Origin of the sequence: Rhodococcus sp. UFZ-B548, from assembly GCF_903819475.1 — a bacterium.
Lineage (GTDB): Bacteria > Actinomycetota > Actinomycetes > Mycobacteriales > Mycobacteriaceae > Rhodococcus_F > Rhodococcus_F erythropolis.
Map to the genome: position 1 here is coordinate 1 of NZ_CAIJDS010000028.1, position 56982 is coordinate 56982.

53 protein-coding genes, 1 pseudogene and 1 riboswitch (1 of these 55 only partly in view) are annotated in these 56982 nt (G+C 63.1%); of the genes and pseudogenes, 36 read left to right on the forward strand and 18 right to left on the reverse strand.

The window, feature by feature from the left end:
- Positions 1-55: 55 nt before the first annotated feature.
- Both H7C86_RS22015 and holA read left to right on the forward strand, forming a co-directional pair.
- Positions 56-1723: pseudogene (locus H7C86_RS22015) on the forward strand (ComEC/Rec2 family competence protein); the annotation flags it as partial.
- Entirely contained in the window at positions 1720-2697 is a 978-nt protein-coding gene (gene holA, locus H7C86_RS22020) for a DNA polymerase III subunit delta (RefSeq protein WP_003944476.1), read from the forward strand. The pseudogene H7C86_RS22015 and the gene holA, both read left to right, overlap by 4 nt.
- Before the next feature lie 666 nt (positions 2698-3363).
- On the opposite strand, the gene rpsT is transcribed toward holA, so the two are convergent.
- Positions 3364-3624: a 30S ribosomal protein S20 gene (gene rpsT, locus H7C86_RS22025; protein ID WP_003944567.1), complete on the reverse strand. Its 261-nt coding sequence runs from the start codon at positions 3622-3624 to the stop codon at positions 3364-3366.
- Positions 3625-3821: 197 nt separating this feature from the next.
- Between rpsT and H7C86_RS22030 the strand changes: the two genes are divergently transcribed.
- From H7C86_RS22030 to H7C86_RS22045, 4 genes are read left to right on the forward strand one after another with little or no spacing between them, the layout of a single operon-like run.
- Positions 3822-5444 (forward strand): circularly permuted type 2 ATP-grasp protein, encoded by a 1623-nt coding sequence (locus H7C86_RS22030; RefSeq protein WP_019749047.1) that lies wholly within the window; start codon positions 3822-3824, stop codon positions 5442-5444.
- Positions 5445-5500: 56 nt separating this feature from the next.
- Complete coding sequence (locus tag H7C86_RS22035; RefSeq protein WP_019749046.1) at positions 5501-6472, forward strand: alpha-E domain-containing protein; 972 nt, start codon at positions 5501-5503, stop codon at positions 6470-6472.
- An 8-nt stretch (positions 6473-6480) separates the two neighbouring features.
- Positions 6481-7311 carry a transglutaminase family protein gene (locus H7C86_RS22040; protein WP_007731033.1) on the forward strand — a complete coding sequence of 277 codons (831 nt, stop codon included), beginning with the start codon at positions 6481-6483 and terminating at the stop codon, positions 7309-7311.
- A 59-nt stretch (positions 7312-7370) separates the two neighbouring features.
- Positions 7371-8144 carry an aquaporin gene (locus H7C86_RS22045; RefSeq protein ID WP_019749045.1) on the forward strand — a complete coding sequence of 258 codons (774 nt, stop codon included), beginning with the start codon at positions 7371-7373 and terminating at the stop codon, positions 8142-8144.
- A 30-nt stretch (positions 8145-8174) separates the two neighbouring features.
- Here H7C86_RS22045 and H7C86_RS22050 read toward each other — a convergent pair whose 3' ends face one another.
- Entirely contained in the window at positions 8175-8708 is a 534-nt protein-coding gene (locus tag H7C86_RS22050; RefSeq protein ID WP_182262231.1) for a type II toxin-antitoxin system PemK/MazF family toxin, read from the reverse strand.
- Between the two features lie 72 nt (positions 8709-8780).
- Here H7C86_RS22050 and lepA point away from each other — a divergent pair, with 72 nt between their 5' ends.
- From lepA to H7C86_RS22065, 3 genes are all read left to right on the forward strand, one after another.
- Complete coding sequence (gene lepA / locus H7C86_RS22055) at positions 8781-10673, forward strand: translation elongation factor 4 (RefSeq protein ID WP_003944564.1); 1893 nt, start codon at positions 8781-8783, stop codon at positions 10671-10673.
- 6 nt (positions 10674-10679) lie between these two features.
- Complete coding sequence (locus H7C86_RS22060; protein ID WP_029255656.1) at positions 10680-11609, forward strand: nitronate monooxygenase family protein; 930 nt, start codon at positions 10680-10682, stop codon at positions 11607-11609.
- Positions 11610-11689: 80 nt separating this feature from the next.
- Positions 11690-12670 (forward strand): ABC transporter substrate-binding protein, encoded by a 981-nt coding sequence (locus H7C86_RS22065; RefSeq protein WP_223257846.1) that lies wholly within the window; start codon positions 11690-11692, stop codon positions 12668-12670.
- Positions 12671-12727: 57 nt separating this feature from the next.
- On the opposite strand, the gene H7C86_RS22070 is transcribed toward H7C86_RS22065, so the two are convergent.
- Positions 12728-14686: a glycoside hydrolase family 15 protein gene (locus H7C86_RS22070; protein WP_003944557.1), complete on the reverse strand. Its 1959-nt coding sequence runs from the start codon at positions 14684-14686 to the stop codon at positions 12728-12730.
- An 82-nt stretch (positions 14687-14768) separates the two neighbouring features.
- Between H7C86_RS22070 and H7C86_RS22075 the strand changes: the two genes are divergently transcribed.
- From H7C86_RS22075 to H7C86_RS22095, 6 genes are all read left to right on the forward strand, one after another.
- Complete coding sequence (locus H7C86_RS22075; protein ID WP_003944489.1) at positions 14769-14975, forward strand: hypothetical protein; 207 nt, start codon at positions 14769-14771, stop codon at positions 14973-14975.
- Between the two features lie 123 nt (positions 14976-15098).
- A complete protein-coding gene (locus H7C86_RS37865) occupies positions 15099-15188 on the forward strand; it encodes an Ms4533A family Cys-rich leader peptide (RefSeq protein WP_309599318.1) in 90 nt (29 codons plus the stop codon).
- Positions 15189-15384: 196 nt separating this feature from the next.
- Positions 15385-16416 carry a sulfate ABC transporter substrate-binding protein gene (locus H7C86_RS22080; RefSeq protein ID WP_003944569.1) on the forward strand — a complete coding sequence of 344 codons (1032 nt, stop codon included), beginning with the start codon at positions 15385-15387 and terminating at the stop codon, positions 16414-16416.
- Positions 16417-16423: 7 nt separating this feature from the next.
- A complete protein-coding gene (gene cysT / locus H7C86_RS22085) occupies positions 16424-17272 on the forward strand; it encodes a sulfate ABC transporter permease subunit CysT (RefSeq protein WP_003944556.1) in 849 nt (282 codons plus the stop codon).
- Positions 17269-18075, forward strand: a complete 807-nt coding sequence (gene cysW, locus H7C86_RS22090; RefSeq protein ID WP_003944503.1) for a sulfate ABC transporter permease subunit CysW — start codon at positions 17269-17271, stop codon at positions 18073-18075. Before cysT ends, cysW begins: the two co-directional genes overlap by 4 nt.
- Entirely contained in the window at positions 18072-19121 is a 1050-nt protein-coding gene (locus H7C86_RS22095; protein WP_020908203.1) for a sulfate/molybdate ABC transporter ATP-binding protein, read from the forward strand. The genes cysW and H7C86_RS22095 overlap by 4 nt, the downstream gene beginning before the upstream one ends.
- A gap of 125 nt (positions 19122-19246) precedes the next feature.
- Here the strand turns inward: H7C86_RS22095 and H7C86_RS22100 are convergent, their stop codons facing one another.
- From H7C86_RS22100 to H7C86_RS22130, 7 genes are all read right to left on the reverse strand, one after another.
- On the reverse strand, positions 19247-20143 hold the full coding sequence (locus tag H7C86_RS22100) for a universal stress protein (RefSeq protein WP_021333400.1): 897 nt from the start codon (positions 20141-20143) through the stop codon (positions 19247-19249).
- Between the two features lie 55 nt (positions 20144-20198).
- Positions 20199-20975: a DUF998 domain-containing protein gene (locus H7C86_RS22105; RefSeq protein WP_020908202.1), complete on the reverse strand. Its 777-nt coding sequence runs from the start codon at positions 20973-20975 to the stop codon at positions 20199-20201.
- Positions 20976-21069: 94 nt separating this feature from the next.
- Positions 21070-21825, reverse strand: a complete 756-nt coding sequence (locus H7C86_RS22110) for a sirohydrochlorin chelatase (RefSeq protein WP_021333399.1) — start codon at positions 21823-21825, stop codon at positions 21070-21072.
- 4 nt (positions 21826-21829) lie between these two features.
- A complete protein-coding gene (locus H7C86_RS22115; RefSeq protein ID WP_020969973.1) occupies positions 21830-23116 on the reverse strand; it encodes a sulfate adenylyltransferase subunit 1 in 1287 nt (428 codons plus the stop codon).
- Positions 23116-24051, reverse strand: a complete 936-nt coding sequence (gene cysD, locus H7C86_RS22120) for a sulfate adenylyltransferase subunit CysD (protein WP_020908199.1) — start codon at positions 24049-24051, stop codon at positions 23116-23118. Before cysD ends, H7C86_RS22115 begins: the two co-directional genes overlap by 1 nt.
- On the reverse strand, positions 24048-24791 hold the full coding sequence (locus H7C86_RS22125) for a phosphoadenylyl-sulfate reductase (protein ID WP_020908198.1): 744 nt from the start codon (positions 24789-24791) through the stop codon (positions 24048-24050). Before H7C86_RS22125 ends, cysD begins: the two co-directional genes overlap by 4 nt.
- A complete protein-coding gene (locus H7C86_RS22130) occupies positions 24788-26518 on the reverse strand; it encodes a nitrite/sulfite reductase (RefSeq protein WP_020908197.1) in 1731 nt (576 codons plus the stop codon). The genes H7C86_RS22125 and H7C86_RS22130 overlap by 4 nt, the downstream gene beginning before the upstream one ends.
- Positions 26519-27021: 503 nt before the next feature.
- Here H7C86_RS22130 and hemW point away from each other — a divergent pair.
- Positions 27022-28248 carry a radical SAM family heme chaperone HemW gene (gene hemW, locus H7C86_RS22135; protein ID WP_182262232.1) on the forward strand — a complete coding sequence of 409 codons (1227 nt, stop codon included), beginning with the start codon at positions 27022-27024 and terminating at the stop codon, positions 28246-28248.
- Positions 28249-28283: 35 nt separating this feature from the next.
- Positions 28284-28904 (forward strand): CG0192-related protein, encoded by a 621-nt coding sequence (locus H7C86_RS22140; RefSeq protein ID WP_099698869.1) that lies wholly within the window; start codon positions 28284-28286, stop codon positions 28902-28904.
- Positions 28905-28930: 26 nt separating this feature from the next.
- Here the strand turns inward: H7C86_RS22140 and H7C86_RS22145 are convergent, their stop codons facing one another.
- Positions 28931-29254, reverse strand: coding sequence for a type II toxin-antitoxin system VapB family antitoxin (locus tag H7C86_RS22145; RefSeq protein ID WP_003944521.1), 324 nt, complete (start codon positions 29252-29254; stop codon positions 28931-28933).
- A gap of 157 nt (positions 29255-29411) precedes the next feature.
- On the opposite strand from H7C86_RS22145, the gene hrcA reads away from it, so the two are divergent.
- The 5 genes from hrcA (at position 29412) to H7C86_RS22170 (ending at position 34645) form a co-directional block, all read left to right on the forward strand.
- Positions 29412-30455, forward strand: a complete 1044-nt coding sequence (gene hrcA / locus H7C86_RS22150) for a heat-inducible transcriptional repressor HrcA (RefSeq protein WP_019749027.1) — start codon at positions 29412-29414, stop codon at positions 30453-30455.
- Between the two features lie 81 nt (positions 30456-30536).
- Positions 30537-31688, forward strand: coding sequence for a molecular chaperone DnaJ (gene dnaJ / locus H7C86_RS22155; protein ID WP_182262233.1), 1152 nt, complete (start codon positions 30537-30539; stop codon positions 31686-31688).
- Positions 31689-31690: 2 nt separating this feature from the next.
- Entirely contained in the window at positions 31691-32452 is a 762-nt protein-coding gene (locus tag H7C86_RS22160) for a 16S rRNA (uracil(1498)-N(3))-methyltransferase (protein WP_021333396.1), read from the forward strand.
- A gap of 163 nt (positions 32453-32615) precedes the next feature.
- Entirely contained in the window at positions 32616-33854 is a 1239-nt protein-coding gene (locus H7C86_RS22165; protein WP_182262234.1) for an Ig-like domain-containing protein, read from the forward strand.
- Between the two features lie 14 nt (positions 33855-33868).
- On the forward strand, positions 33869-34645 hold the full coding sequence (locus H7C86_RS22170) for a S9 family peptidase (protein WP_042952231.1): 777 nt from the start codon (positions 33869-33871) through the stop codon (positions 34643-34645).
- Here the strand turns inward: H7C86_RS22170 and H7C86_RS22175 are convergent.
- Positions 34637-36241, reverse strand: coding sequence for an MFS transporter (locus tag H7C86_RS22175; RefSeq protein WP_172932148.1), 1605 nt, complete (start codon positions 36239-36241; stop codon positions 34637-34639). The two genes, H7C86_RS22170 and H7C86_RS22175, sit on opposite strands and share 9 nt — an antisense overlap.
- 128 nt (positions 36242-36369) lie before the next feature.
- On the opposite strand from H7C86_RS22175, the gene H7C86_RS22180 reads away from it, so the two are divergent.
- The 5 genes from H7C86_RS22180 to era all read left to right on the forward strand — a co-directional run bounded on the left by H7C86_RS22180 (position 36370) and on the right by era (position 41125).
- On the forward strand, positions 36370-37065 hold the full coding sequence (locus H7C86_RS22180; RefSeq protein WP_019749021.1) for a TetR/AcrR family transcriptional regulator: 696 nt from the start codon (positions 36370-36372) through the stop codon (positions 37063-37065).
- 112 nt (positions 37066-37177) lie between these two features.
- The gene (locus H7C86_RS22185) at positions 37178-38266 is read left to right on the forward strand and encodes a PhoH family protein (protein ID WP_019749020.1); all 1089 of its coding nucleotides are present in this window, start codon (positions 37178-37180) and stop codon (positions 38264-38266) included.
- 48 nt (positions 38267-38314) lie between these two features.
- Positions 38315-38857, forward strand: a complete 543-nt coding sequence (gene ybeY, locus H7C86_RS22190) for an rRNA maturation RNase YbeY (RefSeq protein WP_003944525.1) — start codon at positions 38315-38317, stop codon at positions 38855-38857.
- A gap of 21 nt (positions 38858-38878) precedes the next feature.
- On the forward strand, positions 38879-40183 hold the full coding sequence (locus H7C86_RS22195; protein ID WP_019749019.1) for a hemolysin family protein: 1305 nt from the start codon (positions 38879-38881) through the stop codon (positions 40181-40183).
- A gap of 24 nt (positions 40184-40207) precedes the next feature.
- A complete protein-coding gene (gene era / locus H7C86_RS22200; protein ID WP_182262235.1) occupies positions 40208-41125 on the forward strand; it encodes a GTPase Era in 918 nt (305 codons plus the stop codon).
- Positions 41126-41174: 49 nt separating this feature from the next.
- Here the strand turns inward: era and H7C86_RS22205 are convergent, their stop codons facing one another.
- Positions 41175-41729 carry a TetR/AcrR family transcriptional regulator gene (locus H7C86_RS22205; protein WP_019749017.1) on the reverse strand — a complete coding sequence of 185 codons (555 nt, stop codon included), beginning with the start codon at positions 41727-41729 and terminating at the stop codon, positions 41175-41177.
- 4 nt (positions 41730-41733) lie between these two features.
- Entirely contained in the window at positions 41734-43152 is a 1419-nt protein-coding gene (locus tag H7C86_RS22210) for an amidase (RefSeq protein ID WP_182262236.1), read from the reverse strand.
- Between the two features lie 329 nt (positions 43153-43481).
- Here H7C86_RS22210 and kdpF point away from each other — a divergent pair, with 329 nt between their 5' ends.
- Genes kdpF through H7C86_RS22240 form a run of 6 tightly spaced genes read left to right on the forward strand, consistent with a single transcriptional unit; the run spans position 43482 to position 51249 of the window.
- Entirely contained in the window at positions 43482-43580 is a 99-nt protein-coding gene (gene kdpF / locus H7C86_RS22215; protein ID WP_007731078.1) for a K(+)-transporting ATPase subunit F, read from the forward strand.
- Positions 43580-45265, forward strand: a complete 1686-nt coding sequence (gene kdpA, locus H7C86_RS22220; RefSeq protein ID WP_020969964.1) for a potassium-transporting ATPase subunit KdpA — start codon at positions 43580-43582, stop codon at positions 45263-45265. Before kdpF ends, kdpA begins: the two co-directional genes overlap by 1 nt.
- Complete coding sequence (gene kdpB, locus H7C86_RS22225) at positions 45262-47367, forward strand: potassium-transporting ATPase subunit KdpB (protein WP_182262237.1); 2106 nt, start codon at positions 45262-45264, stop codon at positions 47365-47367. The genes kdpA and kdpB overlap by 4 nt, the downstream gene beginning before the upstream one ends.
- A 6-nt stretch (positions 47368-47373) precedes the next feature.
- On the forward strand, positions 47374-48024 hold the full coding sequence (locus tag H7C86_RS22230) for a potassium-transporting ATPase subunit C (protein WP_019749013.1): 651 nt from the start codon (positions 47374-47376) through the stop codon (positions 48022-48024).
- A 7-nt stretch (positions 48025-48031) separates the two neighbouring features.
- Positions 48032-50572: a sensor histidine kinase KdpD gene (locus H7C86_RS22235; RefSeq protein WP_020969962.1), complete on the forward strand. Its 2541-nt coding sequence runs from the start codon at positions 48032-48034 to the stop codon at positions 50570-50572.
- The gene (locus tag H7C86_RS22240) at positions 50569-51249 is read left to right on the forward strand and encodes a response regulator (RefSeq protein ID WP_019749011.1); all 681 of its coding nucleotides are present in this window, start codon (positions 50569-50571) and stop codon (positions 51247-51249) included. The genes H7C86_RS22235 and H7C86_RS22240 overlap by 4 nt, the downstream gene beginning before the upstream one ends.
- A 23-nt stretch (positions 51250-51272) precedes the next feature.
- Here the strand turns inward: H7C86_RS22240 and H7C86_RS22245 are convergent, their stop codons facing one another.
- Positions 51273-52253: a zinc-binding alcohol dehydrogenase family protein gene (locus H7C86_RS22245; protein WP_182262238.1), complete on the reverse strand. Its 981-nt coding sequence runs from the start codon at positions 52251-52253 to the stop codon at positions 51273-51275.
- The gene (locus tag H7C86_RS22250; RefSeq protein WP_047887960.1) at positions 52250-52711 is read right to left on the reverse strand and encodes a MarR family winged helix-turn-helix transcriptional regulator; all 462 of its coding nucleotides are present in this window, start codon (positions 52709-52711) and stop codon (positions 52250-52252) included. Before H7C86_RS22250 ends, H7C86_RS22245 begins: the two co-directional genes overlap by 4 nt.
- Before the next feature lie 121 nt (positions 52712-52832).
- On the opposite strand from H7C86_RS22250, the gene dinB reads away from it, so the two are divergent.
- Positions 52833-54131, forward strand: coding sequence for a DNA polymerase IV (gene dinB, locus H7C86_RS22255; protein ID WP_182262239.1), 1299 nt, complete (start codon positions 52833-52835; stop codon positions 54129-54131).
- On the opposite strand, the gene H7C86_RS22260 is transcribed toward dinB, so the two are convergent.
- Together H7C86_RS22260 and H7C86_RS22265 are read right to left on the reverse strand one after the other, a co-directional pair.
- On the reverse strand, positions 54128-55408 hold the full coding sequence (locus H7C86_RS22260; protein WP_020969959.1) for an LLM class flavin-dependent oxidoreductase: 1281 nt from the start codon (positions 55406-55408) through the stop codon (positions 54128-54130). The genes dinB and H7C86_RS22260 overlap by 4 nt on opposite strands.
- Positions 55408-56199, reverse strand: a complete 792-nt coding sequence (locus H7C86_RS22265; RefSeq protein ID WP_182262240.1) for a 3-oxoacyl-ACP reductase — start codon at positions 56197-56199, stop codon at positions 55408-55410. Before H7C86_RS22265 ends, H7C86_RS22260 begins: the two co-directional genes overlap by 1 nt.
- Positions 56190-56283, reverse strand: a riboswitch (TPP riboswitch). It overlaps the preceding gene by 10 nt.
- Before the next feature lie 138 nt (positions 56284-56421).
- Between H7C86_RS22265 and H7C86_RS22270 the strand changes: the two genes are divergently transcribed.
- Positions 56422-56862, forward strand: a complete 441-nt coding sequence (locus H7C86_RS22270) for a DoxX family protein (protein WP_020908179.1) — start codon at positions 56422-56424, stop codon at positions 56860-56862.
- A gap of 104 nt (positions 56863-56966) precedes the next feature.
- Positions 56967-56982: the start of a diiron oxygenase gene (locus H7C86_RS22275; protein ID WP_019749004.1), read on the forward strand. The gene runs 974 nt beyond the window's last position; only the first 16 of its 990 coding nucleotides appear in the window; it begins with the start codon at positions 56967-56969; the stop codon falls past the right edge of the window.

The following is a 56982-nucleotide window of genomic DNA, read 5'->3' on the forward strand; positions in this document are numbered from 1 at the left end:
ATAAGGATTACCTTCCCAAGAAAGAAGGTGCGCATCAAACCCGGGACGATTCAGAGACACATCGGCGTTGTCGCCGGTGGTGAAGGACAACTTCACCGTTGCCGGGCTTTCCCATCTCACCGCGGTGTCCGGCGCCAATATCAGCATTCTGCTCGGGGCGGTTCTGCTGCTGGTCAGAGCCGCGGCGCTCAGTCCGCGCGTCGGCGCTGCTTTGGCGCTGGTAGCCCTCGTTGCGTTTGTTGTCGTCGCGAGGCCGTCGCCGAGTGTTCTGCGCGCCTCGGTGATGGGCCTGATCGGCCTGCTCAGTCTGGTGACCGGTCGACGCAAACAGGCACTGCCTGCTCTTTCCGCAGCCGTCATCGTGCTGGTTGTCGTGATGCCCGAACTTGCCGTCGACTGGGGGTTTGCGCTGTCGACCACGGCCACGGGCGCGCTGGTGATCATTGCTCCGGTGTGGGTGGACGTGCTTCGTCGAAGAGGTTGGCCCCGTTGGTTTTCGGAGATGACAGCTGTCTCGAGTGCTGCGTTTGTCGTGTCTGCGCCACTGGTGGGCGCCATGGCGGGAACCTTCAGCGTGGTTACGATTGCCGCGAACATGGCCGTGGGGCCTGTGATCGGAATCATCACGGTGTTCGGTGCGGTGATTGCCTTGTGTGCGCTGATTTGTCCCCCGATCGCGGTGTTCGTCACGCCGCTGGTCCGGCCGCCGATGGGGTGGCTGCTGTACGTGTCCGAGCGGGCGGCGGCGCTTCCCGGAGCGTCGGTGGTGGTGCCGTCAGGGCTCATCGGTGCTCTGGTCGTCGTGGGCGTCTTACTGGCCGCGGCGCTGACGCTGTGGAATCGGATCTCGAGATGGGTGGTCGGCGTCCTCGTTCTGGGAGTTGTTCTAGCCCTCATCTTTCAGCACGTGTTCGGCGGTGGTCGTATTGCTCCGGGGTGGGTACTGGTGATGTGCGACGTCGGTCAAGGGGACGGTCTTGTGCTCTCGGCTGGAGACGGCAGGGTGATCGTCATCGATGTCGGTCCTGATCCCACGTCGATGGATCGTTGCCTGAACATGTTGGACGTCAACGACATCGCGTTGCTGATGATCAGTCATTTTCATGCCGATCACATCGGTGGATTGGAAGCAGTTCTGGGTGGGCGTTCGGTCGCTGCGGTCGGAGTCGGGTCGATGTTGTTGCCGGAGTCAGGTTTTCGGGCGGTAAAGGATGTCGCCGAGTCGCACGGCGTTCCGGTTGTCTCGTTGCGTGCAGGTATGGAGTTGACGTTGGGATCGGTGAACGTGGAGGTTCTCGGACCGTTGCTTCCGGCTCCCCGCGATACGGGGGACGCCGCGGACGCCGCCAACGATCAGTCGCTGGTGGTGATGGCGCACACGGGCGCGGGTCGAATTCTGTTGACGGGCGACGCCGAAGTTGCGGGGGAGGAGGCCATCCTCCGATCGGGAACGGACGTGAAGGCCGATGTGTTGAAGCTGCCCCATCACGGTTCTCGGACCACGTCGTCGGCTTTTCTGGAAGCGGTGCGTCCGAGGTTGACGATGATCAGCGTCGGCGACGGCAACAGTTTCGGGCACCCGAATGGGGAGGTTCTCGACGAACTGGTTTCGTTGGGCGGGGCGGTGGTTCGGACCGACGTCGACGGCACCGTCGCTGTGTACGGCGGGGGCGGCGGGTCTGTGTCGATCGTGTCGGTTCCTCGTGGGACCATCTTCGGGTGAGTAATCCGTCTGGAGTCGATCCGCTGCATCTTGTTCTCGGGGACGACGAGTTCCTGATCGACCGCACGGTATCGCAGCTCATCAGAGCCGTCCGCGGTGACCGCGGCCAGGGTATTTCGGATCTCCCGGTGACCAAGATGCGTGCCGGAGACACCAATGCTCCCGAGTTGGCTGAGCTGCTCAGCCCCTCTCTTTTTGCCGAAGACCGTGTGATCGTCCTGGAATCGGCCGCAGAAGCAGGCAAAGATGCCGTAGCTCTTGTTCTCGAGGCGGCGCGTGAGCCGGCAGAAGGCGTCGTTCTGATCGTCGTGCACTCGGGCGGCGGTCGCGCGAAGGCGTTGGCGCCGGCCCTCGAGAAGCTCGGCGCGACGGTTCACAACTGCGGAAAACTGAACAAGAGTCAGCTTGTCGACTTCGTCCGGGGTGAGTTTCGGACCGCCGACGTGAGGGTTGCTCCCGATGCGATCGCCGCGATGATCGAAAGCGTCGGCTCCAACCTTCGCGAACTTGCGTCGGCCTGCTCGCAATTGGCGGCAGATACCGGCGGCAAGATCGACGTGGATGCGGTCCACAAGTACTACTCGGGCAAGGCCGAGGTTTCCGGATTCGATGTGGCCGACAAAGTTATCGTCGGCGATACCCGGGGTGCGCTCGAGGCTCTGCGATGGGCTGACCAGATCGGAACTGCGCACGTACTGCTCGCTGACGCCCTCGCCGATGCAGTCCACACCATCGCGAAGGTCGGCCCGTTTGCCCGGGGCGGTGACCCGTTCCGGTTGGCGTCGGATCTCGGGATGCCGCCGTGGAAGGTCAAGAAGGCGATCAAGGAAGTCGGCGGTTGGGATCCCACGTCGATCGGCGCTGCGATGCAGATCGTCGCCGCTCTCAATGCCGACGTGAAGGGCGCCGCAGTCGACTCGTCCTTCGCTCTGGAGATGGCAGTGCGGAAAGTGTGCGCGTTGCGGAAGAACTGAGTACAACATGGCCGATCGCGCGGCCGGCCAGAAGTAGTCCGACGACAGTGGCGGCCGTGGCCTCGGCCACCCGGTAGTCGAGGCGTTTCACGCAGGCTTGCTCCAACTGGGTGTGCGGAATGGCCTGAGGCCGTGTCGTTGGTTCACCAGTCCTGATGTCGGTCACTCGTAGGGAGTCGTTCGGCGCCGGATTCATCACACTGCCGCAGACAATTGTTTCTTGGCCGATGCTGTCTACCGGCACCTTCACGGTGGTGAGAAGCGCTCGTCCAGTGGCGAGAAACGCCAGAATCGCAACGAGTGAATACATCACGCCGAAGAAGATCCAGAATTCGCTCCGTTGCCTGTGCCTCCACCATCCGTAGCTTGCTGCGACTCCGACGACTGCAACCGTCAATGATTCCCACCAACGAGGGATCCCCAGGGCTGCCAATACGCCGAAAGCGACGACCGCCCAGAAGACAGTCGTGAACAACCAGCTGCGAGGGCGTTTCCCGTTGACTGCCATCATCAGATGGTCGCAGCCCGATCCACATATTCCGTGCAAGACATGGATGGCGGGTTTTTGCTCTGATCCGATTGAGCACGCAAAATAGCCGCCTGGTCTTTCGACCTGGCGGCTATCGAGACGAACCAGTATGACGGCGAACCGTCACAGTGGAAACGTCAGAGCTTGTTGGCAGCCTGCGAGAGTGCAGACTTCTTGTTGGCAGCCTGGTTGGCGTGAATGACGCCCTTGCTGGCTGCCTTGTCGAGCTTGCGGCTGGTGGAGACGAGGAGCTCGTTGGCCTTGTCCTTGTCACCGGCTGCCGCAGCCTCGCGGAATGAACGGATCGCGGTACGCAGCGAGGACTTCACCGACTGGTTACGGAGTCGGGCCGCCTCGTTGGTACGGATTCGCTTCACCTGGGACTTGATGTTGGCCACGCGTAAAATCCTTGTCGTCTTTAGCTGGTTACGGTCGAGAAAGCTGTGGGCGCACTGATGCACCGACTGGCAAGATTACCAGCCGAGGGCCCAAGAACCCAAACCGTCGCACGTTGCGTCTGTCGAGAAGAGTACACCGAGCGCCCGATTTCTCGCCGCGCTGCCGAATAGCCCCACTTGTAGCAGCATGTTGCCCTATGACGCCGCCGCCTTCGAAAAGTTCGAGTAAAACAGGTTCGACCACCACCCGAGCGCGTCCTGCCGCAGTGTTCGACGGATATTCAGACATCGGTCGCTACGAGTTGGCTTTCGACGAGATGTTCGAGCCCGACGGCTCGGTGCGTGCCCCGTACAAGGGTGTGTACAAAGCCCTGGCGCCGACGAGCAGCGCCGACCTTGCCGCGCGTGCCGACGCACTCGGACGCGCATTCATCGACCAGGGCGTGACGTTCTCGCTTTCCGGGCAGGAACGACCGTTTCCGTTGGATCTGGTGCCGCGCGTCATCGCCGCGCAGGAGTGGTCGCGGCTGGAAAAGGGCATCAAGCAGCGAGTGAAGGCGCTCGAGCTGTTCCTTGCGGACATTTACGGCGAGCAACGAATCCTGCGCGATCACGTATTGCCGCGCCGCCTGGTGACCTCGTGCGAGCACTTCCACCGTGAAGCAGCCGGCATCGTGCCGCCCAACGGTGTGCGAATCCATGTCGCGGGTATCGACCTGGTCCGAGACGAGGCGGGAGAGTTCCGAGTTCTCGAGGACAATCTGCGATCTCCGTCCGGTGTCTCCTATGTGATGGAAAACCGTCGCACCATGACTCGGGTGTTCCCGGATCTGTTCATGTCCCACAAGGTGCGGGCGGTAGGTGATTACGCAACACACCTACTGAGGGCGCTGCGTGCGGGTGCTGCACTCAACGAAGCGGACCCGACAGTGGTTGTTCTCACACCGGGTATCGCCAATTCCGCCTATTTCGAGCATTCATTGCTCGCTCGTCAGATGGGTGTGGAACTCGTCGAAGGTCGCGACCTGTTCTGCCGCGACAACATGGTGTACATGCGCACGACGGAAGGCGAGCGTCAGGTCGACGTCATCTATCGCCGCATCGACGACGAGTATCTCGACCCGATGCACTTCCGTCCGGATTCGATTCTCGGCGTCGCAGGCCTACTGAATGCGGCGCGAGCGGGCAACGTGGTGATCTCGAGTGCCGTCGGCAACGGAGTCGGTGACGACAAACTGGTCTATACCTATGTTCCGCAGATCATCGACTACTACCTCGGTGAGAAGCCGCTCTTGCAGAACGTCGACACGTTCCGCTGTTGGTTGGACGAGGAGTGCGAGCAAGTCCTCGACCGCGTCGCCGAACTCGTCATCAAGCCGGTGGAAGGGTCCGGCGGCTACGGAATCGTCTTCGGACCGGACGCGAGTCCCAAGGAACTGGCCGCGATCACCCGCAAGATCAAGGCAGACCCGCGCGGGTGGATCGCGCAGCCTCTCGTGCAGTTGTCCACGGTGCCGACCAAGATCGACGACGTTCTCTCGCCGCGCCACGTGGACTTGCGACCCTTTGCCGTCAACGACGGTGAGGACGTGTGGGTGTTGCCCGGCGGCCTGACCCGGGTGGCACTTCCGGAAGGCTCGCTGGTGGTCAACTCGAGCCAGGGCGGCGGAAGCAAGGACACATGGGTGCTCGCCAGCCGCAGCTCGGACGAGGACCCAGAGCTGTCCGGTGAGGAACTGGTGTCCGAGCCCCCTGAATCCGCGGAGCCGGTGCAGGGACCCGAACTGAGCACCTCTCAACAGCAGCAGCAACAACAGTGAACACCTCAGAAGTGCCCAGCTACCAAGAACTATCAGCGAACGGAGCGTGGTGACCGATGCTTGCTCGCAACGCAGAGTCCCTCTACTGGATCGGCCGCTACGTCGAGCGCGCCGACGACACCGCTCGGATCCTCGACGTCGCCGTCCACCAACTGCTCGACGACGCAACCGTCGACCCGGACCGCACGTCGCGTCTGCTCCTGCGTGTCCTCGGCATCGAAGCGCCGGAGGAGAAGCTCGACGTACGCTCGCTCACCGACCTGGTTGCGTTCAGCCGCAATCAGGTTGGATCGATCGTGGACTCGCTGGCAAGTGCCCGTGAGAATGCTCGCGGAGCACGTGAGGTCACGTCGAGTGAGATGTGGGAGTGCCTGAACACCACGTACAACGGACTGGCGGAGCGTGAACGCGCGTCACGCAGGCTGGGGCCACACGAGTTCTTCCGCTATGTGGAGGAACGCGCAGCGATGTTCGCGGGGCTGGCGGATTCCACGCTCAGCCGCGACGACGGTTACCGGTTCCTTCTGCTGGGCAGGTCGATCGAACGTGTCGACATGATTGTGCGGATGCTCCTGGCGCGCGCCGGTGACCGCCCGTCGTCGCCGGCGTGGGTCAGTGTTCTTCGCTCGGCAGGCGCACATGACACGTATCTGCGTACGTATCGCGGAGCGCTCGACGCCAACCGCGTCGTCGAGTTCATCTTGTTGGACAGACTCTTTCCGCGCTCGGTGTTCCATTCGATCAGGCAGGCCGAGAAGTGCCTGCAGGAACTCGACCCGCAGCCGGGCAGTCGCGTCGGAATCCGGGCGGAGGCGCCGCGGCTTCTCGGCCGCGCACGCAGCGAACTGGAGTTTCTGCCGCAGGGCGTGTTGCTCGAAGATCTGCAAGGACGGTTGCTCGGTTGGCAGGAGACCTGTCGCGAACTGGGTGAGGCGATTGCATTGCAGTACTTCCACGCTGCGCCGTGGGTCGCGTGGACGGATGCCGGCGCCGCGTATGCGGAGTCGACGGTGGAGGGAGAGCTGTGAGCTGGCGAATGAGGGTCGTGCACACCACGGGATATGCGTACGACGCCCCGGTGACGTCGTCGTACAACGAAGCGCGATTGACACCCCGCGGCGACACCAGGCAGACGGTGATCCTCACGCGCGTCGAAACCCAGCCGGCAACGCGTTCCTATCGGTACACCGATTACTGGGGCACCGCGGTGACCGCCTTCGACTTGCACGCCCCGCATACGGAGCTGGAAGTGACCGGACTGTCGGTGGTGGAGACGGAACCGTTTGTTCAGCCCGAGGAAACCGTCGACTGGGATGAATTGTCGGGAAACGCGATTAAAGATCGATTCAACGAGCAACTGAGTTTCACGAGATATGTTCCGCGTGATCGTAAGCTGGCGACAATTGCCAAGGAATTGCGCAAAGATAAATCACCTGAAGATGCAGTAGTGGCTGCGTCGCAATGGGTTTACGGTGAAATGTCATATGTTCCGGGTACGACCGGAGTGCATACGTCGGCGGTCGAGGCCTGGTCGGCCAGGAAAGGCGTCTGCCAGGATTATGCGCATCTGACCTTGGTGTTGCTTCGAACGATGGGCATTCCCTGTCGGTATGTTTCCGGCTATCTCCACCCCAAACGTGATGCGGCAGTCGGGGACACGGTGGTCGGGGAATCGCACGCGTGGATCGAAGCGTGGACCGGCGCGTGGTGGGGATATGACCCGACCAATGCGATAGCTGTGAATGAACAGCATGTCTCGGTCGGAATAGGAAGGGACTATTCGGATGTGCCGCCTTTGAAGGGAATCTTTTCCGGTGGACGCTCCACAGATCTCGAAGTTGTTGTGGAGATCACCAGGCTTGCGTAAAGTCCGGCAAATCTAGGCGCGTGAGCATTACTACCGTTCGATGAGAAGAAGGTGGGAATATGTCTCCAACTGCACAGGAATTGACTGAGATCGAACCGATCTCGGATGTGAAGAAGTATGCGGCCGAAGCGGTGGGGACATTTGTGCTCGTGTTCTCCGCGGTCGGAACTGCCGTCTTCGCAGGTGCGAAAGTCGGCAATCTCGGAGTTGCCTTCGCATTCGGCTTGACCCTGCTGTTCCTCGTATATGCGATCGGACCGATTTCCGGTTGCCACGTCAACCCAGCCGTGACTCTCGGCCAATTCGTGATCGGGCGCATCTCGGCCGTCAATGCGGCGATTTACGTTGTCGCGCAAGTGATCGGCGGCTTGGTCGCCGGCGTCGTGATCTACACGGTGGCCAACAGTCTCCCGGCGTACAACCGGGCCGCAGACGGACTCGGCGCAAACGGTTGGGGCGCACACAGTCCGTCGGCCGAGAAGAATCTTCTCGGACAGGTGGTTTCCGACGGTTACGGCATCGGTGCCGCCATGATCATCGAGATCCTCCTGACCGCACTGTTGGTATTCGTCGTTCTCGCGTCGACCGACCAGATCTCCGACGTGCCGCTCGCCGGGGTGTCCATCGGCTTCACCCTGGCCGTCATTCACCTGATCTCGATCCCGATCGACAACACCTCCGTCAACCCCGCTCGAAGCCTCGCTGTCGCGCCGTTCCAGGACGGTGCACTCGGTCAGGTGTGGTTGTTCATCGTGTTCCCGCTGATCGGCGGTGCGCTCGGTGCACTCATCTATCGAGCACTCTTCGGACGGTTCAACCGTCTGGACAGCTGATCGATACTGTTTCCATCGTTCGGGTCGGCTTCAGCTCCAGCTGAAGTCGGCCCGAAGTTTTGCCGCGACCGCGTCGAACTTCTTGTGATCCATGACGGCGCCCTCGCGCCGGATCCCGCTCTCGGGAACGTCGAGCACCCGGTCGAGCCGGATCCAACTCGGCCGACCTTCGCCGTCCCACGGGCCCGAACCGATTGCGAGCCAGTCACGTTCACCCTCGCGCTTGCTCTGTGAAGACAACATCAAACCGAGCAGCGTGTCGCCGTCGCGGCCGACAACCAGCACCGGACGGTCTTTGCCCTGGGTCGGATCCTCTTCGTAGGCAACCCAGGTCCAGACGATCTCGCCCGGATCGGCCTTGCCGTCGAGGTCGGGGGAGTACTCAACCTTGCGGGCGCGATGTGCGGTCGGAGACGTTCGCGCGGCGATCGGCCGGCCGGACGGACCCGGCTTCGAGGCAGACGACTGAGACGTGGACGACTGCAACTGGCGCAGCAACGCAGGGCCCTTCTCCACCGCGAGGGCGCCGAGGGTTCTGCCGATCTGCTTCCACATGCTTGCCATAGCGTTCGAGCATAATCACCCACCCGTGGGAACCCCTGGTACGGCGGCGCCGAGACTTGGATATCCTGAGGGTTGACAGTGGCCCGGATCCGGGCCGGTGCCGGTCCGACTAAGGGGTCTCCCATCAGCAGCTTCGCCGACAAGACGTTCACGGATCCTGCGCAGATCCGGAACTTCTGCATCATCGCGCACATCGACCACGGTAAGTCGACGCTGGCAGATCGCATGCTTCAGCTCACCGGCGTGGTCGAAGAGCGGGCGATGCGTGCGCAGTACCTGGACCGCATGGACATCGAGCGTGAACGCGGCATCACCATCAAGGCCCAGAACGTTCGTCTGCCCTGGACCGTCGACGGCGAAGAGTTCGTCCTCCACCTCATCGACACACCCGGCCACGTCGACTTCACGTACGAGGTCTCCCGCGCGCTCGAAGCATGTGAGGGTGCAATTCTGCTGGTCGACGCAGCTCAGGGCATCGAAGCTCAGACGCTGGCCAATCTGTACCTGGCGATGGAGAAGGATCTCAAGATCATTCCCGTCCTCAACAAGATCGACCTCCCGGCCGCGGATCCCGACCGCTATGCCGAAGAGATTGCGCACATCACCGGCTGCGAGCCAGGCGATGTCCTGCGCGTCTCGGGCAAGACCGGCATGGGCGTCAAGGAACTGCTCGACGAGGTGATCAAGCAGGTACCTGCACCCGTCGGCGATGCAGACGGCCCCGCCCGCGCGATGATCTTCGACTCCGTTTACGACGCGTACCGCGGCGTGGTCACCTACGTGCGTGTGGTCGACGGTCGGATCCGTCCCCGCGAGAAGATCACGATGATGTCCACGGGCACCACACACGAACTGCTCGAGGTCGGCATCATCTCGCCCGAGCCGAAGGCCAGTATCGGTCTGGGCGTCGGCGAGGTGGGCTACCTCATCACGGGTGTGAAGGACGTCCGCCAGTCGCGCGTCGGTGACACCGTCACCACAACCCGCAACGGCGCGACCGAACCGCTGGTCGGCTATCGCGATCCGAAGCCGATGGTCTATTCCGGTCTCTACCCGATGGACGGCTCGGACTACCCGGTGCTGCGCGACGCTCTCGACAAGCTCCGTCTCAACGACGCGGCCCTGGCGTACGAGCCGGAGACGTCGGTTGCCCTCGGATTCGGCTTCCGCTGCGGCTTCCTCGGCCTGCTGCACATGGAGATCACCCGCGACCGCCTCGAACGTGAGTTCGGCCTCGAACTGATTTCCACTGCGCCCAACGTCGTCTACCGCGTCGTGATGGAGGACGGGGCCGAGGTCATCGTCACCAACCCGTCGTACTGGCCGGAAGGCAAGGTGCGCGAGGTCTACGAGCCTGTCGCCAAGTGCACCGTCATCGCCCCGAGCGAGTACGTCGGCGCCATCATGGAGCTGTGCCAGTCCCGTCGCGGTGAGCTCGGCGGCATGGACTACCTCTCGGAGACGCGCGTCGAACTGCGCTACGAACTGCCCATGGGCGAGATCATGTTCGACTTCTTCGACGCCCTCAAGTCCCGCACCAAGGGATACGCCAGCCTCGATTACGAGGAGGCCGGTGAGCAGCAGGCCGACCTGGTGAAGGTCGACATCCTTCTGCAGGGCGAGGCCGTCGACGCGTTCTCGTCGATCGTGCACCGCTCCAACGCCGGTGCTTACGGCGGACGCATGACGTCGAAGCTTCGTGAGCTGATTCCTCGCCAGCAGTTCGAGGTTCCGATTCAGGCCGCGATCGGCGCGAAGATCATCTCGCGCGAGAACATCCGCGCAATCCGCAAGGACGTTCTTGCCAAGTGCTACGGCGGCGACATCAGCCGTAAGCGCAAGCTGCTCGAGAAGCAGAAGGAAGGCAAGAAGCGCATGAAGACCATCGGTCGCGTCGAGGTGCCGCAGGAAGCATTCGTGGCGGCCCTGACGTCGGAATCGGTCGGCGAGAAGCCCAAGAAGTAGGAGCGCATGGTCACCACCTGGTTGTCCCGAGAGTTCGGAATCGAAATCCCGGTTCTCGGGGCGCCCATGGGTGGTCGCGCGGGCGGCGCGCTCGCCGGAGCTGTTTCGGCGGCCGGTGGGTTGGGTCTGCTCGGTGCGGCCCGGTACAACACACCGGAGTGGATCGAGGCCGAAGCCGAAGTGGCCCGCTCGATCGGCGGAAAATTCGGCGTCGGCCTGATGACGTGGTCGCTGCCCGAGAACGAGTTGATGCTCGACGCTGCGATTGCCGTCGAGCCGACCATGATCACCTTGTCGTTCGGTGATCCCGCCGCGTATGTCGGACGAATCCACGATGCGGGCATTCCCGTTGTGTCACAGATCAATACGCTCGCGGACCTTCGCATTGTCGAGGCCGCAGGTGTCGACGCTGTGATCGCGCAAGGCGGTGAGGCAGGCGGCCACACGGGCCGAATCGGCACCTTGCCGCTGCTGCAGGAGATCCTCGAAGCGACATCACTTCCGGTGCTGGCAGCCGGCGGAATCGGAACCGGACGCGGTTTGGCCGCCGTCCTGGCAGCCGGTGGCGAAGGCGTGATGATCGGAACGGCGCTGCTCGCCAGCCCGGAGACGGTCGGGCCGGACTATGCCCGCGACCGCGTCGTCGAAGCCGGAAGTGCGGACACGATTTACACCTCGGTATTCGACCGAGCGCGCAGTCAACCGTGGCCGCAGCGGTGGGGTGGCCGCGCGGTGGCCAACGAGTTCACTGCCGCGTGGCACGGAGTCGACGCCGACGAGGAAACGCTGGCACAGGCGTACGACCCGTCGGATCCGCACAGCGGAGTCGTCTATGCCGGAGAAGCTGTCGGACTCGTGCACGGAACCCATCCGGCCGGCGATGTGGTTCGACGCATCGGCGCGGATGCGGAGCGTCTGCTCTCTCGTTTCGCCTGAAAGCAAGGTCGGACACAGCCGGGTCCCATATGAGAAGGTAAGCCTCTACTAACTAGTGGAGGAGTATTTTCGTGCGTGCGATGAAGTTCTCGGCGGTGGCTCTCTTGGGAGCACTGGTCGTAGGTATCAGTGGATGTTCGTCCTCGGACGCCGACGAGATCGCGGACGGTCGGGTCACCACGATCGATCACAAGTTCGGCGCCACCACGATCACCGGGACGCCGACGCGTATCGTCGCGGCCGACACCCAGTGGCTCGACGCTCTGCTCGAACTCGGAATCCAGCCGGTGGGGTACCTGGCTGCCGGCCCGATGGGCGACGAGCGTGGCCTGTTCCCGTGGGAGAGCGGCGTGGACGCGTCGGCGAAGGAACTTGATCGCTCGGCGATCCAGCAGTTCGGTGTCCCGCTCAAAGCAGAAGAAATTGCAGCATTGGATCCCGATCTGATTCTCGGCGGGTTCTCCGTCGCCGATCAAGACGATTTCGACCAGTTGAGCAAGATCGCTCCGACAATTGCCGGTCTGTCCGACGTCCAGGTCGATCCGTGGCAGGACCAGGTCGAGATTCTCGGTCGAGTTCTCGACAAGGAGTCGCGCGCCGACGAGATCGTCGAGGCGACAAGCGGGCAGATCGATGCGCTCGCACAGCGGCTGCCAGGCCTGAAGGGCAAGACGGCGCTTCTGTCGCAGTACGTCTTCCCGACGTCGCAGTTGGTGATCGTCGCCGATCCCAAGGACGGCGCATCGGGATTGTTCACGAGCCTGGGAATGTCGTTGCCGCCCAAGCTCGTCGAAGAGGCGGGCGTTACCGGTGGCCGGCTGATGCTCAGCCCCGAACGGGTCGACGCTCTGAGCGCCGACGTCGTGGTGTTGCTGCCGAACGGCGGAACGCTGGAAGACATGATGAAGCTGCCGGGGTTCGCCGACCTACCCGCAGTCAAGAGTGGCGGTCTGGCGATCGTCGACTATCCGACTGTCGCCGGGTTGAACACTCCGTCGTCGCTGTCGCTGAAGTACTCGCTCGAATCGATAACGCCGCAGCTCGAAGCGGTAGCCGGCTAGCACTGCTGTGCGCCTTTATTAACCGCGGGCGGTTAATAAAGGCGCACAGCAGGGGGTCTAGGTCGCGTTGTGCGCGGGCTGGAAAGCTCCGGCTTCGGCAGCTTCCTCGGCGCGGATCACGTGGACCACGGCGTTGATCAGCGCCAGGTGTGTGAACGCCTGCGGGAAGTTACCCAGATGACGACCGGTGTGGGCGTCGATCTCCTCCGCGTACAGCTTGAGCGGGCTCGCGAACCCGAGCAGGCGCTCGCAGAGATGCTTTGCCCGATCCAGTTCGCCGATCTCGACGAGGGCGGAGACGAGCCAGAAGGAACAGATGGTGAACGTGCCCTCCTCGCCGCTCAATCCGTCGTCGGTGGTGTCGACGCGATAGCGCAGGACCAGCCCCTCCTCGGTGAGCTCGTCGGCGATCGCCAGCACCGTCGCCCGGATGCGCGGATCGTCGGCCGGCAGGAAGCGCAGCAGTGGTGCCAACAAGAGCGACGCGTCGAGTGAATCGTGGCCGTACCGCTGTGTCAGAACTCCACGCGAGTCGACTCCGTGCGCGAGGATGTCGGCCTTGATCTCGTCCGCGATGGCCGTCCATTGCTGCGCAAAGCTCTTCTCGCCCTGCATCTCCGCCAGCTTGGCGCCGCGATCGAGTGCGACCCAGCACATGATCTTCGACGACGTGAAGTGCTGTGGTTCACCGCGCACCTCCCAGATCCCACGGTCGGGTTGGCGCCAGTGCTTGATCGCTTCTTCGACCTGCTTCTTGAGTAGCGGCCACAGCGCTTCGGGGACACGCTCGCGGGTACGGATGTGGAGATACACCGAGTCGAGCATGGTGCCCCAGATGTCGTGCTGCTGTTGATCGAATGCGCCGTTGCCGATGCGCACCGGACGGGCACCGTCGTATCCGGAGAGATGGTTGAGTTCGGATTCCTCGAGTGTGCGCTCGCCGCCGATGCCGTACATCACCTGCAAGGGATGCGGCTGACCGTTATCCGAACTCGACACGTCGTAGATGAAGTTGAAGAAGTCGTTGGCCTCACGGTCCAACCCGAGCGTGTAGAGGCCCCACAGTGCAAAAGTAGAGTCGCGAACCCATGCGTAGCGGTAGTCCCAGTTACGTTCTCCGCCTGGTGTTTCCGGTAGCGACGTTGTCGAAGCCGCGAGCAGGGCTCCGGTCGGGGCGTAGGTGAGGCCCTTGAGTGTGAGCGCACTGCGCTGCAGGTATCCGCGCCACGGGTGATCGGGGAACTTGCCGATCGTCACCCACTCGCGCCACGACTTGGACGTCTGCCACATCTTGTCGGCGGCCTCGTCGAACGTCTGCGGCGCGGGAAGATCCGACCACGAGAGCGCGACGTACACGTTGTCGCCTTCGACCAGTCGCGTCCGGGCCCGTGCCTCACGACCTTCCAAACCCAGTCGTAGGTCAGTGGTCAAGCGCAGAGTTGGGTGGTCTCCGGGCTTGGCGGAGCGACACGTTGCCGTTGCTTCCTCGTAGACCTTTCCGGTGTACTCCCAATTCGCCGTGCCGCGGTGATAGTCGAACGCGGGCTCGCAGCTCATCTCGAGTTCGACGGTGCCGCTGACGCATTTGACCGTACGGAGAAGGGTGTGTTCGGCATCCCAGTCTGTGGGTGTGCGCTTGTGGGTGTTCGATCGCTTGTCGACGTTGTGCCAAGGACCGAGAACCAGGGCGTCGCGTACGACGAGCCAGCCGGTCTCGGTCTGCCAGGTGGTCTCGAGAATGAGTCCACCCGGCAGATAGCGTCGGGCGGCCGGGACGTTCTGGCCGTACGGGCCGATGCGGAAATGGCCTGCGCTGCGGTCGAGGATGGCACCGAACACGCTGGGGGAGTCCGGGCGGGGAACGCACATCCACTCGACAGATCCGTTACGGGCAATCAGGCACGAGGTTTCGCAATCGGAAAGAAACGCGTAGTCGTCGATAGGGGGAAAGTTGCTTCGATGGTGACCCGTGGAGGCGGGAGGAATAGTCTGCACCACTTCGTCGTCAGCACTCATTCGGCCATCATCCGGCCAGAATCGACACACGTCCAATCCACACGCTGTCGGGACAGTATCGTCCGAAGGATAGGGTGTTGGCGTGGATCGGATAGCGGATTGGTGGGACAGCTTCGAGCTGTGGATGGCGGGGCTCCCGTTCATCCCGCAGGTCGCGTTGGTCCTGATCGTCGTCGTTCCGCTGTGCCGCCTGGTGGCCATCGGTCTGGATCGCGCGTTGGCCGCCGTTCTCGCTCTGCCGCTCTTCGGCTGGTTGCGTAGGAATTCTCGAGAAGTAGAGGAAAGCTGATGCCCCGCTCACGGGTCACTCTCGCCCTGATAGCCCTGATTCTCCTCGTGATCGTCGCGTGGCTTCTCACCCGTTAGTTCTCCCGATTAGAGCGGGCGCCGGTGCTCTGCTAAAGTCCACCGCGTGTCCGAAGCAACAGCTCCCGTAATCCGCCATCAGTTGGCGTTGATTGCTGTCGGCATGCTCGACGTCGCTGACGTCGCCTGTTGTTGATTTCCTGAGTTCGACCTCTCCGGTGGTGCTGCGCACCCCACTCGAACTTCTCTGCGCGTAACTCGCGCCCCCGATTCAGGGCTCATTGCCCGTCGGCTCTCCATGTCTGAACATCCCGATGGAATCAGCCCCAGAGGTCTCGGACTTGTCGTTTGACCAACCCTCGTTTGTCAGTCCTTTCAGGAAGGTATCTGCAATGAAACGCCGTTCCCGCACACTTCTCACTGCTATCGCGACCATGGGGGCCGTGGTACTCACAGCGTGCAGTGGTGGCTCGAGCGACACCGTGGGTGGTGACAGCGCCGCCAGCGACGGTAGCGCCGGCACGATCAACCTGTTCGCCTACGCCGTGCCGAAGCCCGGCTTCGACAAGCTCACCGCAGCCTTCCAGGCGACAGACGAGGGCAAGAACGTCAACTTCAATCCTTCGTACGGCGCCTCGGGCGACCAGTCGCGCAAGGTGAAGGACGGCGCCGAGGCAGACTTCGTCAACTTCTCCGTCGAGCCCGACATCACCCGCCTGGTCGATGCCGGTCTGGTAGATCAGAACTGGAACCAGGACGCCTACAACGGAATTCCGTTCGGATCGGTAGTCACCATCGTGACGCGTCCGGGGAACCCGAAGGGCATCAAGGACTGGGACGACCTGCTTCAGCCCGGCCTCGAGGTCGTCACGCCGAACCCGTTCAGCTCCGGCTCGGCCAAGTGGAACCTCTTGGCGCCGTACGCCGCCAAGAGCGACGGTGGCAAGAACCCGCAGGCGGGTCTCGACTACGTCACCGCCTTGGTCAACGATCACGTCAAGATCCAGCCCAAGTCGGGACGCGAGGCTTCGGAAGCCTTCCTGCAGGGCAGCGGTGACGTTCTGATCAGCTACGAGAACGAGGCACTGTTCATCGAAGGCAACGGCGACCCGGTCGAGCACGTCACCCCGCCCACGACCTTCAAGATCGAGAACCCGGTTGCCGTGATCTCGAACAGCAAGGTCCTCGACAAGGCGACCGCGTTCAAGGACTACCTGTACACGACCGAGGGTCAGACGCTCTGGGCCGAAGCAGGATTCCGTCCCGTTGATCCCGCCGTCGCTGCCAAGTTCACCGACAAGTTCCCCGAGCCGACCAAGCTGTGGACCATCGCAGACCTCGGCGGCTGGAAGGCCGTGGACAGCGCTCTGTTCACCAAGGACACCGGTTCGATCGCAGTGATCTACGACAACGCGACCAAGTAAGACTGACGTGACTGACACTATTGACCCCACCCCCGTGGCTCGTCGGCGAAAACTCGCGCGGGTCACGGGGAGTGTGGGGCCGCTCGGAATCGGAGTGGCCACCCTGTGGCTCTCCGTGATCGTTCTGCTTCCGCTCGCCGCGTTGACCGCCACCGCGTTCGACGAGGGGATCTCCGGATTCTGGGACGCCATCACCGCACCCGTCGCCTTGGCGTCGTTGCGCGTGACGTTGTTGGTCTCGGTGATCGTGGCATTGATCAACGTCGTGATGGGCACGATCATCGCGTGGGTGCTGGTCCGGGACGACTTCCCGGGCAAGCGCATCGTCAACTCGATGATCGATCTGCCGTTCGCACTACCGACCATCGTGGCGTCGATCGTGCTGCTGTCTCTCTACGGCCCGCAGTCACCGATCGACATCCACCTCAATGCAACCCAACCCGGACTGATCGTGGCATTGGCCTTCGTGACCTTGCCGTTCGTGGTTCGCTCGGTGCAGCCGGTGCTGATGGAGGTCGACCGCGAAGTCGAGGAAGCCGCTGCATCGTTGGGGGCTTCCAACTGGACGATCTTTCGTTCCGTCGTTCTTCCGACGCTGGCGCCTGCCGTCATCTCCGGCGCGGGGCTCGCATTCGCCCGAGCGATCGGTGAATACGGCTCGGTCGTTCTGATCGGCGGCAACATCCCACGCGTGACACAGATGACGTCGCAGTACATTCAGCAGCAGATCGAAATCGATCGTCCGACCAACGCCGCTGCCGTCTCGGTAGCGTTGCTGGCCATCGCATTCGTGACGCTGTTCGTCCTGCGAATCTTCGCCTCGCGAGGACAGCGACGTGAGGAGAGTTCCCGATGAACGTGTCCAGAGGATCGAAGATCGGTCTGCGGACCATCGCTCTCGTCTACCTGTTCGTGTTGTTGGTCGTGCCGATCGGTGTGATCCTGACGCGAACGTTCGAGAACGGAATCGGCCCGTTCCTCGAATCGATCACGACGCCGGCAGCGATCTCCGCGCTGAATCTTTCGCTGATCATCGTGGCGATCGTGGTTCCGATCAACGTCGTGTTCGGTGTCGTCACGGCGCTGGCACTCGTGCGTGGGCGTTTCCCGGGGCGGGGCGTACTGCAGTCGGTGGTCGATCTGCCCTTCGCGGTCTCGCCCGTCGTCGTCGGTGTGTCGTTGATTCTTCTGTGGGGTGCCAACGGTTGGTTCGGCGGCATCGAATCGTTGGGGTTCAAGGTCATCTTCGGGTTGCCAGGCATGGTGATCGCGACGATTTTCGTGACGCTGCCCTTCGTCGTCCGGGAAGTCGAACCCGTACTTCACGAGATCGGCGACGAGCAGGAACAAGCAGCCGCGACGCTCGGTGCCTCTGGTTGGCAGACGTTCTGGCGGATCACCTTGCCCGCGATCCGCTGGGGTTTGACGTACGGAATCGTGTTGACGGTGGCGCGTTCGCTCGGTGAATTCGGCGCAGTCATCATGGTCTCTTCCGGCTTCCCGGGGGTATCCCAGACACTGACATTGCTGGTGCATTCGCGATACATCGACGACCACAACACTTTTGGTGCGTATTCGGCGGCAACGCTGCTGATGGGCATCGCCATCATTGTCCTGTTGCTGATGACGCTGCTGGACCGTAAGAGGAGCACCACATGATCACAGTGACCGGGGCCCGCAAGAACTACGGTGATTTCGCGGCGCTCGACGACGTGACGGTCAACATTCCCTCGGGTTCGTTGACGGCATTGCTCGGGCCAAGTGGCTCGGGAAAGTCGACGTTGCTGCGTTCGATCGCAGGGCTCGAAGAGCTCGATTCGGGAACCATCACCATCGCAGGCAAGGACGTCACCGGCGTCTCGCCGCAGAAGCGTGACATCGGTTTCGTGTTCCAGCACTACGCAGCGTTCAAGCACATGACGGTGCGAGACAACGTGGCCTTCGGGCTCAAGATCCGCAAGCGCCCGAAGCCGGAGATCGAGAAGAAGGTCAACGAACTTCTCGAGATCGTCGGCCTCGACGGCTTTCAGCATCGGTACCCCGCGCAGCTGTCCGGTGGTCAACGTCAGCGCATGGCGTTGGCGCGCGCTCTGGCGGTGGATCCGCAGGTGCTCCTGCTCGACGAGCCCTTCGGCGCCCTCGACGCGAAGGTCCGTGCCGACCTGCGCACGTGGTTGCGTCGCCTGCATGACGAGGTGCACGTCACCACCGTCCTGGTCACACACGACCAGGAAGAGGCTCTCGACGTCGCCGACCGCATCGCGGTGCTGAACAAGGGGCGGATCGAGCAGATCGGTGAACCTGCCGACCTGTACGACCGCCCGTCCAACGACTTCGTGATGTCCTTCCTCGGATCCGTCGCGAAGCTCAACGGGCAGTTGGTCCGTCCGCATGACATCCGTCTCGGCCGCGATCCGAGCATGGCTCTCGCTCAGGAGTCCGGAACGGCCGAGTCCCTCGGCGTCACACGCGCAACCGTCGAGCGCGTCGTGTATCTCGGCTTCGAGGTTCGAGTCGACCTGCGCAACGAGGCAACCGGTGAGTTGTTCTCGGCTCAGGTCACCCGCGGTGACAGTGCAGCTCTGCATCTCGAGGCGGGGGAGACGGTCTACGCCCGGGCTACCCGGGTGCCGGATCTGCCGGAGACTCCGGTGGTGACGCCGGAGCAGGAGCCGGTGACGGTGAGCGTCGTCGGCCAGGTATGACCCGCTTGCCCTGTTTGACCTGTTTCACCCCCACGCCTGTATGAGCGAACGGCACTTTCGGGCTCCTGATGGCGCCGAAAGTGCCGTTCGCTCAGAGGTGGGGGCCGGGCAACAGCGAGACCAGTTCAGCCCTCTCGGCAGACGAGGACCGGGCATTGGGCGTGGTGGATGAGGCTCTGACTGGTCGATCCGACTATCGACGCCATGAACGGGCTGCGGCCGTGGCTACCGACGACTACGAGTTGCGCTTCCGCTGAATGCTCGAGCAGTGCCTTCATCGGTCCGCTGCGCTGGACACTCCGGGTGACGTCGACATCGGGGTACTTCTCCGTCCAGCCGGCGAGGCACTCGGACAGCAGAGCGTGCTCATGCTGTTCGTACGGTCCCCAGTCGACGAAGCGCCTGGCTTCGGAGTACCCGCCGAGCGAGGCGTGCTCGTTCCAGGTGTGAACCGCAACCAAGGGAGCGCCGAGGAACGCGGCAAACTCGAAAGCATGCGCGACGGCGAGTTCGCTGAGCTTGCTTCCGTCGACGCCGACGACGATGGGCCTGGTGTCGGCTACCGCGTGCTCGCCGGTACCGCGGAACACCGCCACGGGACAGTGCGCCCGGTTGACCACCCGAATGGTGTCGGAACCGAGAAACACCGATTGCATTTCGCTGGTACCGGCCTGACCGAGTGCAACGATGCGAGCGGATTTCGAAAGTTCGACGAGTGTGGTTGCGGGAGTGCCGGTCACGAGGCCGCGTTCGACGGTGACGTCGGTGTGATCGTCGCGAATGGCGTCCTCGGCCTCGTCGAGTAACTTTGCACCCTCGACGCGAAGGTGGTGGTCGAACATCTCTTCGTCGGTGACGTTGGTACCGCCACCTGACTCGGGTTGTCCCGGCAGAACGTGGGTCAGTCGCAATGGTTCGTCGAATCTCTTTGCAGCCGATGCTGCCCACCTCGCGGCGTTGACCGCGCTTGCCGAGCCGTCGATGCCGGCCACGATTCCGTGTCGAACAGATGCACTGGTCATGGAAGTCTCCTCGCGTCGCCTCCCTACCAGTGTGTCCCTGGTCACCCCGGGTTCGCTACAAACTCGTCAGCTCCCGCGGTGCGAGAACGTCGGTAGGCACTGCTGCGCGAGTTCGACGCGGGCGCAACGACAACAGAGCGGTGATGAATCCGTTACCGGGCAGTGTCAATTCCACGTTCTTCAACACGGTTCGGCGCATCAACGCGAGCAGGGCTGCGACGCCGGTGACTGCCATCCACATCGGCAGCGGGTACAGCGTCAAGCGTTCACCCAAGCCGAAAGTGAGTGTTCGTCCGAGAAGCAGTACGGCGCCGACGATTCCGGTGGCCGCGCACAGTCCCGACCATACTGCGATCCATTTGCTGTGCTTCCAGAATTGAATTGCCATGAGTACGAGAACGGCATGACGGGCGACGAAGCCGGGAAGTACTGCGGTCCAGTGAACGAAGGTCCCGTCGTTGGCCGGGAAGAGGCCGGTAGCCGCGGTGCTCAGTGCAACGACGACGGCAAGGCCGAGAATCCACTTTTTCGCACGACCGTCCGGAATGTACTTGTGCAGCAAGGCTGCACCGAGGATGGTGAGCGCACCGAGGATCATGAAGGCCGCGTTCATGACGTCGTGCATCGGCGAACACGAATCCACGCTGCATGTCGTCACGCCCAGCGAACTGATGGAGTCACGCGCGAAGCTGTACGGCGTCTTCCAGGCTCCGGCCGTGAAGATCTCGACAAGCAGGTAGAGCACCGACAGGACCCAGGCGGTGCCGGCTGTGCCGAGGCGAAGATTGTGAGTGATGGTGTTCCCTCTCGCGGCGCTCTGAGGGGATTGCACCCAAAGATCTGTTTCGCAGGCGAAGGATGAACCTTCGCAGGCTGGACAGATCCAACACTACGGTAACAATCTGATAACGGCCTGTGAAACCGGATCAGGCGGAGCGGACCAGACGGTCGGGTAGTGCATCAGCGACTTGTCGGTAACGGTCGATCATCGTTTCGATCAGTAGAGAGTGCCCACCGATCGTTTCGGCGAAACGCGCGCGCGGACATACCGTTGCTGCTGCAGCGCTGAGTCGGTCGGTCAGTAGGCCGGGAGCCAAGAACCAGGGTGCGACGACAACGCGTTCGGCGCCGTTCTGCTCGAGAGCGGAGATCGCCTGGGCAACTGTTGGTTCCGCGGATGTCGCGAAACAGATTCGAACGCCCGACCAGTTGGTTCCGCTCAGGAGAGTGGACGCCAGTTCTGCGGTCGCGGCGTTGGCACGCGCGTCGGACGAGCCGACTGCCGCAAGAGCGACACCGACCGACGGATCGTCCGGCCGGGCGCCCGCTTCGAGGATTCGCTCGCGCACTGCCTCGATAAGCCGAGCATCGAGACCTAGTACGTCTGCTTGGAACACGGTCAGTTGGGGGTGGCGTGTCGCGGCAGCGGCCAAGAGCCCGGGCAGATCTACCCGAGCGTGGAAGGCGTTGCCCAGCAGCATCGGAACAACAACGGCGTGAGTGTGGCCGTCGTGTGCAACTCCGTCCAGGACCTGATCGATGGACGGTGCATTGAGATCGAGAAACGCCAGCCGGACATCGAGGTCTGGCCGGGCCTCACGAAGAGCCGCCACGGCAGCCGCGATCACCCGAGCAGAACGGGGATCACGGCTGCCGTGCGCAACAGCAATGAGCGGAACCATCGACTTAAACGCGCTCGCCCAATTCGACAGCGGAAATGACGTCGCCGACCAGGCCGGCTGCGAGAGTGTTTCCACCAGCGGGATCGATCAACAGGAAGCTGCCGGTGTGGCGGTTCACTGCGTAGTCGTCGGCCACGATCGGCTCGGCCACGCGGATCGAGATCTTGCCGATCTCGTTGAGCTCGAGAGTATCCGGGCCCTGATCCGTGGTGAGATCCTGCTCGTTGAAGCGCTCCACCAAGCTGCCGACGATGGCCTGCGTCGTGCGCGTGCCGTGCTTGAGCAGCAGACGTGCGCCGGGGCGCAGCGACTTCTCGGCCAACCAGCAGACAGTGGCGTCGAATTCGCCGATCGGCTCGGGTGCGTCAGACGGCGAGGCGATGGTGTCGCCGCGAGAGACGTCGACGTCGTCGGCCAGGATCAGCGTGACGCTGCGCCCCGCGTGGGCGACGTCGAGTTCACCGTCGGCCGTGTCGATACGAGTGACGGTGGTGCGCGTACCCGAGGGCAGGATCACCACTTCGTCGCCGGGTACGACGGAACCGGCGGCAACCTGGCCGGCGTATCCGCGGTAGTCGAGGAACTCGGCGGTACGCGGACGGATCACGTACTGCACCGGGAAACGCAGGCCGACGCGATGCGGCTCGGCGTCGACCGGAATCGACTCGAGGTGCTCGATCAGCGTGGGGCCGGTGTAGTACGGGGTCTTGTCGGAGCGGATGGCGACGTTGTCACCGTGCAGTGCCGATACCGGGATCTCGACGACGTCTTCGCTTGCCCAGCCCAGTGAGCTGGTGAGTTCGTTGAACTCGGCGGAGATCGAGGTGAAGACCTCTTCGGGGTTCTCGACGAGGTCGATCTTGTTCACGGCGAGAACGAGCTTCGGGACACCGAGCAACGCGAGAACCGCTGCGTGCCTACGAGTCTGCGCGATGACGCCCTTGCGAGCATCGACCAGCAGGATCACGAGCTGAGCCGTCGACGCTCCGGAGACCGTGTTGCGGGTGTACTGCACGTGGCCCGGTGTATCGGCAAGCACGAAGGTGCGCTTGGGGGTCGCGAAGTAGCGGTACGCCACGTCGATGGTGATGCCCTGCTCACGCTCGGCGCGCAGTCCGTCCACCAGGAGCGACAGGTCAGGGGTGTCGAGACCGCGGTCCACCGACGCACGGGTAACGGCGTCGATCTGGTCGGCGAGAACGGATTTCGTGTCGTACAACAGACGGCCCACGAGGGTGGACTTTCCGTCGTCGACGCTGCCGGCAGTTGCCAGTCTGAGCAGATCGCTCATCAGAAGTAGCCCTCTCGCTTGCGGTCTTCCATGGCCGCTTCGGAAACTCGGTCGTCGCCACGGGTCGCGCCGCGCTCGGTCAAACGTGATGCCGCAACCTCGGCGAGAATCGCTTCGTTGTCAGCCGCATCGGAGAGAACAGCACCGGTGGTCGAACCGTCGCCGACGGTGCGGTAACGCACCGAAAGGGTCTGCAGCTCTTCGCCGTCAGCCGGACCACCCCAGACTCCGGGGGTCATCCACATGCCGTCGCGCTGGTACACCGGACGCTGGTGGGCGTAGTAGATGCTGGCGAGTTCGACGTTGTCGCGGGCGATGTAACGCCAGATGTCCAGCTCGGTGAAGTTGCTGAGTGGGAAGACGCGCACCTGCTCGCCGGGGGAGTGGCGACCGTTGTAGAGGTTCCACAGTTCCGGGCGCTGCTTCTTGGGATCCCACTGGCCGAAAGCGTTGCGCAGCGAGAAGATCCGCTCCTTGGCGCGGGCGCGCTCCTCGTCGCGGCGAGCGCCACCGAAGACGGCGTCGAAGCGGTTCTCGGAGATCGCGTCCAGCAACGGAACGGTCTGCAGCGGGTTGCGGATACCGTCGGGGCGCTCGGTGAGGCGACCGTCCGCGATGTACTCCTCGACGCTGGCCACGTGCAGGCGCAGGTTGTACTTGGCGACGACGTGATCGCGGAAGTCGAGAACTTCCTGCAGGTTGTGGCCGGTGTCGACGTGCAGCAGGGTGAACGGCAGCGGCGCAGGCCAGAAGGCCTTGATCGCCAGATGCAGCAGCACGGTGGAGTCCTTACCTCCCGAGAAGAGAATGACCGGGCGTTCGAACTCGCCGGCTACCTCTCGGAAGATGTGGATCGCTTCGGACTCGAGGGCGTCGAGAGTATCGAACTGTGTGCCGTCGAGCTGAGGACGTGAAAGTGTCAAGTCAACTGTCATGATGCGTGCAACCCGCATTCTGTCTTGGAGGCACCGGCCCAACGACCGCTACGCGGATCGCTGCCGGGGGCTGGCTTGCTGGTGCAGGGTGCGCAGCCGATGGACGGATAGCCCTCGTCGACAAGAGGATTGACGAGGATGGAATTGGTGTCGATGTAGTTCTGCATCTCCTCGTCCGACCACGGAGCGATCGGGTTGATCTTCACGAGGCCGAAGGCCTCGTCGAAGGAGATCAGGGGAGCGTTGGCGCGGGTGGGCGCTTCGACGCGGCGGATGCCGGTCACCCACGCGCTGTAGCCGGACAGTGTCTGCTTGAGGGGTGCGACCTTGCGCAATGCGCAGCAGCGGTTGGGATCACGGGCGAACAGATCCTTGCCCTCGGCGACATCCTGCTCGGCGACGCTTGCCAGCGCGCGTGCATTGATGACGTTGACGCCGTAGACCTGCTCGACCGCGTCACGTGTGCCGATGGTCTCGGGGAAGTGGTAGCCGGTGTCGAGGAAGAGTACGTCGACGCCCGGATGCACCTGTGCGGCAAGGTGAACCAACACACCATCCTGCATGTTCGACGCAACAATGTAACCGTTACGATCCCCCGTCGCTGCGCTCGCCCCGTCACCGAACGTGTCCTCGGTCCACTGCAACAGTTCCTGTGCGCTGGCTCCGTCGAGTTCTACGGCACCGCGCTCGGCGATGGACCGAAGCTCGTCGGCGGTTGCTCGCGAAATGTCCACTGTCATCGCAAATCTCCTTCGTCTGCGCGCACTGCCCATTCGGCGAACCGTTCACCTTCGTTGCGGTTCTTGACGAACTGACGTACGACGCGGTCGATGTAGTCACCCATCTCGACGCTGGTGACCTTGTGCTGGCGCAGCTTGCGTCCGAAGGCGCTGTCGAATCCGAGGCTGCCTCCCAGGTGAACCTGGAAACCCTCGACTTGATTCCCCTCACCGTCGTCGACGAGCTGGCCCTTGAAGCCGATGTCGGCGATCTGCGAGCGAGCGCAGGAATTGGGGCAACCGTTGATGTTGATGGTGATCGGCACGTCGAGCTGGCTGTTGATGTCGGCGAGACGCTGTTCGAGTTCGGGCACGAGCACCTGCGAACGCTTGCGTGTCTCGGCGAACGAGAGCTTGCAGAACTCGATGCCGGAGCAGGCCATCAGGTTCTTGCGCCAGTGCGACGGTCGGGCGGGAAGGCCCAGCGCGTCGAGATCGGCGATGAGCGGCTCGAGGGTCTCGTCGGCGACGTCGAGGATGATCAGCTTCTGGTACGGCGTGAAGCGGATCCGGTCGCTGCCGGCTTTCTCCGCGGCGTCGGCGACCTGAGCCAGGATGTCTCCCGAGACGCGGCCGGCGATCGGAGCGAAGCCGACTGCGTTGTGGCCGTTGCGGGTCTTCTGGATGCCGACGTGGTCGATCGGGCGCTTGGGCTTCTCCGGCGCGGGGCCGTCGATGAGCGGGCGCTCGAGGTACTCCGTCTCGAGAACCTCGCGGAACTTTTCGATGCCCCAGTCCTTGATGAGGAACTTGAGCCTTGCCTTCGCGCGCAGACGGCGGTAGCCGTAGTCACGGAAGATCGAGACGACACCCTCCCAGACATCGGGGACCTCGTCGAGCGGAATCCAGGCGCCGACGCGCTGCGCCAGCATCGGGTTGGTGGACAGTCCGCCGCCGACCCAGAGGTCGAGGCCCGGGCCGTGCTCGGGGTGGTTCACGCCGATGAAGGCGATGTCGTTGATCTCGTGAACGACGTCCTGCTGACCGGAGATGGCGGTCTTGAACTTGCGCGGCAGGTTGGAGTACTTGGGGTCGCCGATGTAGCGGCGCACGATCTCGTCGATCGCCGGGGTGGGATCGAGGACCTCGTCGAGCGATTCGCCGGCCAGGGGAGAACCGAGGACGACGCGGGGGCAGTCACCGCACGCTTCGGTGGTCTTGAGTCCGACGGCTTCGAGGCGCTTCCAGATCTCCGGAACGTTCTCGACCTCGATCCAGTGGAACTGGACGTTTTCGCGGTCGGACAGGTCGGCGGTGTTCCGGCCGAATTCCTTCGAGATGCCGGCGATGGTGCGCAGCTGCTCGACGTTGAGAGCGCCGGCGTCGCAACGCACGCGCATCATGAAGTATTTGGCCTCGAGCAGGTCGATGTTCTCGTCACCGGTGAAGGTGCCGTCGTAGCCTTCTTCGCGCTGGGTGTAGAGACCCCACCAGCGGAAGCGGCCGCGAAGGTCGCCCTTGTCGATGCTGTCGAAGCCCTGCTTGGAGTAGATGTTCTCGATGCGGGCCCGAACGTTGAGCGGGTTGTCGTCCTTCTTGGCCTGCTCGTTGGCGTTGAGCGGCTCGCGGTAACCGAGGGCCCACTGACCTTCGGCGCGACGCTTGGCGGGACGTGCAGCGCGTGCGGGCCGGGCTTCGGCAGGTGCTGCCGAATCGGCGGGTGTGGCGGCGTCGGTGGTCGACGTCATCGATGAACTCCTGGATCTGGGCGGTTGATCGGCACGCGGCACGCACTATCGACGAACTGTGGCGGTGTCTGATCGGGACGCACCGGTCCGTGTCGGAAATCGAGGGGGCTGTCCTCGGTCTCGGAAAGCTCGCGGCCGGCAGGTGTGCTCACGAAAACGAACAGCTGGAGAAGCTGTATCTCTGAAACGACGTGTCTCTGCAGAGATTTGTTTCGGTGAAGCAGATGGAGATGAGCGGGAAAGGCTGGAAGATCAGTGAAAGATCAACAGCTACACAGGTGCAGACACGACGAGCTGCACACACGCTTGAAGTCGACATGGCGACGCGCCACAAGTCGCACTCCGAGTCCGGTCATGCGGACCATTGTGCCACGTCAACTCGATAATTCCGACTCGGCCGCATATTTCCACGAAAAACGGGGGAAATATCGAGTTCAGGCCACGCGCCGACCTGCATCGCAGGCTGAATAGGTGTGCGTTCCGGATGCTGGGACACTGGAGGCGTGAATGCCACCAGCACGACTCCCACTCGACAGAGCGAGGCGACCCCCTTCGCCTTGCCCGCGCGATCGCTCGAGGGTGTCGGGAAACGGCCGTTCGGGATCTACATCCACGTCCCGTTCTGTGCCACCAGGTGTGGGTACTGCGATTTCAACACCTACACGGCCGGTGAGCTCGGAACCTCGGCGTCGCCGCAGTCGTGGCTGGAGGGTCTGCGACGCGAACTCGATCTCGCGGCCGAGATGACGGGCGCCCCGGCGGCAGAGACGGTGTTCGTGGGCGGTGGAACGCCGTCGCTGCTCGGTGGCGACGGGCTGTCCGACGTGCTGTCGGCGGTTCGCAGCAGCTTCGGCTTGGCGTCCGGCGCCGAAGTGACCACGGAATCGAACCCCGAATCGACGTCGCCGGAATTCTTCGACGCTCTCCGCAGTGCGGGATTCACCCGCATTTCCCTCGGCATGCAGTCCGCGGCTCAGCACGTCCTGAAGATCCTCGACCGCACCCACACTCCCGGCCGCGCCGTCGCTGCCGCGAAAGAGGCTCGCGCAGCTGGTTTTTCGCACGTGAACTTGGATTTGATCTATGGAACGCCAGGGGAGCGAGACCAAGATCTGGACGCCTCACTCGACGCGGTTCTCTCCGCCGATGTCGACCACGTCTCGGCCTACGCGTTGATCGTCGAGGACGGCACCGCCATGGCTCGCAAGGTCAGGCGCGGCGAGCTGCCCGCGCCGGACGACGACGTGCTGGCCTCACGATACGAACGAATCGATTCACGCCTGTCCGAAGCCGGCTTGCACTGGTACGAGGTCTCCAACTGGGCAAAGGCGGAAACCGCGGACTCCGGTGACACCCGCTGCCGTCACAACCTCGGCTACTGGGACGGCGGTGACTGGTGGGGCGCCGGACCGGGCGCGCACAGTCACGTCGGCGGAGTGCGGTGGTGGAACGTCAAGCACCCGGCACGGTACGCGGAACAGTTGGCCCTCGGTGAACTTCCCGTCGGCGGCAGCGAAGAACTGACCACCGAGGACGAACACATGGAGCGCGTCATGTTGACCGCGCGGTTGCGCACGGGACTTCCGTTGTCGGAACTGTCTGCATCCGAACGCCTTTCGGCCGAACAGGTGGTAGTCGACGGGTTGGCCGTGATCGAGAACGATCACGTGGTTCTCACCGACCGTGGTCGCCTGCTCGCTGATGCGGTGATTCGCACGATCCTGACCTGACGCGGCACCATCCTTCGCCGCGTAATGTGGCCGTGGTGGCCATCATTCATCGTGCGCAGCTGAATCCGTCCAAGAACGACCTGCTCCGAGCGTGGGTGCCCAAGCAGCCATGGATCGGGTCGGTCGACTGTTCGACGCTCGAACGCGTCGACGCCTATCGTTTCGACGACCCGGACGGCGAGGTCGGAGTCGAGACGCATCTGCTCCGCTCTGCCGACGGTCGAATTCTTCAGGTCCCGCTCACTTATCGTGGTGCTCCGCTGGACGGGGCGGAGACTGCGCTGATCGCAACCATGGATCATTCGGTACTGGGCGAGCGGTGGGTGTACGACGCTTGCTGCGATCCGGTCTACGTGAGCGCGGTGGCGACCGCGATTCTGACCGGTGGGGCCGGAGTCGATCTGGTTTTCGCGGACTCCGCCGATCACATCCCGGTGACGGCTCACGTAGTAGGCAGCGGTACGGCCGGCGCTTCCGTACCGGACGTCGAATCGGTGACCTGCTCGACAGTCGGCACCGACACGATCATCAGCGCGGGAGAACTGGAATTGACCGTGGTGAGAGTGATCGACGCAGATCGAGTGTCAGGCTCGGCGACGCTCACCGGAACCTGGCCGGGGCAGCCGAATCCCGCACTGCTCGCGTTCGTCGGTTGAGTCTCGGCGCCTGAGTCGCGTGAGCGTCAGCGGACGCCCTCGATGACACCGGGCATCGCGTCGAAGTCGAAGACACGCGCGTGCAGCACGACGCGGTTTCGCAGGGCCGAACGAACCGCTCGGTGCAGGCCGTCCTCGAGGTAAAGAGTGCCGCGCCACTGCACTGCGTGAGGGAACAGATCGCCGTAGAAGGTCGAGTCCTCCGACAGCAGGCGATCGAGTTCGAGGACCTTCGTGGTGGTCACGATCTCGTCGAGTCGAACCTGACGTGGAGGGAACTTCGACCAGTCGCGTAGAGACAGTCCGTGATCGGGATACGGTTTGCCGTCCATCACGCCTTTGAAGATCATGTGCCGCCTTGTCCATGGTTGTGCGATCGACCCTTCGCCGATCTCACTCCACAGTAAGGGCAACAGCCGTCTCTGGCGCTCGGGCGATTAGACTGCCAGTGGGAACCGATGTGTAAATGTCGGTGTTCGTTCTGTTCAGGAAACGGAGGTGGCAACGATGTCGAGTACCGACGACAGGCGTTTCGAGGTCTTACGTGCAATCGTGGCCGATTACGTCTCCACCCAGGACCCGGTGGGATCCAAGGCCCTGGTCGAGCGTCACAACCTCGGAGTGTCGAGCGCCACTGTGCGCAACGACATGGCATTCCTCGAGGCCGAGGGCTACATCGCCCAACCGCACACCAGTTCCGGCCGCGTCCCCACCGACAAGGGATACCGCGAATTCGTCGATCGCATCGCCGACGTCAAGCCCATGTCCGGACCCGAGCGACGAGCGATCCTCGAGTTCTTGGAGTCGGGTGTCGACCTCGACGACGTTCTGCGCCGCGGTGTGCGACTGCTCGCGCAACTGACCCGTCAGGTCGCGGTTGTCCAATATCCGTCGCTGTCCGCGTCGTCGGTTCGCCACCTCGAGGTGGTCGCATTGACGCCGGCGCGCCTGCTTCTCGTTCTCATCACCGATTCCGGGCGAGTCGATCAGCGAATCGTCGAGCTCGGGGACGTCCTCGAAGACGAAGACCTTTCCCGGTTGCGCGCGCTTCTCGGCGGGGCCCTGGAAGGTAAGCGCCTGGCCGCCGCGTCGATTGCCGTGGCGGAACTGGCCGACGAGTCTCCGGCCGACCTGCGCGACGCCGTGATCCGGTCGGCAACGGTTCTGGTCGAGACCCTGGTTGAACATCCGGAAGATCGCCTCGTTCTGGGCGGAACCTCCAACCTCACGCGCAACGCCGCCGATTTCTCCGGTCTGGCCGGCTTCCCCGGTTCGCTGCGCGCAGTGCTCGAAGCACTGGAAGAGCAGGTAGTGGTCCTCAAACTGCTCGCTGCGACGCAGAATTCCGGGACGGTCACCGTTCAGATCGGTGAAGAGACGCAGGTCGAACAGATGCGCGGAACCTCCGTGATTTCGACTGGCTACGGCGCGGCCGGTACCGTTTTCGGTGGTGTCGGTGTGCTCGGACCCACACGGATGGACTATCCGGGAACAATTGCATCGGTTGCCGCCGTTGCCAGATACATCGGCGAAGTTCTCTCCGAGCGATGACGGACGTCGACATTTGGTCGGCACACCTCCTCGCGAGGACTGAGGAAAACCTAGAAGTAAGAGAAGGACGAGAGACTCAACGTGGCACGGGATTACTACGGATTGCTCGGCGTCGGCAAGAACGCGACAGACCAGGAGCTCAAGCGCGCTTACCGCAAGCTGGCACGCGAACTGCACCCGGACGTCAACCCTGACGAGGCGGCGCAGGCCAAGTTCAAGGAGATCTCGACGGCCTACGAGGTCCTGACCGACCCGGAGAAGCGTCGCATCGTCGATCTCGGCGGAGACCCGCTCGAGTCCGGTGGCGGCGGAGGTGGTGGCTTCGGCGGCGGATTCGGTGGCGGTGGCCTCGGCGACGTCTTCGAAGCCTTCTTCGGCGGCGGTGGCGGCGCAGGTCGTGGGCCGCGCGGTCGCGTTCAGCCCGGAGCCGACTCGTTGCTTCGCACCAAACTGACCCTCGCAGAATGTGCGACGGGCGTCAGCAAGCACGTGACCGTCGAGACGGCCATTCTGTGCGACAGCTGCACCGGAGCCGGAACCAACGGCGACTCCAAGCCTGTCCGCTGTGAGACCTGCAACGGTGCCGGCGAAGTTCAGTCCATCCAGCGCTCGTTCCTCGGTCAGGTCATGACCTCGCGTCCCTGCCCGACGTGCCGCGGTGCCGGTGAGACCATCCCGGATCCCTGCCACAAGTGTGGCGGCGACGGCCGAGTTCGGGCCAAGCGCGACATCACGGTGAAGGTTCCGGCGGGCGTTGCCGGTGGCATGCGCATCCGTTTGACTGCGCAGGGTGAAGTCGGCCCAGGCGGCGGACACCCCGGCGACCTCTACGTCGAGATCGTCGAGCAGCAGCACGACGTCTTCGTTCGGGACGGTGAAGACCTGCACTGCACCATCCGTGTTCCCATGGTCGACGCAGCACTGGGTACCAACGTCACCGTCGACACCATCATCGACGGCCCCAAGGAAATCACCATCGAGCCAGGCACCCAGCCCGGGCACGTTGCTGTTCTTCGCGGTCACGGTATGCCGAAACTGCGGTCGGGAGTGCGCGGCGACGTCCACGCTCACCTCGAGGTGGTCATCCCGAGCCGCCTCGATCACAAGCAGTCCAAGCTGCTCAAGGAATTCAAGCTGCTCCGCGATCGTGACGAGGCCGAGGTCGTTTCGACGACGTCGCAGAACAGCGGTGGTCTGTTCTCGCGTCTTCGCGAAGCATTCAGCGGCCGCTGACGGTGGCCGCAACGGTCTTCTTTCTCGACCCGGTTCCCGGCGTCGGTGAAATCGCAGTTCTGGACGGGCAGGAGGGCCGCCACGCGGCCACTGTCCGCCGGATCGGTGTCGGCGAGCGTTTGGTGTTGGCCGACGGCCGTGGCCGGGTAGCCGACGCCGAGGTGACGAGCGTCGGCAAGGATCGCCTCGAACTGTTGGTCAGCGACGTTCAGGTTCTCGAGCAGCCCAAGCCGTTGGTGACCCTGATTCAGGCACTGCCCAAGGCCGAGCGCTCCGAGTTGGCCGTCGAACTGGCCACCGAGGCTGGTATCGACGCCGTGATTCCGTGGCAGTCCCTGCGTTGTGTCGCCAAATGGGAAGGCCCGAAGCTCGCCAAGGGCGTCGCACGCTGGCGAAGTGCCGCAGTGTCTGCGGCGAAGCAGTCCAGACGCGCGTTCGTCCCGGAGATTTCGGATCTGCACAAGACGGCGGCGGTGATCGCGTTGGTTCGCGACGCCGTTGCCCGCGGCGCTGTGGTTGCGGTGCTTCACGAATCGGCGACGACGCCGTTGGCCGGCTTGCCGTTGGCGAGCGCGGACGAGGTATTTCTCGTTGTCGGTCCCGAAGGTGGGCTCGACGATTCGGAGATCAGTGCGTTGTCGGAGGCCGGGGCCACTCCGGTGCTTCTCGGGCCGACGGTCCTGCGCACGTCGACCGCCGGGGCTGTTGCTCTCGGCGCGATCGGAGTGCTGACCGATCGCTGGGGACCACGGCCACTGCACTGATCTTGTTGTGACTGCACTGATCTTGTTGTGACTGCACTGACGTTGGTGTGATCCCGAGCTGAATCGGATCCGGCGCTCAGCGAAGTGTCAGATTTGCGCACTATCGTAAGGACGTCGGGGGTCGCCTTCGGCGTGAGTTGGTTCGGGGATTTCAGGAGGCCAGATGTTGTCACGTGCGCATATGCGAATTGCCGGAGCGGTGTGTGCCGCGGCGGTGATGATGCTGGTTGCGGGGTGCACCGTCTCCACCGGAGACAATCCTGGCTCTTCCGGTAATGCCGTCACCACCACACCGACCAGCGAGGCGCTCGTCACCGTCACTCCCGCCGACGGCGGAACCCCCGTGAGCCCCCTCGATCCCATCGAGGTCCAGGTCGCGAAGGGAACACTGACGACCGTCGCGCTGACCAATCCCGAAGGTAAGGAAGTCGCCGGTATCACGACGCCTGACAAGACGTCCTGGAAGCCGAGCGAACCACTCGGATACGGCAAGACCTACAAGCTTGTCGTCGATGCCGTCGACGCGAATGGTGTTGCCACGACCAAGAACACGACGCTGACCACCGTCGCGCCGAGTAATCAGACTCGCGCGTACATCAACACCACCGGTGGCGCCTCGATTTCGGACGGTGGCACGTACGGCGTCGGTACTGTCGTCGCCGTTCATTTCGACGAGTTGATCGGTGACAAAGCCGCGGCCGAGAAGTCTCTGGTGGTCACCACCAATCCGCCCGTACAAGGATCGTGGTACTGGGTCGACGGTCAGAACGTTCACTGGCGTCCGCAGAATTACTACGCACCAGGCACGACGGTCTCGGTGAACGCGAACATCTACGGCAAGCAGTTGGGCAACGGACTGTACGGCCAACAGGACGACACCGTGTCCTTCAAGATCGGCGACTCCCACGTCTCGGTCGCCGACGACAACACCAAGATGGTGACCGTCTACGAAAACGGTCAGGTGATCAAGGAAATGCCGACCTCGATGGGAATGGGCGGCACCGAAACGATCGGCGGCACGACGCTCTCGTTCTGGACCCAGCCCGGCACGTACACCGTGATGGACAAGGCCAATCCCGTCATCATGGATTCGTCGACCTACGGTCTGCCGATCAACTCGCGCCTGGGCTACAAGGAATCCATCAACTGGGCCACCCGCATCAGCACGGACGGTATCTATCTTCACGAGTTGGAGAGCACCGTCTGGGCGCAGGGAAACACCGACACCTCGCACGGTTGCCTCAATCTCAGTGCGGCCAATGCCAAATGGTTCTTCGATTTCTCGCAGCCAGGAGATGTCGTCGAGATCAAGAACACCGGCGGGGCTCCGCTGGAGGTGTGGCAGAACGGCGACTGGACCCTCTCGTGGGCAGACTGGGCCGCAGGCAGCGCCCTCGCCTGAGATAGATTTCCTCGGTGCCTCGATTCAAGATTCCGTACGGCCGACACGAGCAACAGTTCGGGCATCTCTACGTTCCCGACGAGGCGGTTGACGGCCCGATCCCGATCGTCATGCAGATCCACGGCGGCTTCTGGAGCGGGCAGTACGGATTGAATCTGGGCACCGCATTTGCCGTCGAACTCGCGCGGCACGGCGTCGCAGTGTGGAACATCGAATACCGCCGCCTCGGGGCGGGCGGTGGTTGGCCGGAAATGTCCGCCGACGTGAAAACGGCGTACGACGAAATCCCCGCACTGGTTGCCGCGAAGTCCTCGGCCGAATTCGATCTGAATCAGATTCGCCTGCTCGGGCATTCGGCCGGCGGACATCTTGCAGTGTGGCTGGCGGGAGAGAAGGACACGTTCACCCGGCCTGAACGGGTCATCGCGCAGGCCGCCGCACTCGATCTGGCGTCGGCAGGCGAGCGCGGACGACGGATCAGTTTCATCGAGGATCTGTTCGGCGTTCCGTTCGAAGCGGACCCGGATCTGTATCGCAATGCGTCGCCACAGCATCGACTGCCGATCGGCGTTCCCGTTGTGTGCGTCACGGGTGCGGAGGATCTGCAGGTGCCGGCCAAGGTGAGCTCCTGGTATGCGAAGGCTGCCGAAGCGGCTGGTGATCCCGTGGCACTGCGTGTGATCGAGGGCGAAGGGCACGACGCATTTCTCTCACCCTCGACCGAGTCCTGGCGGGTCTCCCGCGAGTTGGTTCTCGCCGAAGACCCGCTGGCTCCGAGCACGTCAGACTGACACGGGGTCTTCTTGCACAGGGGCCTTCTTGCCCGGCAGGATGAACGCCACGACAACTGCCCCCACGAACAGTGCAAGACCGCCCGCCCAACTGGCCGCCGAAATCGCGTCGGCGTAGGCACTGCCGGCGGCGTCGAGCAACGGCCCTGCCTGAGCTGCAGCCAAGGGGTTGCCTGCCATCTCTTCGGCGACCAACGAAGCGCCGCCGACGGATTCTCCCGACACCTCCATTGCGTACGCGGCCTGTTGCGCCAGCTCACCCGTCAACTGCGGAACCTGCATACCGCTGATGAATCCTGCGATCGAATCCTTGTAGCTCGCAGCGAGGATCGAGCCCAGGATCGCGATTCCCAGAGAGCCGCCGAGTTCGATGGCGGTGTCGTTGAGGCCACCAGCAGCGCCGAGATCGTCCTCGGAGAAGTTGTCCATGATGGCGTCGGTGGCCGGCGGTTCACTCAAGCCGATGCCCAAGCCGAGCAGGATCAGTGGGACAGCGAACATCCAGTAGCCCGAATCGCCGTCTACCTGCGTGAGAATCAGAACACCGACTGCGGCGACGACCATGCCGCCGACGATGGATGCCCGGACGCCGATCAGCGGAGTGATCCGGCCACTGACCACGGCGCCGATCGAAACGGCAATTGCCAAGGGCAGCAGACGAACACCGGTTTCGAGTGCGCCGTAGCCGAGGATGAACTGGAACTGCTGTGAGATGAAGTAGATGGCACCGAAGGCGGCCAGGAAGAGCAGAAGTACGGCGAGTGTCGCGCCGCCGACCATGCGCTGGCCGAGTTTGCGGACGTCGAGCAGTGGCTGCGGGTGACCCAGTTCCCAGACGACGAACGAGACGAGGCCGATCGCAGCGAGCACGGCGGCGCCGATGGGTCCGCCGGTCCACCCGAAGTGGAATCCGTTGATGATCGAGTACACGAGCGAGCCGATGGTGACCACCGAGAGTGCTCCGCCGATCCAGTCGATCCGGCCCAGGTGCTCGGCCTTGCTCGGCGGCACCAGGATTACGGCGGCGACGGCAGCGACTGCGGCGATCGGGACGTTGATCAGGAAAGTGACGCTCCAGGAATGGCTGTCGAGAATCCATCCGGCCAACAGCGGGCCGAGGGCAATCGCCAGACCCGACGTCGCCGCCCACGCCGCGATGGCGCGTGATCGCTCCGCCTTGGGAAAGGTCGCGACCAGAAGCGAAAGCGTCGCGGGCATGATGATCGCGGCGCCGACGCCCATGATCATTCGTGCCGCGATGACGGCGTTGGTGGTGTCCGCGATACTGCCGAAGACGGCGCCGCCGGCGAACACGGCGAGTCCGGCCAGAAGCGCTCCGCGGCGACTGTACTTGTCACCGATCACGCCGAACAGCAACATCAGCGCGGCGTAGGGGACTGTGTAGCCGTCGATGACCCATTGCAGTTGCGTGCTGGTGAGCCCGAGGTCTCTGGTCATGTCCGGCGCCGCGACGATCAGCGCGGTATTCGCCATCACGACGATCAGCAGACTCAGGCACAACACCCCGAGCGCGGCCCATCGCCGTGAGTACGGCTGGTCCATCTCCGAGACAGGTTTGCTCATGAGTGTCGTCATGACGCGACTCCGTTCCTGATGATCGAAGAGACTCCTCGATCTATTTGCACACTGATGTGTAAGTTAATAACTTGCACACCGATGTGCAACTATGATTGACCTAGATCACAGTTGGGCAGTCGAAAGAGGTGGAACGCGCGTTGACGCATTCGGGCACAGTCGTTTCGGGAACTGCCGAATCGGGCGGAAGGCAGCGTCGTAGTCAGGCCGCGGCGAATCGCAATCGCATCATCGAGGCGGCGATCACGGCGTTCGCTGCTGATCCGGATGCGAGTATGGACGACGTCGCAAAGGCTGCCGGTGTGGTCAGGCGAACCGTGTACGCGCATTTCGACAGCCGTGAGGCGCTGATCAACGGCATCGTGGACGAGGCGTCGACCGATCTCGTTGCTGCGCTGAGCCAAGCCGGTGAGCCGCCCGAGCGCCCCGATCTGGCGACTGCCGTACTGGCATTGCTGTCATGGCCGGTCGGTGATCGATTCCGGATGTTGCTCAGTTTTGCTCGCAAAGAGTTGGGGGAGCAGCGGATTCTCGATTTGATGGAGCCCGCGCGCGCCGTGAGTATCAGCGTCGTCGAGCGAGGTCAGCGTGACGGCACCTTCTCGACATACCTGCCGGCTGAGACTCTGGTAGCGATGACCGAGGCGATCACGATCACTTTGTTCGATCAGGCCAACAGTGGGCTCATCACCGACTCTGGCGAATCCTTTGCCGCCGTATGCCTGGTCATCGCGGGTATCAGTCCGGACAGAAGCGCCGAGATCGTCGCCGAAGCGTCGGAATGGATCCGAGAATCGCTGCCGTCCGGTCGCCGCGAGGATTAGGCCGGGACGATTAACAAGTGGGCCGTGTCCGACTCTGGCGCTAGACTTCGAAGTATCGAGGCTCACGAGTCGAGTGGGCTGATCGGACCAGAAAGCAGGCCATATTCACCACGTGAGTGAACACAGTGAACTCGACGGGAACCGTGTAACCACCATCACCGATCGCGCTCTGCCCGCAGAGCGCACCGTCCGTTCGAGTATGGATCTGGCGCCGGAGACCGTGCGCCAAATCCTGGGGGCGACGGACGAGAATCTCACCGCGATCGAACGTGAGCTTCGTGCCGACATTCACGTACGTGGCGGAACTGTCTCATTGTCGGGGACGGCTGCAGACGTTGCGCTGGCAGAACGTGTGTTCAGTGAATTGGCGTCGCTGGCCGGTCGGGGGCAACCCATCGCACCGGATGCTGTTCGACGAACCATCGGCATGCTCACCAACGAGGTCGGCGAGTCTCCGGCCGAGGTGCTCTCCCTCGACATTCTTTCGCGTCGGGGCAAGACGATTCGGCCCAAGACCCTCAACCAGAAACGCTACGTCGACGCCATCGACGAGAACACCATCGTGTTCGGAGTCGGCCCGGCCGGCACCGGCAAGACCTACCTCGCCATGGCCAAGGCCGTTCAGGCGTTGCAGGCCAAGCAGGTCTCTCGGATCATCCTGACCAGGCCGGCAGTCGAGGCAGGCGAGCGACTGGGCTTTCTGCCCGGCACGCTGCACGAGAAGATCGATCCGTATCTGCGCCCGCTGCACGACGCATTGCACGACATGATGGATCCCGAGGCGATTCCGAAGTTGATGCAGGCCGGAGTCATCGAGGTCGCTCCGCTCGCTTACATGCGCGGCCGGACGCTCAACGATGCCTTCATCATCTTGGACGAAGCGCAGAACACCACGGCCGAGCAGATGAAGATGTTCCTGACCCGTCTCGGGTTCGGTTCCAAGATCGTGGTCACCGGAGACGTGACCCAGGTCGATCTACCTGGTGGGGCCCGTTCGGGTCTGCGTGCGGCATCCGAAATCCTCACCGGGATCGACGATATTCATTTCGCCACCCTCGACAGCAGTGACGTCGTACGTCATCGGCTGGTCTCCCACATCGTCGACGCTTACGAGCGTCACGAATCGGATCGGTCCGGCGAGTTAGCGGTCGGAAACCGGGCGCAGCGCCGCGCTGCACATGCTCATTCACCGCGACGGTAGGCTGATCGACGCATCAACCCCTACTTTTCCCAGGAAAGAGCGTCGCACATGAGCATCGAGGTCTCGAACGAATCGGGCATGGACATCTCCGAACCGGAGTTGATCAGCGTTGCCCGTTTCGTGATCGCTCGGATGGATGTCCATCCGGCGGCCGAGCTGTCGATGGTTCTCGTCGACTCCGCGACGATGGCGGATCTGCACGTTCGCTGGATGGACCTGCCGGGCCCGACCGACGTCATGTCATTCCCGATGGACGAACTCGAGCCGGGTGGCCGTCCTGATTCCCCGGAGCCGGGACCGTCGATGCTCGGTGACATCGTGTTGTGTCCGTCTTTTGCCGCGGATCAGGCTGACAAGGCCGGGCATTCACTGGCTCACGAACTTGCCCTCCTGACCGTCCACGGTGTGTTGCACCTCCTCGGCTACGACCATGCGGAGCCGGAAGAGGAGAAGGAGATGTTCGGCTTGCAGAACAGCCTCCTCGAAGAGTGGTACGAAGACCTTCGCCGTATCGACCGCGAAGCAGCACTGGCCGAACGCGATCAGAAGCTGCTCGGTAAGACCGGTTTCGTCGACGGAGTGGACCGATAACAGTTATCCGGGGGTTCTGTAGTGAGTAGCGCCATAGCGCTCTTTGTTCTGGCGATTGCTCTTGTCCCGGTCGGTGGTGTCTTCGCGGCCGTCGACTCGGCGCTCAACACCATTTCGTCGGCGCGCATCGACGAGATGGCAAAGGAAGAGCGAGCCGGCGCCGCGCGCGTGCAGCGCATTCTGACCGATCGTCCGCGGTACGTGAATCTGATGGTCCTGCTTCGCATTTTGTGCGAGATCACGGCCACCGTCGTACTAGTTGGCGGTCTGATCGACATCCTCTCGTTGGGCTGGGCGCTGACCGTCACCGCGGTGATCATGGTTCTCGTCTCGTACGTGGTCATCGGTGTCGGACCGAGAACGCTTGGGCGCCAACATGCGTACTCCATCGCGATGGCCGCGTCGTTGCCACTGCTGTGGATCGGTGTTCTGCTCGGGCCGATCAGTCGCGTCCTGATCCTCGTGGGTAACGCCTTGACTCCGGGTAAGGGCTTCCGCAACGGTCCGTTCGCTTCGGAAATCGAGTTGCGTGAACTCGTGGACATGGCGCAGGAACGCGGTGTCGTCGCCGACGAAGAACGCCGAATGATCCAGTCCGTCTTCGAACTCGGAGACACGTCGGCACGCGAGGTGATGGTGCCTCGCACCGACATGGTGTGGATCGAAAATGACAAGAATGCCGGACAGGCGACGTCGTTGGCCGTGCGCAGTGGTCACTCGCGCTTGCCGGTCATCGGGGAGAACGTCGACGACGTGCTCGGTGTCGTCTACCTCAAGGATCTGGTCAAGCAGACCTACCACCTGCCCGACGGCGGCCGGAACGTCAACGTCTGCGACGTCATGCGGCCGGCGGTCTTCGTTCCCGACTCGAAGCCACTCGACAGCTTGCTGGCCGAGATGCAGCGCGACCGCAATCACATGGCGATCCTCGTCGACGAGTACGGCGGAATCGCCGGGCTGGTCACGATCGAGGACGTCATCGAAGAGATCGTCGGTGAGATCGCCGACGAGTACGACGAGGACGAGACGCCGCCCATCGAGGATCTCGGCGACGGAATGTTCCGCGTATCCGCGAGGCTTCCCATCGAAGACCTCGGCGAATTGTTCGATCTCGAACTCGAACTCGACGAGGTGGAGACCGTCGGCGGGCTGATCGGATACGTGCTCGGCCGAGTTCCGCTTCCTGGTTCCGAGGTGGAATACGACGGTTTGATCCTGCGCGGTGAGGGAACCAACACGGGCCGAGGCCGGGTACGCATCAGCACGGTGTTCGTGCAGCGTATCCCGCGGTCCGAAGACGAAGAGACAGAAGACACCGATGACTGAGCGAGTGTTCAGCGAGGAGCAGTTATGAGCAAGAACGAATTCCGGTCAGGCTTCGTGTGTTTCGTGGGTCGACCCAATACGGGTAAGTCCACGCTGACCAATGCGTTGGTCGGCAGCAAGATCGCGATCACGTCCTCGCGCCCGCAGACGACGCGCCATACGATTCGTGGCATCGTTCACCGCGAGCATGCGCAGCTGATCCTGGTGGACACCCCTGGACTGCACAAGCCGCGCACATTGCTCGGGCAGCGCCTCAACGACCTGGTTCGTGACACGTACTCCGAGGTCGACGTCATCTGCCTGTGCATCCCGGCCGACGAGGCCATCGGGCCCGGAGACCGCTGGATCGTGCAGCAGATCCGTCTAATGGCGCCCAAGACCAAGCTGGTCGGCATCGTCACCAAGATCGACAAGGTCAGCCGCGACGCCGTCGGAAAGCAGTTGCTTGCGCTGTCCACCGTGCTCGGCCCCGAATCCGAGGTCGTTCCGGTGTCCGCGAAGTCGGGCGAACAGGTCGAGATCCTGGTCGACGTCCTCGCCGGTCTGATGGACGAGGGCCCGGCCTTCTACCCGGACGGCGAATTGACGGACGAGCCCGAAGAGGTGCTCATGGCCGAACTAATCCGTGAGGCTGCGCTCGAGGGTCTCGGTGAGGAATTGCCGCACTCCTTGGCCGTGGTGATCGAGGAGGTCATCCCGCGCGAAGGACGCACGGAGAAGCAGGGCGAGATGCTGGACGTCCACGCGTTGCTCTACGTCGAGCGGCCCAGCCAGAAGGGCATCGTCATCGGTAAGGGCGGAGCGCGTCTGCGGGAAGTCGGTACCAGTGCGCGCCTGCAGATCGAGAAGCTGCTCGGTGTGCGGATCTTCCTGGAGTTGCACGTCAAGGTCGCCAAGGACTGGCAGCGCGACCCGAAGCAGCTCGGCCGGCTGGGCTTCTAGGGCCTCCGGCCCCGTGAGCGGTTAGGGAGTCCAGGGACTGCCTAACCACTCACAGGGGCCGTAGGACCCTGAGGATCGCCGCGCCGATGTCCTGCTCGTCGACGCCGGTGGCCAGGCGTCGGAGTTGGAGTCCAGTGATGACGGCAACGAGCGTCGATGCAATCGATTCGGGATCCGGTACGCCGAGTGCCGTCAGAATCGTGACGGTCAAATCGTCGTAGGCGGCAAAGCATTCGACCGCCACTTCATGGAGTTCGTGGTCGCGGCCGGCGGCGATGTACATCTCGAACGGAGCGATTCGCTCGGCCGAGAACGAAAGATCTCGCGTCACCTTCTCAGCTATTGCCGCGGCATCCTCGACGCTGAGACCTTTGTCGCGGTACTCCTCGGCCAAGGCGCGCAGGCGCGTCGTCTCGTCTGTCACGAATCGAGACAGAGCAGCGCGAAGCATGTCCGACTGGCTCGCGAAGTGATACGTGATCGATCCGAGTGAGACGCCGGCCTGCGCGGCGATGCGCCGGTTGCTCACACCCGGGATGCCGTCGGTACCGACGACGTGCAGAACGGCGTCGAGTATTCGCTCGCGAACGTCCCGGTTACTCATCGGGTCACCACCACGGCTCGGGTCGGACCTGATCCCAACGCAGGACCGATTCCAATTGTGAAGCGAGGGAGACCAACAGAGGTTCGGTGTTCTCGTTGCCCATCAACTGCGCACCGATGGGCAGGCCTGCCTTGCTGAATCCGGCCGGCACGTTGACCAAGGGCCAGCCGAGGACGTTCCACGGCCACGCGTACGGGCAGGCGCCGGTCATGACCTTGTCGGTGTCCCAGCCACCGATGCCGTCGATCGCGGTCGCCATGATCGGTGGAGTTGCCGTCGTGGGTGCCAGGACGACGTCGTAGGTGTCGAAGATCGCTCCGATCCGCTTTCGCATCCGCGGTTCGGCCGCGCGGGCCGCGCGCAGTGGCGCACCACGAAGTAGCTTGCCGTTCTGTGCATTTCCGCGTGTTCGGGCATCGACCAGTGTCGGGTCGGGAACGCGTCCGAGCCAGTCGTGGACCCCGACGAGTGAGCGGGGCAGAAAGTTCAGGCCGAAGATCAGGCCGTATGCGGGATCGTCGACGACGACGTGGTGTCCGAGTTCCCGCAGCGTGTCGGCGATCGAATGCACGGCCAGGCGCACTTCCGGGTCCAGCTTCACAGGAGTGGCGGTGAACGGATTACGAAGGGAAAGAGCGATTTTCAGCTTTCCGGGGTCGCGCCCCACCGCGTCGCTGACGGTGACCGGTGTCGGCTTGTGGAGATCGCCGTCGTGGTTGCCGGCAGCGACGTCGAGCAGCAGTGCCGCGTCGGCGACGGTGCGAGCGAGCGGGCCGTTGACCGTCAGGCCGTAGAAGGCTTCGGCGTCGGGCCAGGTGGAGATGCGCCCGCGCTGCGGCTTGATTCCGACGAGGTTGGTCCAGGCCGCGGGGATTCGGATGGAACCGGCTCCGTCGGAACCGATTCCGGCGCTGACCAATCCGGCAGCGACGGCCGCGGCGGTGCCGCCCGACGATCCGCCTGGAGTGTGGTGACGCGACCACGGATTGCGCGTGTAACCGAAGGCTGAACCGCTCGTGAGCGGCCACTGGCCCAGTTCCGGGCTGTTGGTCTTGCCCACGATCACTGCGCCGGCGTCGCGGAGGCGTCGAACCATCTCCGAGTCCTCGGTCTTGGCCGGGAAATCGCCAGGGCAACCGAAGGCGGTGGGTTCGCCGGTGATGTCGACGTCGTCCTTCACTGCGATCGGCACGCCGAGAAGAGGTAGGCGCTCGCCGAGTGCGAGACGCCTGTCGGCCTCGGCAGCTTCTTCGAGTGCCTTCTCGCGCCGCACGATCTTGAACGCATTGAGGTGAGGCTGAGTGGCCTCGATCCGGCTCAGCGTTGCCTCCGTGGCCGCGACGGACGAGGTAGCACCCGAAGCCAGACTCGCAACCGGGTCGACAAGGCCGGGGGCGAGATCGTGGTCGGTTCGAGAAGTCATCAGGTTCCCTTCGCAAAACTGTTCGTTCGAACGAACAGTAACTTGTTTCAGTATTAGCGAACTTGGGTTCCGCGTCAAGATCGCGTCAAGACGCCAGGTCAGTGCGTAAGTGGATCGTCAGAGACACGGAATCGGCCTCTCTGGAGGTCGAAGCTGAGAGAGCGCATCCGGTCGAGGGCGACCGAGCGTCATGGCTGCGATGCACAGCAGCACGGCAAAAGATTTCGAAGAGGGAAGCTCATGGCCGATCTGGCCTACGTTGCTCTGATTCTCGGTGGTTTTCTCGTGTGCGCGCTGGTGCTGCGCGCCCTACAGGCGAGCGCTCCCAAATGACGGTTGCCGGTGTGGTCAGCGTGGTTCTGATCGCCGTCGCCGCGGCATTGGTCATTTATCTGCTCGTTGCACTCGTAGATCCTGAGAGGTTCTGATGTCGCCCGCTCTTGCAGCCGGCCTGCAGATCGCTTTTGTCCTCGCCGTTCTGGCAATTGCCTACGTTCCGGTGGGCGACTACATGGCACGCGTTTACACGTCGACGCGAGATCTGCGGGTCGAGAGTGTGATCTACCGCGTCGGCCGGATCGACTCGCGGGCCGAGCAGACGTGGTACGGCTACGCCGCAAGCGTTCTCGGATTCTCGTTGGCGAGCGCATTGTTCTTGTACTTTCTCCAACGGATTCAGGGTGTACTACCGCTGAGTGACGGACTGTCCGGCGTCAGCCCTGCCGTTGCCTTCAACACTGCGATTTCCTTTGTGGCGAACACGAACTGGCAGTCGTACACACCGGAAACGACGATGAGCAACTTCGTTCAGCCCGTCGGCCTGGCGGTGCAGAACTTCGTCTCTGCCGCAGTCGGGATGGCGGTGGCCATCGCATTGGTTCGTGGCTTCATTCGGGTTGCCCGGGGCGGCGAGATCGGCAACTTCTGGGTCGATCTGACGCGTGGTTCTCTGCGCATCCTCCTCCCGTTCTCCTTCGTGATCGCCCTGATCCTGTTGAGCCAGGGAGTGATCCAGTCGTTCCACAGCGGTTTCGCCTCCACCGGCCTCGACGGCAATGCGGTGACCAATGCACTAGCTCCCGTCGCGTCCCAGGAAGCGATCAAGGAACTCGGCACCAACGGCGGCGGGATCTTGGCTGCCAACTCGGCGCACCCGTTCGAGAACCCCACCCCGCTGAGCAATATCGTCGAGATTCTGGCGATCCTGTTGATTCCGGTCTGCCTCACACGAACATTCGGAACTCTCGTCGGTGATCGTAGGCAAGGCCTCACCCTGCTCGCAGTGATGGGAATCCTGTGGAGCGGACTGCTCGCGGTGACGCTCGCTGCCGAATCCGGCGCACGCGGTGTTGCCGCCACAGCAGCTGGTTCGATGATGGAGGGCAAGGAAGTTCGCTTCGGAATCCCCGGATCGGCATTGTTTGCGGTGGCGACCACGGGAACGTCGACGGGCGCGGTGAACTCGGCCCACGACAGCATGTCGCCCCTCGGCGGCGGCGCGGTCCTGCTCAACATGTTGCTCGGCGAAATCGCGCCGGGCGGGGTTGGAACCGGCCTCTACGGGATTCTCGTGCTGGCGCTGATCGCAGTGTTCGTCGGCGGACTGTTGGTCGGTCGCACGCCCGAATACCTCGGCAAGAAGTTGGGTCGACGCGAGATAACCCTTGCGGCGCTGTCGATCCTGGTCATGCCCGCACTGGTCCTGATCGGTACCGCCATCACCGTGATCCTCGGTTCGACCACCGGTTATCAAGGCAACGGGGGAGATCCGGGCACGCCGGGATCGATCCACGGGTTCAGCGAGGTGCTCTACGCTTTCGCTTCCGCCTCGAACAACAACGGCAGCGCGTTCGGCGGTCTGACCGTCACCAGCGACTGGTTCCAGTCGTCTCTCGGAATCTGCATGCTTCTGGGCCGATTCCTGCCCATCATCTTCGTTCTCGCTCTGGCCGGTGCGCTGGCCTCTCAGAAGAAGGTGGCGCCGACGGCGGGCACCCTCCCCACATCCGGCCCGATGTTCACCGGCCTGTTGACCGGCACCGTCGTTCTTGTTGCTGCACTTACATTCTTCCCGGCCCTCGCGCTGGGCCCGCTAGCGGAGGCTCTTCAATGACCGTGCGTATCAGTGAGAAACCCGTGGTAGCGCAAGACGCTGCCGACAAGGTTGATCCAGGGCAGTCCCGTCAAGTACACGCAGGCGTATTCAACCCGCGGCAGATGATCACCGCGTTGCCGGGGGCCGTACGCAAACTCGACCCACGCCACTTGGCGCGTAACCCGGTCATGTTCGTGGTGTTCGTCGGCTCCGTCATCACCACCGTCATGGCGATCGCCGATCCCTCGGTGTTCTCATGGGTGATCACCCTGTGGCTCTGGTTCACGGTGATCTTCGCGAACCTCGCCGAATCCGTGGCCGAAGGGCGAGGCAAGGCTCAGGCGGCCAGCCTGCGCAAGGTCAAGCAGGACACCACAGCGCATCGGATCACGGTGAGCGGTGCGATCGAATCGGTTTCCGGCACCGAACTGGTGGTCGGCGACCGGGTGATCGTGGTTGCCGGCGAGGTCATCCCCGGCGACGGCGACGTGGTCGAAGGTATTGCCTCCGTGGACGAATCGGCGATCACCGGTGAATCCGCCCCGGTAGTCCGTGAATCCGGTGGCGACCGCTGCGCCGTCACCGGTGGTACGACGGTTCTCTCCGACCGGATCGTCGTGGAAATCACCGCAGCACCGGGCAGTTCGTTCGTGGACCGGATGATCGCGCTCGTCGAAGGCGCCTCGCGTCAGAAGACACCCAACGAGATTGCGCTCAACATCCTGCTCGCGTCGTTGACGGTCATCTTCCTCCTCGCCGTCGTAGCCATCGGCCCGATGGGCTTGTACGCGGGGCACGAGCAGGATCCGATCAAGCTGATCGCACTCCTCGTCTGCCTGATCCCGACGACCATCGGAGCGCTGCTCTCGGCAATCGGTATCGCGGGCATGGACCGCCTCGTCCAGCGCAACGTTCTCGCGATGTCGGGGCGTGCCGTGGAAGCTGCGGGCGACATCGACACCCTGTTGATGGACAAGACCGGAACCATCACCTTCGGCAACCGCCGGGCGACCGCGCTCCACCCGGCACCCGGCGTATCCGCCGACGATCTTGCTGCGGCAGCGCGCTTGTCGAGCCTGGCTGACGGAACTCCCGAGGGACGGAGCATCGTCGAGTTGTGCGCAGCAGAGTTCTCTCTCGCGGCCGAACCGACGCTCGACGAGGAACGCGCCGAGTTCGTTCCCTTCACGGCACAAACGCGGATGAGCGGACTCGACCACTCCGGACGCCAAATCCGAAAGGGTGCAGCAGATGCGGTGATGAACTGGGTCGTCAGTGGCGGTGGACATGCAGAGACCGCGGTGACCGATACCGTGAACGACATCGCCGAAGCCGGCGGAACACCACTGGTAGTTGCCGTCAAGCACGGTGAGAGCACCTCGATCCTCGGCGTGATCGCGTTGTCCGACGTCGTCAAGCCGGGAATGGCTGACAGGTTCGCCGAACTCCGGGCGATGGGTATTCGCACGATCATGATCACCGGCGACAATCCGTTGACCGCGAAGGCGATTGCCGATGAGGCGGGCGTCGACGACTTCATGGCGGAGGCCACCCCGGAAGACAAACTGGCCCTGATCCGGAAGGAGCAGGAAGGCGGACGTCTCGTCGCGATGACCGGTGACGGGACCAATGATGCGCCCGCCCTTGCCCAGGCGGATGTCGGGGTCGCGATGAACACGGGAACCTCGGCAGCCAAAGAGGCCGGGAACATGGTCGATCTCGATTCCGATCCCACCAAGTTGATCGAGGTAGTGGAAATCGGCAAGCAATTGCTGATCACCCGCGGCGCCTTGACCACATTCTCGTTGGCGAACGACCTGGCGAAGTACTTCGCAATCCTGCCGGCATTGTTCAGCGGCATCTACCCGCAGCTGGACGCGTTGAACATCATGCGGCTCGCCACCCCCGAATCGGCGATCGTCTCGGCCGTGATCTTCAACGCCTTGGTGATCATCGGATTGATTCCGTTGGCACTCAAGGGTGTTCGATACCGACCGTCGACAGCATCGCAGTTGCTCGGACGTAACCTGCTCGTCTACGGTCTCGGCGGTGTGATCACACCGTTCGTCGGTATCTGGTTGATCGATCTCGTCGTGCGTTTGATTCCTGGAATTGGGTGACCTGACATGCGTTTCACTATCGGTTTTGCCAAACAGGTGTGGGCGGGTTTGCTCGTATTACTTGCACTCACGGTCGTTCTCGGTGTGATCTATCCCGCCGCGGTGTGGGGGGTCAGCCGGATCAGCTCCGGATCTGCCGAAGGCTCACCGGTCACTGATGCCGCCGGTTGCGTGGTCGGCAGTGCCTGGGTGGGTGTTGATCCGCAGGTTGCCGAAGGGCAGCAGGACCCGTTCTTCCACAACCGCGTTGTCGGATCCGTTTCGGACGAGGATCCTTTTGCCACCGGTGATCCCGCTGCGGCACTGCCGTCCAACCAGGGGCCGAGCAGCGAGATTCTGGCCGGATTCATCATCGAGCGCCGGGCGGCCATCGCGGCACGTGAGGGCGTCGACCCGGCATCGGTTCCCGTCGACGCAGTCACCGGTTCGGGCTCGGGTATCGATCCCCACATCAGTCCGGCGTACGCCGAGCTGCAGGTCGCGAGGGTGGCGGCGAACAACGGCATCTCGGAAGACCAGGTGCGGGACTTGGTGGCTGAGCACACCGACGGTCGGCAACTCGGATTTCTCGGAGCCGAGCGAGTCAACGTCCTGGAATTGAACCTGGCACTCGGATTGACGGCACCTACGTGTGCTGCGCCGACGACTGGTGGATGATTGTCACGTGAGTTCTTCGGAGAAGGTCGGTCAATCTTTCGGTAGGGCACGCAAACGCGGTGAATTGCGTATCTACCTCGGCGCTGCCCCCGGCGTCGGAAAGACCTTCGCGATGCTCGGTGAGGCTCATCGACGTCGAGATCGTGGCTGTGACGTGGTCGCGGCCGTTGTGGAGACACACGGCCGCGCCCGCACGGCGGCGCAGATCGGTGACCTCGAGATCATTCCGCCGAAGCTGGTGGACTATCGCGGAACACGGATGCCGGAACTGGACGTCGAGGCCGTGTTGGCTCGGCGGCCGGCCCTTGTCCTCGTGGACGAGTTGGCACACACCAACACGCCGGGGAGTGAGAATCACAAGCGCTGGCAGGACGTGCAGGAACTGCTCGAAGCCGGGATCGACGTCCTGTCCACGGTCAACGTGCAACACCTCGAAAGCCTCAACGACGTTGTCGCGCACATCACCGGCGTGGTTCAGCAGGAGACGGTTCCGGACGCGATAGTGCGTAGTGCGGCGCAGGTCGAGCTGGTCGACATCACTCCGGAGGCGCTGCGCCGCAGACTTTCTCACGGCAACGTGTATTCGCCGGAGCGTGTCGATGCGGCATTGGGTAACTACTTCAGACGCGGAAACCTCACGGCGCTACGCGAACTGGCTCTGCTGTGGGTGGCCGATCAGGTGGACGCCGCCCTGGCGAAGTACCGGGCCGAGAACAAGATCACCGATACCTGGGAGGCGCGCGAGCGTGTCGTCGTTGCCGTGACCGGGGGACCGGAGTCGGAAACGCTGGTACGACGCGCATCCCGTATCGCGTCGAAATCGAGTGCCGAACTGATGGTGGTCCACGTCGTACGCGGTGACGGACTTACCGGAGTCTCGGCCCCGGAAATGGGCAAGGTGCGCGCGTTGGCCGTCGGGGTCGGCGCCACGCTTCACACCGTTGTCGGTGACGACGTACCGTCGACGCTTCTCGAATTCGCCCGCGAGGAGAACGCCACACAGTTGGTTCTGGGAACGTCTCGACGTTCTCGGCTGGCGCGCATCCTCGACGAGGGGATCGGCGCCGCGGTGGTTCAGCAGTCCGGCGGCATCGACGTTCACATGGTCACCCATGAGGAAACGACCGTCCGTCGGCGGATCTCGTTGTTCGGCCGATCCGAGTACCGCTTGCTGTCGTGGATTGCGGCAGTGGTGGTTCCGACGGCCGCAGCCGGACTCATGGGTCTGATCGACCGGATCTCCGGCGTGCAGGGCGAAAATGCGTTGTTCTTCGTGGTGGTGGTTCTGGTCGCGCTGCTCGGTGGTGTCGGGCCGGCAATGCTGTCTGCTCTGTTATCGGGACTGCTGCTCAATTACTTCTTCACCGACCCGAGGTACAGCTTCACGATCGCCGAACCCGACAACTTCATCACGACGGTGGTGCTGCTGATAGTGGCTGTGGCAGTGGCCGTTCTGGTGGACGCTGCCGCCAAAAAAGCTCGGGAAGCGAAGCGCGCTTCGGAGGAAGCGGAACTTCTGACACTGTTTGCGGGGTCGGTTCTCCGCGGTGCTGACCTGTCCACGCTGCTCGAGAAAGCTCGCGAAATCTACCGTCAACGTGGGGTTTCGGTGGTGCATCATGAGGATGGCGTAGTCGCGGCCGTGGGTGCAGAACCGCCGGCACGTGAAGCTGACGCGGATTCCGTATGCGAGGTAAACGACGGCGAATACGCACTGATGCTGTCGGGGCCGGAGTTGAGTGCGCGTGATCGTCGGGTGTTGACCGTTGTCGCGCACCAGGCGGTCGGCATGATCCGTCAGGACAAGCTCACGGTCGAAGCGAGCAAGGCGGCTGCATTGACCGAGGCTGATCAACTGCGCCGAGCATTGCTTTCGGCTGTGAGCCATGACCTTCGGACACCGCTTGCCGGCGTGAAGGCTGCTGTGTCGAGCTTGCGCAGCGACGACATCGAGTTCTCACCTGAGGACACGGCAGAACTACTGGCCACCATCGAGGAGTCTGCGGATCAGTTGACCGCGCTGGTCGGCAACCTTCTTGATTCGTCCAGACTGGCTGCGGGAGTGGTCAAGCCGACGTTGCGGGCGGTGTACCTCGACGAAGTTGTTCACCGGGCGTTGCTGGGATTAGGCATCGGCGGCCGGTCGGACTCCCGGTCCCACAGTGTGATCGTCGACGTGGGTACTGTTGCCGTGCAGGCCGATCAGGGTTTGCTCGAGAGAGTGATCGCCAACCTCGTCGACAACGCATTGCGGTACGGCGGCACAACACCGGTGCGAGTGGGAGCAGCACGCGTCGGAGACCGCACCGTCATCACCGTCGCAGATACCGGCCCCGGTGTACCCCGTGGTGAAGCCGAATCGATGTTCGAGCCGTTTCAGCGAATGGGGGATCGCGACAACACGGGCGGAGTGGGCCTCGGGCTGTCCGTGGTGCGCGGATTTGTCGACGCGATGGGCGGAACGGTCAGTGCCACCGACACTCCGGGCGGTGGGTTGACGATGATGGTCGAACTGGCCGGTGCAGGAACGAATGGAAGCGAGTCATGAGCCGGATACTGGTTGTCGACGACGAACCGCAGATCTTGCGGGCACTACGCATCAACCTCACTGTGCGTGGATATGACGTGGTGACGGCGTCCACCGGAGCAGGGGCCTTGCGCGCTGCAGCGGAACGGCCGCCGGACGTGGTGATTCTCGATCTCGGACTGCCGGACATGGACGGCACCGAAGTACTTGCAGGCCTGCGTGGCTGGTGCACGGCGCCGGTCATCGTGCTGTCGGCGCGCACGGACTCCGCGGACAAGGTCGAGGCCCTCGATGCCGGTGCCGACGATTACGTCACCAAGCCCTTCGGGATGGACGAGTTTCTGGCCCGCGTGCGCGCAGCGGCGAGGCGTGGAACCTCGGCGGCCGACACCTCGGAACCGTCGGTCGAGACCGCGTCGTTCACGGTGGACTTGGCTGCCAAAACGGTGAGTCGGCGCGGTGAACAGGTGCACCTGACTCCGACCGAGTGGGGCATGCTCGAGATGCTTGTGCGCAACCGCGGAAAGCTGGTCGGGCAGAAGGAATTGCTTCGGGAGGTGTGGGGACCGGCTTACGACACCGAGACTCACTATCTGCGTGTCTACCTGGCTCAACTTCGTCGCAAGCTCGAGGACGACCCGGCCAACCCCAAGCATCTGATCACCGAGGCGGGGATGGGTTATCGATTCGTGGTGTGAGAAACCAGGTGTGAGAAACCAGGTCAGATCATCACCACCAATTTGCCACGAGCCGTACCGGCTTCCATCTTGGCATGCGCTTGCGCGATGTCCTCGAATGCGAACACCTCGTCGATCGGTACCACCGCCTCGCCTGACGCCACAGCGGAGAGGAAGTCTTGCAGTACGTCGGCAGGCAGGTCGGACGCGTCCCCGCCGTACGAGGTCAATCGCACTCCGCGTGGAATGTAGTCGATCGGATAGAAGTCCTTGACTGTCCACTCGTTGGACAACATGCCCGTGAAACACACGGTCCCGTGAACGCGAGTGGCGCGCAACGTGTCGGGAAGTGTTGGTGTTCCGACTAATTCGAGAGCCAGATCAACACCGTCCGGGAAAATGTCTCGCACCTGGCCTGCCACGGCACCGTCGTCGAGGACAACGTGGTCGACCCCGATCTCGGTCAACGATGACGTCTTGCTCGCATCGCGGGTGGTCGCAAGGACCGTGAGCCCCCACTGCTTCGCCAGGACTGCGGTTGCCATGCCGACCGAGGAGGTTCCGCCTCGAATCAGTAGGGACTGACCGGATTTCGCATCCAGTCCCACCGTCAGAGAGCCGTACGACGTCTGCAGCATCTCGGGAACAGCTCCCACTGTCGACCAGTCCAGGTTGCTGGAGAAGGGAACGACCTGGCTGACGGGAACGCACGTGTACTCGGCATATCCGCCGTCGAAGACTCGACCCATCCCGCCCATCATGGCGGCGACCTGCTGCCCTTCGGTCAACTCCCCGCCGGGGCAGTTCACCACTTCGCCGACGGCCTCGATGCCCAGCACCCTCGGGAACGTCACGCCTTCGGCGAGGCCGAGCCTGGTGTGCAGTTCGGATCGATTGAGGCCGAAGGCCTTCACACGGATGAGGACCCAGCCGGTGGTAGGCGCCGGTATGGGAATCTCCTTGATCGTCAATGCTTCTGGCGGGCCGGGGGCGTCGAGCACGATTGCGCGCATTGTGTCGGTCATGCTTTCTCCTTGGTGATGAGTGTCAGTCGGCGGTTGGCTTCGCGCAGCGTGGCCAGTGTGGCGCCGAACCGATCGAGAGCCTCGGGCGTCAGCACGGAACCGAGACGGCGTGCCAGTTCGTCGTCGAACGTGGCCTTCGCCCCCTGCAACAGGCCAATGCCGTCGGGGGTCAACGCGATGAGTGAGGATCGTTTGTCGGCGGGATTGGATTGTCGACGGCAGTGCCCCGAGGACTCGATCCGATCCACCAATTTGCTCGTGCCACCGACGGTGATCGCGAGGGCTTCGGCAATGTCGAAGACCCGACAGGAACCTAGCCTGTCGATGATCTGCATCGGCTCGAATCGACTCAGTGGCAGGTCGTGCTCGATTCGGAGTCGCTGGTCGACGGCCGTCCACAGTTCGGTTTCGAAGCGGACGAGGTTGTCGAAGTGACCGCTCAGGTCCGACCCCGTCATGAGCAGACCCCGAACCGATATGCATTCCGTGGAATCATTCTTTCACCGTACGCCCGATTCGTGATCAATTCCATGGAATCTATTTGCGGCCTTTCGTTGTGTCGGTGGCGCATGGGAACATATGTTCGTGTCGCATGAACCGTTGGATCGAGAAACGCCAGGTAATCACCCTGGCGGTGCTCGTTCTGGCGGTAATCATCCTGGGGGTAGTCGACCTACGGGTGACGCAACGATCCTCCATGCGGACCTCGATTCGTTCTACGCATCGGTCGAGCAACGTGACGACCCGACTCTGGCGGGCAGACCGGTCATCGTCGGCGGTGGCGTGGTCCTGGCGGCAAGCTACGAGGCCAAGGCATTCGGTGTTCGAACTGCGATGAGTGGTGGTCAGGCTCGATCACTGTGTCCCCAGGCAATCGTCGTTCCCCCGCGAATGTCGGCGTACTCGCAGGCGAGCAAAGACGTGTTCGACGTCTTTCACGACACGTCGCCGCTGGTCGAAGGAATCTCCATAGACGAGGCCTTTCTCGAGGTCGGCGGGCTCGCCAAAATCGTGGGAAACCCGCTGCAGATCGGGGCCAACCTCAGACGCGACGTGGCTGAGCAGGTCGGACTACCGATCACGGTCGGGATCGCACGCACCAAGTTCCTGGCCAAGGTCGCGAGTGCATTCGCGAAACCCGACGGATTGCTGCGAGTGCCGCCGGAGGGCGAGACCGAATTCCTGCATCCGTTGCCGGTCGAGAAGCTGTGGGGCGTCGGCAAGATCACGGCCCAGAAGTTGCGAAACTTCGACATCGTGACGGTGGGTGACATCGCTCGGCACGACGAATCCTCGATCGTCTCGATTCTCGGGGGCGGCGCCGGTCGCCATCTCTACGCGCTCTCGCACAATCGAGATCCGCGCCCCGTCCGCGCCTTTCGTGGCCGCAGTTCGATGGGTGCTCAGCATGCGCTTGGTCGCGGATCCCATTCCCGCGCAGAACTCGATGCGTCGTTGATGTCCCTTGTCGATCGTGTCAGTCGACGCATGCGTTCGGCGCAGCGGACGGGGCGCACGGTCACGCTCCGGCTTCGCTTCGCGGATTTCACGCGGGCAACTCGATCTCACACGCTGCGCCGGTCCACCGCCGACACAGCGGAATTGCTGAACGCCTCGATGGTGCTGCTGGACGAAGCGATACCGATGATCGCGGACAAGGGCATCACGTTGATCGGTGTCGCTGTCTCCAACCTGGATCGGGACGGCGCCGAACAACTCGAATTGCCCTTCGACGGTCCAGGATTCGCGGGTCCGGACACTGCCGCCCTCGACTCGGCGATGGACAGCGTCCGGAAGAAGTTCGGCTCGGCGGCTCTCACGAGGGGAGTGCTCCTGGGACGCGATCCGGACCTGTCGGTGCCGCTACTGCCGGACTAGGTGAGGTTTTCTCTCAGAGTCGCTCCCTCGTATTCGCGTCGGAACAACCCACGCGCCTGCAGCACTGGAATCACGTGATCGACAAAATCTTCCAGGCCCTGCGGATAGGTCGGCGGCATCAGATTGAAACCGTCGGCACCGCGGCCGTTCAACCAGGATTCCATCTCGTCGGCAATCGACTCCGGTGTGCCGATCATCGTTGCGTGGCCACCACCCGCAGCGAGCGTCCCGAGGAGTTCCCGCACAGTCGGTGCGTCCTTCTCAACGATCCGCAGAATAGTTGCGTAGCGTCCTTGCGGCCCGCTGAATGCTTCGAGTGGAGGCAACGGGGGCACGGGCCCGTCGAGATCCCAGTCCTCGCAATCCTGTCCGGTGAACAACGAGAGTTGGCGTATCGACTGTTCGGTGGGCAGCAGGCGATCAAGTTCGGCCTTCTTGGCCCGCGCCTCGGCGACAGTACTTCCGACGTAGGTGACCAGCCCCGGCATGACGGCGACCGAGTTCGAATCCCGGCCGACGCGCTCGATTCTCGACTTCACGTCCGCGTAGTAGCTCTGCGCGCTGGGTAGGTCGTAGGCAACCGAATAGATCGCCTCGGCGCGCTGCGCAGCCAGATCGCGACCCTGCTCGGACGCCCCGGCCTGAAACAAGACCGGCCTGCCCTGCGGGGATCGAGGAACCGTCAACGGGCCGTCGACACGAAAATGCTTGCCGTCGTGATCGATGCGAGAAATCTTGCCTGCGTCGGCAAAACGTCCCGCCCGGTCGAGGATCAGCGCGTCTTCCGACCACGAATCCCACAATGCGAGGGCCACTTCGACAAATTCGTCGGCTCGTTCATATCGGGATGCGTGATCGGGCATCGCCTCGAGTCCGTGGTTGCGCGCCTCCTGGTCGAACATCGAGGTCACGACGTTCCATCCGGCCCGTCCGCCGCTGATGTGGTCGAGCGATGCCAAAAGTCGTGCCGCGTGGAATGGCGTGTAAAAGGTCGTGGAGATGGTGGTGACCAGGCCGACGTTCGCCGTCGCTCGTGCCATGGCAGTCAACGCGGTGATCGGTTCGAGAAACCACGACGCACCAGACTCGGGTTCTCGAACACTGTGACCGTCAGCGAAGAAAACGGCGTCCAGCTTGCCGCGTTCGGCGATCTGGGCGAGCGACTCGTAATACGTGATGTCACCGAGACTTTCGACCGGTGAGTCGCGGTGTCGCCACGCCGCACTGTGATGCCCGCAACCGAGCAGGAACGCACCTATCCGTAGCTGTGCGCCCATCAGTTCTTGACGAGTCCGCCGTCGACAACCAGATTCTGGCCGGTCACGGCCCGCGACCATGGGGAGGCGAAAAAGAGTGCAGCGTCGGCAAATTCGTCCGGCGTCGCGACTCGGCGCAGGGGAGTGCTTGCCGCGATCATGTCGAACACTGCTTCCGGTGTCGCGGCACTCGCATCGGTGGTGCGGAGCAAGCCGCCGGAGACCATGTTGACTGTGATCCCGTCCGGACCGAGGTCGGCGGACAGCGTCCGTGTCAGTGCCAACAGTGCGGCCTTGGCAGCGGTGTAGTCGTGGTACGGAACTACCGGATTCTGGACCAGATTGGTTCCGACAGTGATGATTCGGCCGAAGCCGAGTTCGCGCATGCCTGGTAGTCCTGCCTGGGTGGTATTGAGTGTTCCGGCAACAGCTCCGCGTAGTTGAGAGTCGAAGTCGGCCCAGGTGATCGTGTCCGCGTTCGGCCGGGCATCGCCGTTGAACGAGAAGTCGACCAGTGCATTGTCGACCACGGTCGAGATCGGTGCGTCGAATCTCTCGCGTGCAGCGGAGAACAACTGGTCGACGGAACTGCGGTCCGTCACGTCCGCCTGGACTGCGAAGGTGCGATCCTCACCCAGTTCGGCGACCAGGGCCTCGGCGGCATCGCGGCTCTTGTTGTAGTTCACGATTACGCGGGCGCCCGAGCGGAAGAATGCTCGGCTCAGTGCGGCGCCGAGCCCGCGGGCGCCACCGGTGATCAGAACGATCTGCTCGTCGAGGTTCAATGCGCGCTGAAATTGCTGTTCGGTCATGTCGACATCCCTCCGCCAGTGCTAACTGGTCAGGTTCATCGGGTCTGATCTCAGCCGACTTTTTCGGCACCCCGTGTCACCGCCCATCAGACCACGTGAGGTGAATCGTCCTGAACGCCGGGTGTGCAGTAACGGTCGGCGCGATGAGTTTTCGATCGCTCGGGAGTCGTAATTGCAAGCGAAGTGGCGACAGGCCGCTCGCCTTCGCCCCAGGAGAATCCGATGACCACCCAGCCCGTCCACAACGAAACTGTTTCCGGTAACGCCACGACGACGACACCTTCGGCCACGGCTCGCAAGGTCGGATACGTCCTGAGTGGGCTGTTCGTCGTTTTCATGCTCTTCGACGGCATCATTCACATTCTCAACCTTCAGACCGTCAAGGACGCCTCCGCCGAACTTGGGTTGCCGGACTCGCTGGCATTGACGGCCGGGGTGGTGCAACTGATCTGCCTTGCGCTGTACGTGATTCCGCGAACGTCGATACTCGGCGCGATTCTGCTCACCGGTTACCTGGGCGGAGCCGTGTTGACCAACCTTCGAGCGGAACAGCCTCTGCTGAGCACGACACTGTTTGCCGTCTATACCGGAATCGTCATGTGGGCGGGTCTGTATCTCCGAGACGAGAAGGTTCGCGAGATCATCCCGGTGCGGCGGGCCTGAAATCAGGCCCCTGAAGGGGTTGCGTGGGACGCGGTGTCCCATTATGTTTGACCTCATTCAAGTCCGTCGACTCCAATCGACGGACTGGCCGTGAGGAGACACCGATGGCTCGGTCAGCGT

What these genes read in the sequence shown, in the direction of transcription:
- H7C86_RS22030 (WP_019749047.1), top strand. Translation starts at nt 3,822, where the DNA reads ATGACGCCGCCGCCTTCGAAAAGTTCGAGTAAAACAGGTTCGACCACC.
- H7C86_RS22035 (WP_019749046.1), top strand. Translation starts at nt 5,501, where the DNA reads ATGCTTGCTCGCAACGCAGAGTCCCTCTACTGGATCGGCCGCTACGTC.
- H7C86_RS22040 (WP_007731033.1), top strand. Translation starts at nt 6,481, where the DNA reads ATGAGGGTCGTGCACACCACGGGATATGCGTACGACGCCCCGGTGACG.
- H7C86_RS22045 (WP_019749045.1), top strand. Translation starts at nt 7,371, where the DNA reads ATGTCTCCAACTGCACAGGAATTGACTGAGATCGAACCGATCTCGGAT.
- H7C86_RS22050 (WP_182262231.1), bottom strand. Translation starts at nt 8,708, where the DNA reads ATGGCAAGCATGTGGAAGCAGATCGGCAGAACCCTCGGCGCCCTCGCG.
- H7C86_RS22060 (WP_029255656.1), top strand. Translation starts at nt 10,680, where the DNA reads ATGGTCACCACCTGGTTGTCCCGAGAGTTCGGAATCGAAATCCCGGTT.
- H7C86_RS22065 (WP_223257846.1), top strand. Translation starts at nt 11,690, where the DNA reads ATGAAGTTCTCGGCGGTGGCTCTCTTGGGAGCACTGGTCGTAGGTATC.
- H7C86_RS22070 (WP_003944557.1), bottom strand. Translation starts at nt 14,686, where the DNA reads ATGAGTGCTGACGACGAAGTGGTGCAGACTATTCCTCCCGCCTCCACG.
- H7C86_RS22080 (WP_003944569.1), top strand. Translation starts at nt 15,385, where the DNA reads ATGAAACGCCGTTCCCGCACACTTCTCACTGCTATCGCGACCATGGGG.
- cysW (WP_003944503.1), top strand. Translation starts at nt 17,269, where the DNA reads ATGAACGTGTCCAGAGGATCGAAGATCGGTCTGCGGACCATCGCTCTC.
- H7C86_RS22095 (WP_020908203.1), top strand. Translation starts at nt 18,072, where the DNA reads ATGATCACAGTGACCGGGGCCCGCAAGAACTACGGTGATTTCGCGGCG.
- H7C86_RS22100 (WP_021333400.1), bottom strand. Translation starts at nt 20,143, where the DNA reads ATGACCAGTGCATCTGTTCGACACGGAATCGTGGCCGGCATCGACGGC.
- H7C86_RS22110 (WP_021333399.1), bottom strand. Translation starts at nt 21,825, where the DNA reads ATGGTTCCGCTCATTGCTGTTGCGCACGGCAGCCGTGATCCCCGTTCT.
- H7C86_RS22115 (WP_020969973.1), bottom strand. Translation starts at nt 23,116, where the DNA reads ATGAGCGATCTGCTCAGACTGGCAACTGCCGGCAGCGTCGACGACGGA.
- cysD (WP_020908199.1), bottom strand. Translation starts at nt 24,051, where the DNA reads ATGACAGTTGACTTGACACTTTCACGTCCTCAGCTCGACGGCACACAG.
- H7C86_RS22125 (WP_020908198.1), bottom strand. Translation starts at nt 24,791, where the DNA reads ATGACAGTGGACATTTCGCGAGCAACCGCCGACGAGCTTCGGTCCATC.
- H7C86_RS22130 (WP_020908197.1), bottom strand. Translation starts at nt 26,518, where the DNA reads ATGACGTCGACCACCGACGCCGCCACACCCGCCGATTCGGCAGCACCT.
- H7C86_RS22145 (WP_003944521.1), bottom strand. Translation starts at nt 29,254, where the DNA reads ATGATCTTCAAAGGCGTGATGGACGGCAAACCGTATCCCGATCACGGA.
- hrcA (WP_019749027.1), top strand. Translation starts at nt 29,412, where the DNA reads ATGTCGAGTACCGACGACAGGCGTTTCGAGGTCTTACGTGCAATCGTG.
- H7C86_RS22165 (WP_182262234.1), top strand. Translation starts at nt 32,616, where the DNA reads ATGTTGTCACGTGCGCATATGCGAATTGCCGGAGCGGTGTGTGCCGCG.
- H7C86_RS22175 (WP_172932148.1), bottom strand. Translation starts at nt 36,241, where the DNA reads ATGACGACACTCATGAGCAAACCTGTCTCGGAGATGGACCAGCCGTAC.
- ybeY (WP_003944525.1), top strand. Translation starts at nt 38,315, where the DNA reads ATGAGCATCGAGGTCTCGAACGAATCGGGCATGGACATCTCCGAACCG.
- era (WP_182262235.1), top strand. Translation starts at nt 40,208, where the DNA reads ATGAGCAAGAACGAATTCCGGTCAGGCTTCGTGTGTTTCGTGGGTCGA.
- H7C86_RS22205 (WP_019749017.1), bottom strand. Translation starts at nt 41,729, where the DNA reads ATGAGTAACCGGGACGTTCGCGAGCGAATACTCGACGCCGTTCTGCAC.
- H7C86_RS22210 (WP_182262236.1), bottom strand. Translation starts at nt 43,152, where the DNA reads ATGACTTCTCGAACCGACCACGATCTCGCCCCCGGCCTTGTCGACCCG.
- kdpF (WP_007731078.1), top strand. Translation starts at nt 43,482, where the DNA reads ATGACGGTTGCCGGTGTGGTCAGCGTGGTTCTGATCGCCGTCGCCGCG.
- kdpA (WP_020969964.1), top strand. Translation starts at nt 43,580, where the DNA reads ATGTCGCCCGCTCTTGCAGCCGGCCTGCAGATCGCTTTTGTCCTCGCC.
- kdpB (WP_182262237.1), top strand. Translation starts at nt 45,262, where the DNA reads ATGACCGTGCGTATCAGTGAGAAACCCGTGGTAGCGCAAGACGCTGCC.
- H7C86_RS22230 (WP_019749013.1), top strand. Translation starts at nt 47,374, where the DNA reads ATGCGTTTCACTATCGGTTTTGCCAAACAGGTGTGGGCGGGTTTGCTC.
- H7C86_RS22240 (WP_019749011.1), top strand. Translation starts at nt 50,569, where the DNA reads ATGAGCCGGATACTGGTTGTCGACGACGAACCGCAGATCTTGCGGGCA.
- H7C86_RS22245 (WP_182262238.1), bottom strand. Translation starts at nt 52,253, where the DNA reads ATGACCGACACAATGCGCGCAATCGTGCTCGACGCCCCCGGCCCGCCA.
- H7C86_RS22250 (WP_047887960.1), bottom strand. Translation starts at nt 52,711, where the DNA reads ATGACGGGGTCGGACCTGAGCGGTCACTTCGACAACCTCGTCCGCTTC.
- dinB (WP_182262239.1), top strand. Translation starts at nt 52,833, where the DNA reads ATGTTCGTGTCGCATGAACCGTTGGATCGAGAAACGCCAGGTAATCAC.
- H7C86_RS22260 (WP_020969959.1), bottom strand. Translation starts at nt 55,408, where the DNA reads ATGGGCGCACAGCTACGGATAGGTGCGTTCCTGCTCGGTTGCGGGCAT.
- H7C86_RS22265 (WP_182262240.1), bottom strand. Translation starts at nt 56,199, where the DNA reads ATGACCGAACAGCAATTTCAGCGCGCATTGAACCTCGACGAGCAGATC.
- H7C86_RS22270 (WP_020908179.1), top strand. Translation starts at nt 56,422, where the DNA reads ATGACCACCCAGCCCGTCCACAACGAAACTGTTTCCGGTAACGCCACG.